Raw genomic sequence first — 57,671 nt, forward strand, 5'->3', positions numbered from 1 at the left:
TGGGGGTTATTATTTACAGTGAGGCCGGCAAATGTGCAGCAATGGCTCATGTGATGCTCCCGGATTCTTCTCTTGCACGGGCCGGTGTGCTTCAGCCAGGAAAATATGCCGACACGGCTGTCCCTGAATTAGTCAGATTGATGACGGACATTCATGGATTTTCCATACGTGCATTAAAAGCCAAAATGGCGGGCGGCGCTGAGATGTTCAGGTCTTCAAGAGTACTGCCAATGGGGAGTATTGGATTGCGCAACACAGAAGCCGTTCGGGTACAGCTTCAGCATTACCGGATTCCACTAATAGCTGAAGAGACTGGCGAAGATTACGGACGGACGGTGGAATTTAATCCTGAGACCGGACTGCTGATGATCCGCACCATTTTTAGCGGCGAGCGGAAAATATAGCCTGGAATTTTAAAAAAAGGGGGAGAGAAAATGGCAAAACCTGATGAGTTGGAACTGGAAAACTGGAACCGCTGGAATGAGGGCAGAGATAAAGATGCAGCGGATTTTCTTCTTCAGCTGTATATGCCTCTTGTACAGTATCATGTTCAGCGAATCAGCGCAGGCCTGCCCCGAAATGTTGACCGAAGTGAGCTTCAGAGCTACGGCCTTATTGGACTCTATGATGCGCTTGAAAAATTTGACAGGCGTCGCGATCTAAAGTTTGATACATATGCTTCTTTCCGCATTAGAGGAGCAATACTGGACGGATTACGCAAAGAGGACTGGATGCCAAGATCTGTGAGGGAAAAAAGCAAACGGATTGAGAAGGCGGTAAACCAGATTGAACAGGAAGAAAAACGTTCCGCATCAATCGAGGAAATAGCAAAAAAATGTGAGATGACAGTCGACGAAGTATCCCAGGTTGTTTCTGAAGGGTTGATTGCCAATCTCCTTTCGCTTGACGATGGGACAACCGGGGGCAAGAGTGATTATCCGGCGGCTTCCATTGAAGATCCTGATGCCATTCTTCCTGATCAGCATCTTATAGAGATGGAAAACCACCGGATACTTGCAGAGCAAATTGATAAACTCAGTGAGAAAGAGCGGCTGGTGGTTTCATTATTTTATTACGAAGGACTGACATTGACCGAAATTGGCCAGGTTCTTGAACTTTCAACTTCGCGTATTTCTCAGCTTCACTCTAAAGCACTTTTAAAGCTGAGACAATATCTTTCAAAAATTGCGTATGAATAAATCTGTATTTTGTCTCCCGGTTTATTTTTCAATACTCCAAATCCAAAAAGAACAAGGCGGTGGCCTGTTTGGCAGCTCTCTGGATCACATTCAATTTTTTGCTCATTATCCTAGCTTTTTACCTGATTCTCCAACTATACCAGCGAATTCGGCTGCTCCAGCAGACCAATTCGAAACAGTTGACTCAAGAAATTGAGGATATATTTGCCGCATATCTGGAAGACGCCCGTGCGGAAAATGACCGTCTTATTTCAACTTTGAATGAATCACTGAAAACCGAACCGTCTTCCCGGCAGAAAAGCACTACAAAAAGAGGGCGTCCGTCGCGTGCAAAAAAAACGGACATTAATCCACAAGTTGAAGAACAGGATCATGACCAGTCAACCCCGTTCAGCCAGGTACTAAAAAATGAAAGTGCGCTGCAGGAATCAGCTGTCGAGAAAAAGGTACCGACGGCAGGTAGAGAGAAAAATGAATGGATGCCGCCTGTCGATGAAGTGAGTGACAAGGTAGAAGAATCACTTTATCTTCAGGCTTTGAAACTGAAGAATAGAGGGAATACTATAACTGAAATTGCGAAAGAGCTCAACCGTGGAAGAGGAGAGGTCGAACTCCTCCTTAAATTTCAGGGCAAAGGTTAAGCTTAATCTTGTCAAGGTGACCCATTTGTGATATATTATCACTTGGTGTCAATCACACACGCCGGTTGATTTGGACATGGGTGCTGGATCTGATTCAGTTGTGTCCAGAGAAGAGGCTGGCGGAGGAATTAAAACCAATAGGAGGAATTTAAGCATGGCAGTTATTTCAATGAAACAGTTGCTGGAATCCGGTGTGCATTTCGGTCATCAGACACGCCGCTGGAATCCAAAGATGAAACCGTTTATCTTTACAGAAAGAAACGGTATTTATATTATTGATCTTCAGAAAACCGTTAAAAAGGTTGAAGAAGCTTATCAGTTTGTCAGGGATATTGCTGCCGACGGTGGAAAAATTTTATTCGTCGGCACAAAGAAGCAGGCTCAGGATTCCGTGAAGTCCGAAGCTGAACGCTCTGGCCAGTATTATGTGAACCAGCGCTGGCTGGGCGGTACTCTGACGAATTTTGAAACGATTCGCACTAGAATCAAGCGACTCAATGAGATTGAAAAGATGCAGGAAGACGGCACTTTTGATGTGCTCCCTAAAAAAGAGGTTGTTGGCCTTAAGAAAGAATGGGCACGCCTTGAAAAGTTCCTGGGCGGTATCAAAAATATGGAGAGTCTTCCACAGGCTCTGTTCGTTATTGATCCGCGCAAGGAAAGGATCGCAATTGCTGAAGCACATAAGTTGAATATTCCGATCATTGCGATCGTTGATACAAATTGTGACCCTGATGAAATTGATGTTGTTATTCCGGGTAATGACGATGCAATTCGCGCTGTGAAACTTCTCACTGGCAAAATGGCTGATGCAATTCTGGAAGCAAATCAGGGCGAAGAAAATGATGAAGCGGCTGCTGTTGCAGAACAGCCTGCTGAAGAAAAAACTGAAGAACCTGTAAAAGCTGAATAAGAGATTGACTGATTTGACAGGGTGATAAAGGGGTCTGCCCTTTATCACTCTTTTCACGAAAAAATAAGGATAAATGTAGGGAGGCTATTACGTGGCTGAAATTAGTGCAAAACTGGTAAAAGAACTTCGTGATTTAACTGGTGCGGGAATCATGGACTGCAAACGCGCACTTACCGAAACAGATGGAGATATTAAGAAAGCTATTGATGTGCTTCGTGAGAAGGGTGTTGCCAAAGCTGCAAAAAAATCAGGAAGAATTGCTGCTGAAGGTCTTGCCGAAGTCAAAGTTGTCGGCGACAAAGCAGTTGCCCTGGAGGTCAATTCGGAGACGGATTTTGTGGCCCAAAATGCCGAGTTTAAAGAATTGCTCAATACTCTTGCAGATCATCTTCTTAAAGAAGAGCCTTCTGATGTTGAAACTGCTTTGAGCCAATCTCTTGCCTCAGGCGAAACGATCTCAGAACATATCACTGCAGCGATCGCCAAGATCGGTGAAAAAATTTCTTTACGTCGTTTCACCGTTCTTCATAAGAGCGAGGGCGAGGTTTTCGGCGCCTACCTGCATATGGGCGGACGTATTGCAGCTCTTGTTAAACTTAAGGGCGGAGATGCTGACACGGCAAAAGATGTAGCCATGCATGTTGCCGCAATCAAACCGCGCTACCTGAAGGAAGAGGATATTCCTGCGGATGTAGTTGCGCATGAGAAAGAAGTATTATCGAAGGAAGCGCTCGGAGAGGGCAAACCGGCGAATATCGTCGAAAAAATGGTCGTCGGACGGTTAAAGAAATTCTTTAAAGAAATTTGTCTCGTTGACCAGCCGTTTGTTAAGGATGGGGACCTCACAGTTAGCGAATTTTTGAAGAGCAAGAATGCGGAAGTAGACGAATTTGTTCGCTATGAAGTCGGAGAAGGTATTGAAAAGAAAACAGAAAATTTTGCTGACGAAGTCAAAGCTCAAATGAAGCAATGATTTGCGCCTGTAATTGTGCTGAAAAGCAGCGCTTCAGCTGCTGCATAATCTCAGCACCTCTGCGAGATATTGGATAAACACAATGGGGCACGGATCGCGTGTCCCATTTTTTAAAAACGGACAAATTCGAGAGGGGCAGATGGAAGATGCCGGACAAAGCAAAATATAAGCGTGTGATTCTTAAGCTGAGCGGAGAGGCTCTTGCCGGGGCAAACGGATTTGGCATAAATCCGAAAGTTATCCGTTCGATCACACAGCAGGTAAAAGAAGTTGTCGATCTTAAGGTCGAAGTGGCCATCGTCGTAGGTGCCGGGAACATTTGGCGGGGAAGGATCGGCAGTGAGATGGGAATGGATCGTGCCCAGGCAGACTACATGGGTATGTTGGCAACTGTGCTTAATGCGCTTGCACTTCAGGACAGTCTCGAAGGTCTGGGAGTAGAAACAAGAGTTCAGACTTCAATTGAAATGCGGCAAGTTGCTGAACCTTACATCCGCAGGCGCGCAATTCGCCACCTTGAAAAGGGGCGTGTGGTTATTTTTGCTGCCGGGACAGGAAATCCCTATTTCTCTACGGATACAACTGCGGCGCTGCGAGCAGCTGAAATTGAAGCTGATGTTATATTAATGGCAAAAAATAATGTCGACGGCGTTTACTCGGCGGATCCAAAAGTTGACAAGAGTGCGAAAAAATATAAAGAAATATCATATTTGCGCGTTCTGAACGAAGGATTGCAGGTCATGGATTCGACAGCTTCCTCATTAAGCATGGATAACGACATTCCATTGATTGTTTTTTCACTATCTGTTGAAGGAAACATTAGACGCGCGGTACTTGGTGAAGATATTGGCACCGTCGTGAAGGGGAGATAAACATGGGACAGAGTGAAGTGCTAAAAGAAGCACAAGAACGGATGGAAAAAACGATAAAAGCCTTCCGGCGAGAACTGGTTACGATTCGTGCTGGACGCGCTAATCCATCAATTCTGAATAAAGTCACAGTCGAATATTACGGAACAGAAACCCCGCTGAAACAAATCGCTTCGATCACGGCACCTGAACCCAGGTTGCTTCTTATTCAGCCTTATGACCGTACGGCCATGGCAAATATCGAACGCGGGATTCTCAAATCGGATCTTGGTATTACACCGACGAATGATGGAACAGTCATCCGTATTGCCATTCCTCCGCTGACAGAGGAAAGACGGGCTGAACTCGTAAAAGTGGTGCGGAAATTTGCCGAGGAAGCAAAGGTCGCTGTTCGAAATGAACGGCGCGAAGCAAACGATCAGATTAAAAAGCTCGAAAAAAGCAATGAACTGACAAAAGATGATGTACGCGAAGCGGAAGACGACATTCAAAAATTGACAAATGAAACAATAAAACGAGTCGATCAAATAACATCTGAGAAGGAAAAGGAAATGATGGATATTTAATCGATGACAGAAATTGTGCCTTCTGAAGGCTTCCAGACAGGAAAGTTCAGGAGGAGCGATCTCAGCGGGAGCAATTGGGGGACGGAAGATGCTTGATAAATTTTCCTTTTTTAAAAATGGAAAATCCGAAAAAAAAGTGCAGGCCTTAAACAATGCCGACAGAATACCGGAGCATGTCGCTATTATTATGGACGGCAATGGGCGCTGGGCCCAGCGGAGAGGCCTGCCAAGAATAGCCGGGCATCGTGAAGCTCTGAAGACGATTAAGAAAATTACTTATGCGGCTCAGCATATGGGCGTCAAAGTATTAACACTTTACGCTTTTTCAACAGAAAATTGGAAACGTCCTAAAGCGGAAGTGGATTTTTTGATGAAGCTTCCCGAACAGTTTCTAAACTTTTATCTTGCTGAATTGATTGCCAATAATGTTCAGGTCCGGGTTATGGGAGATATGAGTCCCATCCCCGCCCACACGATAAGTGCTGTGAATACGGCTATTGAAAAAACAAGAGAAAACACCGGGCTGATACTCAATTTTGCGCTGAATTACGGAAGCCATGCCGAAATTGTTGGTGCTGTCCGATCAATCGTTCAGGATGTTTTGGATCAGAGCCTTGAGCCTGAAAACATAAACGAGAAGACATTTTCAGATCGAATGATCAGTCCTTCGCTTCCGAATCCTGATTTGTTAATTCGCACTGGCGGAGAAATTCGTCTGAGTAACTTCATGCTTTGGCAGATGGCTTATACTGAGCTCTATTTCACGAAAGTCTACTGGCCGGATTTCAGCGAAGAGGATCTTAGTGCAGCTATCTACGAATTTTCAACCCGGCAACGACGATACGGAGGAATAAAGGGAGAAGGGAACGGAGACAAGTGAGACAGCGAATCATAACGGGATTCATTGCCGGAGCCCTGTATCTCGCTTTTTTGTTTGTCGGCTCCATTCCATTTTCTATATTTATCGCATCAATCGCTGTTGTTTCATATTTGGAATTGACTGATATGAAAAGGATCAGATTATTTTCACCGGGAGTTCTTGCCGGTGCTTCCGCTGTGGCTGCCACAGTTCTCTCGGCAACTTTTATGGGAGGGCATATGTTCAGCGATTTATATATTAAATTATTGATCCTGCTGGTTCTGATCTTGCTGGGATCTCTGGTTTTTTCAAAAAATCGATTTCACGCGGAACAAGCTTCTTTTATTTTCTTCTCTGTAGTTTACATAGGGCTTCCGTTTTATTTGCTCGTCCAGCTGCGCCTTGAAGGCCTTTTTATGGCGCTTTTTGTTCAAATAACTATGTGGGCAACGGACAGCGGAGCATATTTTGCCGGGCGGCGGTTTGGCAGTCACAAGCTGGCCCCGCACATCAGTCCCAAAAAAACAATTGAAGGCTCCGTTGGCGGAGTAATTGCAGCATTGGCAATTGCTTTTATTTTTCAGGCGATTTTCCGTAAACCGATATTTACATCCTGGGAAATACAGTGGACTGTTGCGATCGTCGTCTCACTTCTAGGTCAGGTCGGTGATCTGGCTGAATCAGCGATCAAACGCTTTTTCAATGTTAAAGATTCTGGTACTGTCCTGCCGGGACATGGCGGTTTTCTTGACCGGTTTGACAGCCTAATATTTATTCTCCCTGTTCTATACTTGTTAGGAATTATCAGCTGATTATGGAGGGATTGCTTTGAAACGTATCAGCTTACTGGGGGCGACAGGCTCAGTCGGTACTCAGACGTTGTCAGTCATTCGGGAACATCCTGATGAATTTTCCGTTTCTGCCTTTTCTTTTGGTGAAAATATACAGATGGCACTACCACTTATAAAAGAATTCTCCCCCAAGCTAATTGCTGTAAAAAACCGGCAGACAGCCGAACGGATCAGGCCAATGCTTCCAGGCAACGTAAAAGTTGTGTATGGAATTGAAGGTATGATCGAAGCCGCTGCTTTTCCAGATAGCGATATGCTGGTCAATGCCGTTCTAGGCAGCATTGGCTTGGAGCCAACACTGGCTGCCATTGAATCACGGAAAATAATAGGGATCGCAAATAAAGAAACGCTGGTCACTGCGGGTCACCTTGTCATGAAACAGGCAAAAAAATACGATGTGTCTGTTCTTCCGATCGACAGCGAGCATTCAGCTATTTTTCAGTCATTGCAGGGACAGGACAGGAAAGCGCTGTCGCGCTTAATTCTCACAGCATCGGGTGGCGTTTTCAGAGATCTGACCCGTAATGAGCTTGAGAATGTCACTGTAGCCGATGCAGTAAAGCATCCAAATTGGTCCATGGGCGCGAAACTAACAGTTGATACATCGACGATGATGAATAAGGGGCTGGAAGTGATTGAGGCGCACTGGCTTTTTGATGTGCCTTACGAACGGATCGACATTGTAATACACAGAGAGAGTATTGTCCACTCCCTTGTTGAATATCATGATCATAGCATGATTGCACAATTGGGCATGCCCAGTATGCTTGTTCCGATTCAATACGCTCTTTCTTATCCCTCAAGACTTGAACTAAAGCAAACAAAAAGGTTAAACTTATGGGAAATAGGAACGCTCCATTTCCAAAAAGTGGACACGAGCAGATATCCGGCTGTTAGGCTGGCCTATGAAGCAGGAAATGCCGGAGGCTCTATGCCAACCGTCCTTAACGCAGCAAATGAATCGGCCGTTGACTTATTCCTGGATGGAAGAATTAAATTTCTCGATATTGAACCGCTGGTGAAAAATGCTCTGGACCATCATGTGCTGATCCCTTCTCCGGATCTTGAAGCTATAGAAGAGACAGATGCGCAGACACGCCGTTTTGTAAAGTCTCTTATTAATTAAAAAAAAGAGTGCAGAGGTGAACGATTGTGGAAACATTAATCGTCGTCGTTATCATTTTCGGGTTGCTTGTTTCGATTCACGAGCTTGGTCATCTGATTGTTGCCAAGAAAAGCGGTATTTTATGCCGTGAATACGCGATCGGTTTCGGTCCGAAAATATTTTCGATCAAAAAAGGCGAAACAGTTTATACTCTGCGCCTTCTGCCCATTGGCGGTTACGTGCGGATGGCAGGCGAAGATCCTGAAATAGTTGAAATCAAACCGGGACAGCAGATTGGACTATTTTTCAACCGGGATGGAAAGGTTGGCCGCCTGGTTGCCGATCATCTTGAAAAATATCCCCAGTCCAGATTTTTTACCGTTGAACATTGTGATATTGAAAAAGAGCTCTATATATCAGGCTATGAAGAAGAGAACGGCCCGCTCGTTCGCTATAATATTGACAGAAAGGCGACCTATGTATCCGATAATCAGGATTTTCAGATCGCGCCGCTAGACAGGCAGTTTTCCTCAAAGTCTCTTCTTAAAAGATTCCTCACCATTTTTGCGGGCCCGTTCATGAATCTGGTGCTCGCGGTAGTGGTGTTCATTATCTTTTACAGTATTCAGGGTGTACCAACGGACGCCCCGAGACTTGGGGAACTGATCAAAGGATATCCAGCACAGAAGGCGGGACTCCTGGTAAATGATAAAATACTGCGGATTAATGAGCAGAGAATCGGAAGCTGGAATGATATTGTCAGTTATGTTCAGAAACGTCCGAAAGAGAAAATGACTTTCACCATTGAACGGAACGGACAAGTCAGTCATGTCTCCCTTACTTCAGGTCAGCGAAATGGTGAAAAAAAAGGTACAAAAGAAGGGCTGATCGGCGCGTACAGTCCAACCGTACACTCTATTCCTGCCTCATTTAGTGCTGGCGTGAAACAAACGGCTTACTGGATTACTATGGAGCTGAACGGGCTTAAAACGATGGTCACTGGAGGATTTAATCTAAACGATCTTGCCGGTCCAGCACGCATGTATCAGATGACTGGAGAAGTCGTTCAGCAAGGGCTGGTACTTGTTCTGAACTGGACCGCATTTCTCAGTGTCAATCTCGCGGTCATTAATCTGCTCCCGCTGCCCGCTCTTGATGGCGGCCGCCTGCTGTTTCTGATTATTGAGGCCCTCCGGGGGAAACCTATTGAACCTCAGAAAGAGGCGCTTGTTCATTTTATCGGCTTCGCTTTCCTTATGCTGCTCATGCTGCTTGTGACTTGGAATGATCTGCAGAATATATTTATGCGTTAGAAGATTGTTAAACATTGAACTGATAATTTGAGGTGCTATAGATGAGACAAAGTCAAATGTTAATTCCGACTCTGAAGGAAGTACCAGCTGATGCAGAATCGGCCAGCCATCAGCTTCTTCTGCGGGGAGGGTTCATCAGGCAGAATGCTGCCGGAATTTACTCTTACCTGCCCCTCGGCTATAAAGTCATAAAAAAAATTGAGACGATTATCCGGGAAGAGATGGATCGCATTGGTTCACAGGAACTCCTGATGCCTGCGATGCAGCCGGCGGAACTCTGGCATGAATCCGGTCGTTGGGATGTCTACGGTCCGGAACTGATGCGTCTTAAAGACCGCCACGGACGATTTTTTGCGATGGGAGCGACAGGCGAAGAACTTGTGACCAGCCTGGTACGGGACACACTTAATACTTATAAAAAGCTTCCAATGAGTGTTTATCAGATTCAAACCAAATACAGGGATGAAAAAAGGCCGCGCTTCGGATTGCTTCGCGGGAGAGAGTTTATCATGAAAGATGCGTACACTTTCCACGCGACAGAAGAAAGTCTCGATGATGCGTACTGGAAGATGTTTAACGCGTATAAAAACGTTTTCGAAAGGTGCGGCCTGAAATTCCGGGCGGTGCTAGCAGACTCAGGAGCCATGGGTGGCAAGGACACCCATGAATTCCAGGCACTTGCTGAAATAGGAGAAGACACGATCGCCTATTCGGACCAATCTGACTTTGCCGCTAATCTTGAGATGGCACCGGTAATCTCAAGGGAGACGCTTGCTTCGAGTGAAACTCTTCCGCTTGAGAAGAAGTCCGGTAAGGTGGCCGAATCTGATGATCGATTGATCACAGCCTGCTGGTTTAAAACCCGGACCGATACCGTGCTTGTCTTCTTAAAAGCAGTGGATGAGGTAAATGATGTCAAGGTTAAAAATCTTTTGGGAACTGACCTTGTCGAACCGCTTGAAAGGGAAAGCCTGCTTGACGCACTGCATCCGGATGACAAGATCCTTATTTTTGCGGATCAGGGACTGAAGGGACAAAAGGATGGTGTATTCTATAACACTGCTGAGGATCTGACTTACATAAACATCGATCCTGAACGTGACCTTCATATCAGTCAATTTGCTGATCTGCGTTTTGTAAAAGAAGGAGATCCTTCACCTGATGGAAACGGAACAATAAAATTTGCGAAGGGTATTGAGGTCGGGCAGGTATTTAAACTCGGAACGAAATATTCAGAAACAATGGGCGCCCTGTTTCTGGATGAAGAAGGAAAGACCAAGCCATTGATTATGGGCTGCTATGGAATTGGAGTTTCAAGGACTCTTTCTGCGATCTGCGAGCAGTATCATGATGAAAAAGGGCTGATCTGGCCGAAATCTCTTGCACCGTTTGATATTCATCTCATAACTGTTAACCCGAAAAATGATGAGCAGCTCACGCTCTCTGAGAAGCTTTACTCTGATCTTTCCGATCTGGGCTTTGAAGTATTGTGGGATGACCGCAGGGAACGACCGGGGGTCAAATTTGCCGACAGTGAACTGATCGGCTGTCCTGTACAGGTTGTCGTTGGAAAGAAAGCCCCAGAGTCAATCGTCGAAGTGGGAGCGAGAAAAGAACAGGCGGAAGGCAGAAAAGAAGTTGCGGTAGAAACGCTTAGTCAAGTGGTTACAGATTTGATGGCCGAATTGAATTAATTAAGGATGGCAGATTTTGTTTTAACATGGGGAGCAATTTTGCATCCCTTTTCTTTTTATAAGGTTATGTATGTTTAATGTTGATTTTGCCCCTCCGTTGATTGGAGCGGAGGGCACGAGACTTCTGCGGGATCAGCGAACCTCCTGGCCTCACAGAGAGGGTGCCGTGCGAGGAGGTTCACCGATCGCCTGAAGCAAAAAACAACAGACAAGTTTAAAAGCCTATTAGAAAAAAATGAGGGGAGATGCCGCAAATGACAGAGTCGCAGACAAAATCGGCAAAATGGTCAATTTTGATGCAACAGGTGGAAGCTCCGGAGGAATGGCTGTCCAAATTTTTTCAGAATGGTGAAATCGAAAAACTGACTGTGTTCCGCTCAGAAAAGCGCTGGCATTTTGATTTTCTTATCGACCAAGTTCTTCCGTCACAAGTCTATGAATGGTTAGAGAACAGGCTGAGCAAACATTTTCAACCAGTCGTGTCCAGTCTGAGCTTTTCAATACATACCCGGTCAGAAGAAGGTTTTGTAGATAGAATAGCAGAATATTGGTCCGAAGTGAGAAGCAGGCTTGCCGAAGAATTTCCGGCGATGAAAACCTGTTTGTCCGATCAGAATCCATATGCTGAAGGTAAGCAGTTTTTCCTCTCAGCGACAAATGAAACAGAAGCAGGATTAATGAAGCGGAAACTACCGCATTCTTTAAATGAACAGTTTCGGAGATTTGGTTTTCCGCCTCTATCGCTCGAAGTTAAAATCAATCAGGACGATAAAACAAAAGCTTATGACTCATTTGTCAGACAGAAAGAGGAAGAAGATCATCAGAAAGTTCTGCAGGCAATGCTTGAACATGAAAAAAGCAAAGAAGAAGCAGAGGTGCCGAGCGGTCCTTTTAAAATAGGCTATGATATTCATGATGATCCCGTACCGATTGAAACGATCCAGGATGAAGAACGCCGAATAACTATTCAAGGATACATCTTTGATAGTGAAATTCGGGAACTGAGAAGCGGGAGAACGCTGCTTCTATTTAAAATTACAGATTACACTGACTCTCTCATGATCAAAGTCTTCTCGCGTGATAAAGAGGACGCTGCCAAGTTCCAGAACTTAAACAAGGGTATATGGGTTAAAGTGCGTGGGGGGGTGCAGAACGACAGTTTTGCCCGGGATCTGGTTATGATCGCAAACGATATAGAAGAGGTTCAGCCTGCCAAAAAGAAGGATAATGCACCTGAGGGCGAAAAACGTGTGGAACTTCATACACACACGGTGATGAGCCAGATGGACGCGGTAGTCACGGCGACGGCGCTTGTTAAAAGAGCGAAAGAATGGGGACATCGGGCGATCGCAATTACTGATCACGGAGTCGTCCAGTCATATCCGGAAGCCTTTTCCGCTGGACAGAAATTCGGCGTGAAAGTGCTGTACGGCATTGAAGCCAATATGATTGATGACGGCGTCCCGATTGCCTACAATCTGGATCATCGGCTACTCGCGGATGACACCTATGTCGTATTTGATGTGGAAACGACCGGGCTTTCAGCAGTATATGATACGATTATTGAACTTGCGGCGGTCAAAATAAAAGACGGGGAAGTCTTGGATAAATTCGATCTTTTTGCGAATCCACATCATCCCCTTCCAAAGAAAATTATTGAACTGACAAGCATTACCGATGAGATGTTGGCGGATGCTCCCGATGCCGGAGAGGTGATCTCGGCATTCAGAGATTTTGCCGGAGACGCAATTCTTGTCGCTCATAACGCGACCTTTGATATGGGCTTTCTGAATACCGGATATAAAAAACTGGGATTTGATAAGGCGTCAAATCCAGTCATTGACACACTGGAACTCGGACGTTTTCTATACCCTGAGTTCAAGAATCATAAACTCGATACGCTCTGTAAGGCATTTAATATCGAGTTGACTCACCATCACCGGGCGATTTACGATACAGAGGCGACAGGGTATCTTGCCTGGAAAATGCTGAAGGATGCGGCAGAGAAGGGTATGAGTTACCACGATCAACTGAACGATAATCTTGGCAAGGGAAACATGGATCGCATTCGTCCGTCACATATCATTCTCCTTGTGAAGAACCAGACCGGCCTGAAAAATCTCTATAAATTAGTTTCACTCGCTCACGTGAAATACTTTTTCCGGGTACCAAGAATTCCCCGTTCGATACTGAACAAGTACCGTGAAGGGCTGATTGTCGGATCAGGCTGCGACAAGGGGGAACTATTCGAGACGATGATGGAGAAGTCGTCGGAACAGGCTGAGAAAGTAGCGGAATTCTATGATTATATCGAAATTCAGCCTCCGTCGAACTATATGCATCTTGTAGAAAAAGGGATTCTTCGTGATGAATTGGCACTTAAAGATGTCATGATGAAACTGGTCCGTTTAGGTGAAAAAATGGGTAAGCCTGTTGTCGCAACCGGGGATGTCCATTATTTGGATGAACATGACCGGATCTACAGGAAAATCCTGATTTCTTCGCAGGCGGGAAACCCGCTCAACAGACAGACATTACCCTCTGTGCATTTCAGAACAACGGACGAAATGATCGAATGCATGAGTTTCTTGGGAGAGGACAAGGCTAAGGAAGTCGTTGTAACCAATCCGAACAGAATTGCCGACTCCATCGAAGACGTGCTGCCCGTTAAAGACAAACTTTACACACCGACAATTGACGGGGCAGAGGAAGAGGTCAAAGAAAAAACATATGCGCGCGCTCATTTTCTTTACGGTGATCAGCTACCTGAAATAATGGAAAAAAGACTGCAAAAGGAACTGAAGAGTATTATCGGGAACGGATTCTCGGTCATCTATTTGATTGCCCATAAACTTGTAAAAAAATCATTGTCTGATGGCTATCTGGTTGGTTCCCGAGGTTCTGTTGGATCTTCACTCGTCGCTACGATGCTGGAAATTACAGAAGTCAATCCGCTTCCTCCACATTATCTGTGCCCGAAATGTCATCACGTTGAGTTTTTTACCGATGGTTCAGTTGCCTGCGGTTTTGACCTGCCGGATAAAGAATGCCCGGAATGCGGCACAGCGATGAAAAAAGACGGTCACGATATTCCTTTTGAAACTTTTCTCGGATTCAAAGGAGATAAGGTCCCTGATATTGACCTTAATTTTTCGGGCGATTACCAGCCGGTCGCGCATAACTATACAAAAGTGCTGTTCGGAGAAGACAAAGTCTACCGCGCGGGCACGATAGGCACCATCGCAGATAAAACAGCTTACGGTTATGTGAAAGGCTACGAGGAAGATACAGGCAGCCATTTTCGGGGCGCAGAGCGTGACCGTCTCGCTGCCGGATGCACCGGTGCCAAGCGGACAACAGGGCAGCACCCAGGCGGCATCGTTGTTGTTCCCCGTGATATGGAGATTTATGATTTTACGCCAATTCAGTACCCCGCGGACGATAAAACGGCGGAATGGCGTACAACCCATTTTGACTTTCATTCCATTCACGACAATATCCTGAAACTCGATATTCTCGGACACGACGATCCGACCGTGATCCGTATGTTGCAGGACCTGAGCGGGATTGATCCTAAAACAATCCCGACTGATGATAAAGAGGTTATGAAGATTTTTAGTTCAACCGAATCGCTCGGTGTGAAACCGGAACAGATCAGCAGCAAAACCGGGGCGCTGGGTATTCCTGAATTCGGCACACGGTTCGTTCGCCAGATGCTCGAAGATACGAAACCGACGACGTTTGCCGAACTTGTGCAGATATCGGGCCTGTCTCACGGGACGGACGTCTGGTTGGGGAACGCGCAGATTCTGATCGATGACGGAACCTGTGTGCTCAAAGACGTGATTTCATGCCGCGACGATATAATGATTGATCTGATGCACCAGGGGCTTGAACCATCCCATGCCTTCAAAATTATGGAATCTGTTCGAAAGGGCAAAGGCCTTAACGATGAGTGGATAGCCGAAATGAAAGAGAATAATGTTCCGGACTGGTATATGCAGTCCTGTCTCAAAATCAAGTACATGTTCCCAAAGGCTCACGCCACTGCGTATGTTCTGATGGCATTCCGTATCGCCTATTTTAAGGTCCACTATCCGATCCTGTTTTATGCGACCTACTTTTCGGTCCGCGCAGACGATTTTGATGTCGATGTAATGAAACAGGGTTCGCAGAGAATTAAAGACAAGATGGATGAAATCGATCAGAAGGGAAATGATGCGCTTCCGAAAGAGAAAAGCCTCCTGACAGTGCTGGAGGTCGCACTTGAAATGTGCGAAAGAGGATTCAGTTTCCAGTCAGTGGATCTTTACAGATCAGATGCCACAAGATTCTTGGTTGACGGCAAGACACTGATTCCACCTTTCAATGCCATTCCCGGCATAGGAACCAATGCTGCCAAAGCCATTGCACAGGCGCGGGATGAGGGGGAATTCCTCTCAAAAGAGGATCTTCAGAAAAGGGCGAAGATCTCGAAAACTGTTCTGGAATACCTTGAAAACCAGGGGTGCCTTGAAGGAATGCCTGACGCGAACCAGCTCTCGCTTTTTTAAAAACCACCTGTTTTCGGTTCAACAAGAGCGAATCTTTTTCTCTTATTTGCATTAAATTCATTACTGAAACAGTGGGAAATGGCTGTTCTTGCCTTGGATAGCCGTGTATGATATAGTGTTTATGGAAATACTGGAAATAGTTCGTCTGCAAAGAGTGGGAATTTCCCACTCTTTCGTTTTCAAAAGGAGGCTGGACATGGCAAGCGCGATCGCGAAGATTACAGATGAATTGATTTCCCCGATTCTGAGCGAGCTAAATCTTGAACTCGTGGACATCGAATTCGTTAAAGAGGGAAAAAATCACTTTCTCCGTGTCTTCATTGATTCACCGCAGGGTGTCGACCTGGATACCTGCGCAATTGTCAGCGAAAAATTAAGTGAAGCACTGGATGAAAAGGATCCGATCAAGGAAGCTTATTTTCTTGAAGTTTCCTCTGCAGGAGCAGAACGTCCACTGAAGAAATATGATGATTTCGTTAAATCTGTGGGGAAAGATGTACATTTAACCACGTATGAACCCATCAATGGATCGAAAATTTTTGAAGGAAAACTTGAAAAGGTAAGTCGTGACAATATAGTTTTGGCAATTAAGAACAAGACCAGAGAAGAACATGTCACGCTAACCTTCGAAAAGATAGCAAGTGGCAGGCTCGCGATCATCTTTTAGGCTTTGCATCACCGTTATACAAAGGGGAGAAAAAAATGAGCAGTGATTTAGTGGAAGCCATGACGGCGTTGGAGAAAGATAAGGGAATCAGCAAGGAAGTTCTGCTTGATGCTCTGGAAGCAGCTTTGATCTCCGCTTATAAGCGCAATTTCGAGCAGGCTCAGAATGTCAGGGTAGATATTAATGAAGGCCTCGGGCAAATTAAGGTTTATGCAAGAAAAGAAGTTGTTGAATCCGTAGAAAATAATAATACGCAAATTTCTCTGGAAGGTGCGAAAGCCCTGAATCCTCATTATCAGATTGGCGACACCGTTGAGATTGAGGTCACTCCCCGGAATTTCGGCAGAATAGCTGCCCAGACAGCCAAGCAGGTTGTCACTCAGAGGGTTCGTGAGGCGGAACGCAATGTGATTTTTTCTGAATTCACCGATCGTGAGGATGATATCATGACTGGTATTGTTCAGAGGCTTGATCATCGTTTTATTTATGTCGATCTCGGACGTGTGGAGGCACTTCTCCCTCAGTCGGAGCAGATGCCTAATGAAACCTATCGGCCTCATGACAGAATAAAAGTTTATATCACAAAAGTTGAAGATGCGAAAAAGGGACCTATGATTACTGTATCAAGAACACATCCGGGTCTCCTAAAACGGCTCTTTGAACTAGAAGTTCCTGAAATTTATGATGGTACAGTTGAAATTAAGTCTATTTCCCGAGAAGCGGGCGATCGTTCCAAACTTGCGGTTTATGCTGAGGATCCTGCAGTGGACGCGGTCGGTGCCTGTGTCGGTCAGAAAGGTTCACGTGTCCAGACGATCGTGAATGAACTTAAAGGCGAGAAAATCGATATCGTGAATTGGTCCGAGGATCCTGTGACTTATGTTGCCAATGCGCTTAGTCCTTCAAAAGTCGTTAAAGTGATCGTTCATGAGGCCGAAAAGGCCACGACGGTGATTGTTCCAGACTATCAGTTATCCCTCGCTATCGGTAAAAAAGGTCAGAATGCGCGCCTTGCAGCAAAACTGACAGGGTGGAAAATTGATATAAAAAGCGAATCGGAAGCAGAAGAGGCCGGACTTTTTGATGAAGATGTCTCTATTGACGAATCAGAAGTCACTCAGGACGCGCTGGATGAAACAAGCAGTGCAGATGTTCCGGCTGCTTCAGATTCAGATGAAAGCTGAGGAGGACCGTGACATTGCCAAAAAAGCGGAAAATACCGATGCGAAAGTGCATTGTCTGCCAGGAATCGACTGAAAAGCGTGACCTGTTCCGCGTCGTCCGTTCTCCGGAGGGCGATGTGTTTCTTGATCTGACTGGAAAGAAAAACGGCCGCGGGTTCTATATTTCCAAAAAAAAGAGCTGTGTTTTGAAAGCAAAGGACAAAAATATGCTTTCACGGAATCTGGGCGTTACGGTTCCCGATCAGGTATTTGAAGATATGATTTCTTATTTGGGGGAACATCCTGCCGATGCCGCAGAAGAATAAGAATTGGGTGCCTCTTCTCGGGCTTGCGCGGCGGGCGGGGAAAGTAGTTTCTGGTGAAGACACAGTTCTTCGGATGATACGAGATCAAAAAGCCAAGGCCGTTATTATTTCGCTGGATGCATCTGCCCGTACAAAAAAAACTGTGGGAAACAAGTGCAGCTATTATCAGGTTCCTCTTTTGCAGGTTCCGGACAGGGTTCAGCTCGGCCAGGCTATTGGCCAGCCGGCACGCGTGCTGGCGGCAGTCACAGATGCCGGATTTGCGGGAGGACTGATCGAACGGCTTGGACCATCAATACGGGGGTGAATATATGAGCAAGATGCGTATTTATGAGTATGCCAAAGAGCATCATGTAACAAGTAAGGAAGTTATTGATATACTGGAAAACATTGGCTTTACGATTAAAAGCCATATGTCGGTTATTGAAGATAATGCCATTAACCAGTTGAACCGCAAACTGAATAAAAAAACGGTCAGTGCCGGCCAGCAGGCAAAGGCGGAACCGAAAAAAAAGAATACAGAGGGTACTGTGAACCAGACAAAAACTAAAGAAAAAAAAGTGACTCATCAGACGTTGGAAAAGAGAGACCGGAACGGAAATGCTTTTAAAGGAAAGACTGCGAATAATAGTGTCGGGGAAAATTCGAGAAACAATTCTGGCAATAACAATGTAAGAAGCAATTCTGGTAATAACAATGTAAGAAACAAAAATGGCAATTCAAAGTCTGGAAACTGGGGAAACAAACCTTCAGGATCAAATGACCGCAGCGAATTCGGTAACAACCCAAACGGAGGACGCCGCAAAGGACGCCGCGGAAACAATCAGGGCAGAAGAAGAGGAAACTTTTCCGCTTCCAGCAGAGAGAAGATGGAGATCAAACTTCCTGAGAAAATTACCATTTCAGGTTCTCTGACTGTCGGACAATTTGCGGAGAAACTGGGCCGTCCTTCTACGGATATCATTAAAAAACTGATGGTTCTCGGAGTCATGGCGACGAAGAATCAGGATCTGGATAAAGATACCATTGAGCTTCTTGCCGGTGATTATGGAGTAAGAGTTGAGGAAGAGGTCATTGTCGATGAGGCCAGCTTTGAAGATGAAGGGCTGGAAATTGATGAAAAAACTGCAGTTCTCCGCCCACCGGTTGTCACTATTATGGGTCATGTCGATCATGGGAAGACCACTTTGCTGGACTCAATCCGGCATACGAAGGTTACTGCAGGTGAAGCGGGAGGTATTACTCAGCATATCGGTGCCTACCAGGTGGTTCATGAGGGCAAGAAGATCACATTCCTGGACACTCCGGGTCACGCCGCTTTTACAACCATGCGAGCGCGTGGAGCGGAAATTACGGATATCACGGTATTGGTGGTCGCAGCAGATGACGGAGTGATGCCTCAGACGGTCGAAGCGATTCACCACGCCAGGGCTGCTAAGGTGCCGATCATTGTTGCGGTAAATAAAATTGACAAGCCGAATGCCAACCCTGACCATGTGATGCAGGAACTATCCGAGCAAGGACTTGTTCCGGAAGACTGGGGCGGCGATACTATTTTCGTCAAAATCTCGGCGAAAAAAGGGATTGGAATTGATGATCTTCTTGAAATGATTCTGCTTGTAGCAGAGGTTAATGAATATAAAGCAAATCCGGAGAAACCTGCCCGCGGGGCGGTGATTGAAGCGGAGCTGGATAAGGGGAAAGGGCCTGTTGCAACCCTGCTTGTTCAGAATGGTGCTTTGAGAATTGGGGACGCTATCGTTGTTGGAAACACGTTCGGACGTGTCCGCGCCATGGTGAACGACCTCGGTCGTCGTGTCAAAAAAGCGACGCCGTCAACGCCTGTTGAAATTACCGGATTAAATAATGTTCCGCAGGCCGGAGATCAGTTCATGGTCTTTGAGGATGAAAAAAAGGCGCGCCAGATTGGTGAAACACGGGCTGAAAGAGCTCTGATCACTGAACGGAAAGAAACAACGAGCAAAGTCAGCCTGGATGATCTTTTCGAAAAGATCAAAGAAGGTGAAATGAAAGAGATTAATGTCGTTATTAAAGCCGATGTTCAGGGATCAGTCGAAGCACTTTCCGGTTCGCTCAAAAAAATTGATGTCGATGGAGTAAAAATTAATATTATTCACGCGGGAGTCGGCGGGATTAGTGAATCGGATATTATTCTTGCTTCGGCTTCCAACGCGATCATCATCGGATTTAATGTGCGTCCTGATAATCATGCAAAAGATGTCGCTGACCAGGAAAAAGTCGATATAAGGCTTTACCGTGTCATTTATGATGCCATCGATGAAATGGAAGCTGCGATGAAAGGTATGCTTGATCCTGAGTATAAGGAAAAAGTGATCGGTCAGCTGGATGTCCGTACAACCTTCAAAGTGTCCAGAATCGGCACAATAGCTGGGTGCTATGTTACCGACGGCCTCATTTCCAGAGACGCAGGAATCCGCTTGGTACGCGATGGTGTGGTCATCTATGAAGGCCATGTCGACACGCTTAAACGTTTTAAAGATGATGCCAAAGAAGTGAAGGCAGGGTTCGAATGCGGTGTGACTCTGGAAAATTTCAATGATATCAAAGAAGGCGACACGATGGAGGCCTATGTGATGGAAGAGGTTCAGCCTAAGTGATCGCGGGACTGCTGCAATGTGAATGCATCCTGTATTCCGCAGCGTCGCTTAAAGACAAGCGTTCGGTTATTCTGAGCATTCTTAGGAAAGCAATTAACAATCATAATCTTGCCGCAAGTGAGACGGATTTTCAGGATACATGGCAACGGACAACGCTTGCATTTGTGTCTGTCGGAACATCCCGTGTGAGTGTGGAGCGTGAGCTGAATCGCGCGCTTGCACTTATAGACGGTTGCCCGGATATCGAACGAACAACAACAACATATGAATGGTTTTAAAAGGAGGGTGACCCCATGGCCAATTTAAGGGTGCATCGCGTCGCCGAGCAGATGAAAAAAGAAATGAGCGACATTATTGAACATCGGCTCAAGGATCCACGTGTCGGGTTTGTTACAGTAACCGGAGTCGACGTAACCGGTGATCTTCAGGAGGCCACGGTTTATGTCAGCGTCTTTGGTGATGATGAGAAGAAAGCCGCGACGCTTGAGGGTCTGGTTAAGGCGAAGGGCTTTATTCGGAGTGAGATAGGAAAACGAATCCGTCTCAGAAAGACACCGGAAATTCAGTTTAAATTTGATCAGTCCATAGAATACGGAAGCCACATTGACAGCCTGATCAATGATCTCCACCAAAGAGATAAGTGATGGTGCACAGTTATGTGCACCATCCCGTAAGTGCAAAAATGAATTAAGTCAAAAGGATGTCTTAAGATGGCTGAATATGATGGACTTTTGCCGCTTTATAAGCCTCGGGGCATGACTTCCCATGACTGCATCGCAAGGCTGCGGAAGTTATTGGGATTTCGCAAAATCGGACATACCGGTACCCTGGATCCCGAAGTAGACGGTGTTCTCGTTCTATGTTTCGGAAAGGCGACAAAGATCGCCCAGTATCTTCTGGACTATGGAAAAGAGTATAAGGGGACGGTATGTCTCGGCACCTCAACAACCACAGAAGATGCCGGAGGCGAGACGATAGAAAGCAAGGAAGTTTCGGCGGCTATTGGTCGAGAAGAAGTGGAAGCTGTCTTCGAAACATTTAAAGGGGAAATTGAGCAGACGGTTCCCATGTATTCAGCGGTTAAGGTAAATGGAAGGAAGCTTTACGAATATGCGAGGGAAGGGATACAGGTAAAACAGCCTGTCCGTAAGGTCAGAATTTACGAGTTAAAGTTAGATAGTGCTAGCCCAATGTTTGAAACGCTTTTGCCTTTCATTGTTTCCTGCAGCAAGGGGACGTACGTCCGGACGCTCGCTGTTGACATTGGCCGAAAACTCGGGTATCCCGCACATTTGGAGTCACTCACACGAATCAAGGCAGGTTCGTTTGCCATCGATAACTGCCTGACATTTGAAGAAATCGAAAATAAACAGGCGGTCGGTCAGTTTTCAGACTGTCTTGAACCGCTTGAATCCGGCTTGAATCTGATGGAAAGCTGGACAGTTGATGATCATATAGCCGTTAAGATTGTCCATGGGGCGGTTCTTCCCTCGCCAAAAAAACTTCAGGGCCGGACATTCGCTGTGTTTAACCAGAAAGGCTGCTGCCTGGCGATTTATGAACAGCATCCGGAAAAAAGCGGGTATGTAAAGCCAAAGAAGGTTTTGGCTAATGGCCCTGAATGACCGGACGAAATAATCTTGGCAGATTATCAGTTTACAGGATTAGAAGGTGCACGCGTTGGAAAAGATTTTTTTAGATAAGCAGCCTTTTATTGGGGAAAATGACAACGACGAAAAAGTTATCGCTCTTGGCTATTTTGATGGGATGCATCTGGGACATCGCCAGGTGATTCAGAAAGCAGTTGAAGTTGCGAGAGAGAAAGGGCTTGTATCAGCCGTAATGACGTTCTACCCGCATCCGTCTGTTGTGCTCAGTCCGTCAAAGGCACGTGAAGATTTTTTGACGCCGCTTGAACAGAAGGCGGAATTGATTGAAAAACTGGGCGTTGATCTGTTAATATTTGTCCATTTTGATCTCCAGCTCAGTCGCCTTTCACCTCAGGACTTTGTTGATCACTATCTGATTAAGTTTCATGCCAAACATGTAGTAGCCGGATATGATTTTACATTTGGCAGGATGGCGGAAGGAAATATGGATAATATAGATCAGTTTTCGCGCAGTATGTTCAGTTATACAACAGTCCCTAAAGTTGAACGGTTTGGTGAAAAGGTGAGCACGACTCATATTCGAAGGTTGATTACGGAAGGCGCTATGGATGATGCTGCTGTGCTTCTCGGACGGCCATACCGGATTACCGGTACGGTCGGGCATGGCGATCAGAGAGGGCGGACGTTGGGCTTCCCAACGGCGAATGTGGAAACGGAACATCCGTATGTCATGCCTTCGAATGGAATTTATGCTGTCCGTATAACTGTCGGAGGAAAGATGATGGACGGAGTCTGTAGTATCGGCACGAGGCCGACGTTTTATCAGCGGAAAGATGCAAAAACAACTGTTGAAGTTTTTGTGCTGAATTTTTCGGGTGATCTATATGGTCAAAGTGTCTCCGTTGACTGGTATAAAAGACTCCGCGGTGAAATCAAATTTTCCGGTGCGGATGAACTGATCGCGCAGATGGAAACAGATAAAAGAGATACTGCTGTTTATTTTGAGACATTAAAAGAATAGTTTGTCCTGAAAGTGCGGAATGCCTTGAATTGCATCATGATAACGTGTAAAATGATTGAGTACGATTAGCGGAATTCCGTTATGATGTGCAAGAACCCATGCCCGGCTGTCTGCTCCACCGGCGGCAGCTGCGCTTGCGGGGATTCGAGAAAGGGAGGTGAAAGCTGATGGCTTTGACAAAAGAGCATAAAACTCAGCTGATTCAGGAATATCAGACACATGAGAACGATACCGGTTCACCGGAAGTTCAGATTGCTGTGCTGACTGAACAGATCAATGCGTTAAACGAACACCTGAAAGTTCACAAGAAGGATCATCATTCACGCCGTGGACTTTTGAAAATGGTTGGTAAACGTCGTAATTTATTGACCTATCTTCGGGGTAAAGACGTTACCCGATATCGTGAGTTGATCAATAAATTGGGTCTACGTCGATAAGAGCGATGGAAAAGCGGGAGCATTCCCGCTTTTTTATTAGCCTGATTTTTTTACACTGGCACTGTAAGTATACAAATTTATGGATTCCAGTATGAGCGCAATTCAGGCTCAGCCCGCGCTTTAAGGCACCTTTTTAGAAAAATTCATGGATAAGGGCATGGAAGTTCTACAGTGGAAACCGGGAAGAGGTGTGACACGAATATGGTTCAGCAAAAGCAAGTATACAAACTCGTTTGGGCAGGGCGTCCTCTGCGAGTTGAAATAGGAGAAGTCGCGAAGCAGGCAAATGGAGCAGCATTAGTCTATTACGGCGACACGACGGTGCTTTCGACAGTCACGGCGTCCAAAGGACCCAAAGAAGGTTCGTTTTTTCCTCTGACCGTGAATTATGAGGAGCGCTCCTATGCTGTTGGAAGGATTCCCGGAGGATTTATCAAGAGAGAGGGCAGACCGAGCGACAAAGCGACACTTTCCGCCCGAATGATTGACCGGCCGATCCGCCCCCTGTTCCCGGAAGGATTCAGAAATGAGGTTCAAATTGCTAATATGGTATTAAGCCTCGACTTTGATAGCAGCGCGCAAATGGCTGCCATGCTTGGTTCATCCATTGCACTGTCCATTTCTGATGTACCCTTTGAGGGACCGATCGCCGGAGTGATCATTGGCAGGATCGATGGGGAATTTGTCGTGAATCCGACCGTTGAACAGACGCAACAGAGTGACCTGCATCTGACGGTTGCCGGTACAAAAGAAGCCATTAATATGGTAGAAGCAGGCGCGGATCAGATTCCCGAGGAAGAGATGCTTGATGCCATTATGTTCGCGCATGAGCAGATAAAGAAGCTGGTTGCTTTCGAGGAGCAGATTATTGAAGAAACAGGCAAAGAGAAAATGAATGCCGTTCTTTTTAAAGCGAGTGATGAACTGGAAGAACGTATTCGCGCGCTCTCAGCCGAAAAACTGAACGAGGCGATGCGCACCGAAGAGAAGCAGGCGCGCGATGCGGCAATCAATGAGGTTAATCAATCGGTGATCACTGCTTTTGAAGAAGAAAACAAAAACAAAGAGAATCCGGTTGATCTGGAGATCATCAATGAAGTATTACATAATGTTTTAAAAGAAGAAGTCAGACGGATGATCGTTGTCGAACATCTCCGTCCTGATGGCCGGGCAATAGATGAAATTCGCCCACTGTCAGCACGCACCGGCTTGCTTCCGAGGGCACATGGATCAGGCTTATTTACACGGGGGCAGACTCAGGCACTCAGTGTCTGCACACTGGCGCCATTGAGTGAAGTGCAGACGATGGACGAATTTACATCAGAGGAATCAAAACATTTTATACACCATTACAATTTTCCTGGTTTCAGCACCGGTGAAGCGAGACCGTCAAAATCACCCGGCAGGCGTGAAATTGGCCATGGGGCGCTTGGCGAGAGGGCACTTTTTCCTGTCATTCCATCTGTGAAAGAATTTCCATATATGATACGCTGTGTTTCTGAAGTACTGGAGTCAAATGGCTCATCCTCACAGGCCAGCATTTGCGGGAGCACCTTGGCGCTCATGGATGCAGGCGTACCGATAAAAGACCCGGTTGCCGGAATCGCCATGGGGCTTGTAAAACATGATGATGATGTGGTTGTTCTGACAGATATACAGGGAATGGAAGATTCACTTGGGGATATGGATTTTAAATGTGCCGGAACAAAAAAGGGTGTTACGGCACTCCAAATGGATATAAAAATTTCCGGAGTCACACGGGAAATTCTTTCCCGAGCGCTTAAACAGGCGAGAGCCGGAAGAATGAAGATCATGGAAACGCTGCTTGACGCGATTCCCGAACCACGTCATCATCTCTCAGCCTTCGCCCCGAAAATTATCAGAATGTCGATCAACCCGTCCAAAATACGCGACGTTATCGGATCAAATGGGAAAGTAATTAATAAGATTATTGATGAAACAGGAGTCAAAATTGATATCCAGCAAGACGGTTCAATCATGATTTTCTCAGTTGACGAGAATAAAGGAAAACAGGCTGGGCAAATGATTGAAGATCTGGCGCGGGAAGTAAAAATCGGTGAGATTTATACCGGTAAAGTGAAACGAATTGAGAAGTTCGGCGCTTTTGTAGGTTTGTTTGGTCACACGGATGGTCTAGTTCATATATCTGAACTCGATACAAAACGTGTAGAAAATGTGGAAGATGTGGTCAAGATCGGAGACGAAATACGCGTCAAAGTCATCGATATTGATCATCAGGGAAGAATCAAATTATCCAGAAAAGCGTTGTTTGCCGAACCTAATGAAAAAAGAGAGACAGGGGTTCAGTAAACGTTTTATAAATTAAGACAGGGAGCCGGCGATGAGCCGGTTTTTTTGTACTTTAAGAAAGTGAAATATCTCAAGGAATAAAGTCTGAATACTGAACAGAACGCCACGTCCTGTGGTTTGTTCGGCATCAAGCCATCCATGACCGTCACAACCAAGATTCATCCTGCGCCAAGTTATCTTTATAGCCTTCATTCTGTTTCCAACCACCGGGCCATGATCAGCGACCGGAATTAATTTTTTTTGTGCGGAAATCTATTTGTCTAGTATACTTTAACGTGCTATAGTATAGTGTAATTTAATAATAGCTTTATGGTTTGCCAGATAAACAGGAGGATTCATTTGTGGTTATAAAACATGTGTCATCAAATGGCGTCAGAATTTTACTTGAAAAAATACCGTATGTTCGCTCAGTAAGCCTCGGCATCTGGGTGGGTACGGGTTCCAGATATGAAACTGAATCGAATAACGGAATATCGCACTTTATTGAACACATGCTCTTCAAGGGAACGGAAAACAGGACAGCGCGGCAAATAGCTGAAGCATTTGACAAGATCGGCGGTCAAGTCAATGCTTTTACTTCCAAGGAATGCACCTGTTACTACGCCAAAGTTATGGATCGCGATGTCTCTTATGCTCTGAATGTTCTGGCGGATATGTTTTTCCATTCACGATTTGACATCTCTGATCTTGAAAAGGAAAAACAGGTGATTGGTGAAGAAATAAAGATGTATGAAGATACACCGGATGATCTTGTTCATGATTTGCTGAGCGCTACAAGCTTTGCACATCATCCGCTTGGCTATCCAATCCTTGGGACAAAAAAGACGCTGGCTGATTTCAGTCCTGAAGATCTGAGAACCCATATGCACACACACTATACACCTGACAATATTGTTATTTCGATTGCCGGGAATATTGATGAGCGTTTTATTGATGAGGTCGATTCGATTTTCTCCACGTACCATGTTCCGGAAACGGAAGAACGCCAGCCCGCCCCTTCATTCAATCCAGGGAAAATTGCCCGCAGGAAGGATACAGAACAGGCACATATCTGCTTTGGTTTTGAAGGTGTATCGAGCGGTAATGAGGATACCGTTCCCTTGATGGTGATGGATAATGCTTTGGGCGGAGGCATGAGCAGCCGGCTGTTTCAGGAAGTGCGCGAAGAACGGGGGCTCGCTTATTCTATTTTTTCATTTCATACATCTTTTAAAGACAGTGGCCTTCTGACGATTTATGGGGGAACTGCTGCCAATAAAATAGGGGAACTTGGCAAGACGATCCTCGAGACGATCCATAAGATGATCAGAGAAGGTCTCACGAAGGAAGAATTGGAGAGCAGCAAAGCTCAGATAAAGGGGAATATGATCTTCAGCCTTGAGAGTACCAACAGCCGGATGAGCCGAAATGCGAAAAATGAGCTAATCCTTGGCCGAGACCGGCCGATTGATGAAATAATCGAAAAGATTGATGGCGTCACGCTGAACGATGTGGTTGATGTAGCTGAGAAAATCTTTGAGAAGCCTTATTCATGTTCTGTTGTCAGTCCGACGGGAGATCTTCCGGCGGCCATTTGAATTTTAGATTAGTGATAAACTAGAGAAAAGCCTGGGGATAGAATCCTGGGCCTTTTTGCGTCCCCATTGGTTAGCTTCTGCACACTCCTCAAAGGTATTCGTTTGTCCTCTTGCAGCATCAGGTATACTTTTCACCCAATGATTTTCACACTGAAGGGCGTTTGTCATAACATAAAGTGTTAAAGAAAATAAGGCTATATTTTTGGAAGATTGTTAGCCACACGGAGGGAAAGCCACTATGCTGACAAACAGGCATATTGTGATCTTGGGAGGGGACGCGCGGCAGATAGAAGTGATTGATAAATTGATCAGCCTTGATGCCCGTCTTTCGCTTGTCGGTTTCGATCAGCTGAATAGAGATTTTAATGGAGCCGTCAAAGCAAGAATGGATGAATTGGATGCTGGGGACGTTGACAGCCTCATTCTTCCGGTGAGCGCGACAGACAATGATGGAAATGTTGAAACAACTTTTTCAAATGAATCGGTCAGACTGACGAAAGACTGGCTTGAAAAAACCCCGGAACACTGTACCATTTATTCGGGGATTTCAACGGCTTATCTGGATAAAGTCTCTCGTGACGCGGACCGCGAAGTTGTCAAATTATTCGAACGTGATGATGTATCGATCTATAATTCGATACCGACAGTTGAAGGAACAATTATGATGGTGATTCAGAACACGGATATCACGATTCATCATTCTCATGTTATTGTTCTAGGTCTGGGGAGAACAGGTATGAGCATGGCGCGGGCTTTCCATGCTCTAGGCGCACATGTCAAAGTCGGCGACAGAGGATCTGATCACTTGGCAAGAGCGACAGAAATGGGTGTGGACGCATTTTATATCAAAGACCTGGCGGATGAAGTTCATGACACAGATATTTGCATTAATACGATTCCGGCAATGGTTCTGACGAGCAAAGTCCTGTCACGTATGCCATCAGGCAGCTTCATTATTGATGTTGCATCCCTGCCCGGTGGTACGGATTTTCGCTATGCAAAAAAGCGTGGAATCAAAGCGGTTATTACACCAGGTCTTCCAGGGCTTGTCGCTCCGAAATCTGCTGGACGGATTATCGCGAACGTGATGGCGGAACTGCTGCTGGAAAAGTTCAAGGAGGAGAATTAAGGTGACGCTTAAAGGAAAGCATATCGGATTTGGCATTACAGGGTCGCATTGCACTTACAGCCAGGTTGTTCCGGAGGTTGAAAAACTTGTAAAGGCCGGCTGCCGAGTGACGGCATTTGTCACATATACAGTAAAAAGCACCGATACCCGCTTTGGAAATGGAAGGGACTGGGTGGGCAAAGTCGAAGAAATTACGGGAAATCCAGTGATTGATTCGATTGTTGATGCGGAACCATTCGGGCCGAAAACGCCGCTTGACTGCATGGTCATCGCACCGCTTACGGGAAATTCTATGAGCAAATTCGCAAACGCGCAGACTGACAGCCCTGTACTGATGGCTGCTAAAGCGACCCTGAGAAACGGTAGCCCTGTCGTTCTTGGCATCTCGACGAATGACGGGCTCAGCCTGAATCTGCAGAATATCGCAAAATTGATTGTCGCCAAAAACATTTATTTTATCCCATTCGGACAGGATGATCCGGTTCATAAACCTAATTCACTGGTCGGCAAGATGGATCTTCTTCTCGAAACCGTGGAATCTGCTATTCTAGGAAACCAAATTCAGCCGATTCTTGTTGACAAAACAAAGTAAACCACATGAATGATCTTTCCTCCCGGGCTGAATATGTTAAAATAAATAAAGTAATCAGGGTGAAGAAAGTGGCTCAACCGTATTCTCCCTTTCATTCGACTTTCATTGATTATATAATAATAGAAAAAATGACGGGAACATTGAGGAGAGATGGTTTTGCTTAAGACAGAAGGATTAAATGTAGCGGTCGTTGGTGTAACAGGTGCCGTTGGAACAAGAATGCTGAAAATGCTCGAGGGATCACCTCTTCCAGTCAAATCCTTTCTTCCGCTGGCGTCAAAACGTTCAGCTGGCAAAAAGGTACTGTTTGGCGGAAAAGAGTGGGTTATTGAAGAAGCAAATCCCGATTCTTTTACAGGCATTGATATTGCCCTTTTCAGTGCGGGAGGGTCTGTATCCAAGCAACTGGCTCCGGAAGCGGCTGCAAGAGGTGCCATTGTGGTTGATAATACGAGCGCGTTCAGAATGGATAAAGATGTACCGCTTGTCGTTCCTGAAGTGAACGAAAAGGCGCTGTTTCAGCACCACGGCATAATCGCGAATCCGAATTGCTCAACAATCCAGATGGTTGCGGCACTTGAACCGATCCGTAAAGCGTACGGACTGAAGAGGGTTATCGTTTCAACTTATCAGGCGGTTTCCGGTGCCGGAGCGAAAGCAATGCTGGAGCTTGAAAATGAATCTAAGGCCGTGCTGGAAGGAAGAGTGCCCGAACCGGAAATTCTGCCTGTAAAAGGTGATAAAAAGCATTATCAGATGGCTTTTAACTGCATTCCTCAGATCGATTTATTTCAGCCGAATGATTTCACCTTTGAAGAAATGAAAATGATTAATGAAACAAAAAAGATCATGGACGATCAGACGTTGAAAGTATCCGCAACCTGCGTCCGAGTTCCGGTCGAAATTAGCCATGGTGAGACCGTTTATATCGAGATTGAAAAAAGCGGTGTTGATGCTTCAGAAATCAAAAATATTCTGTCAGATGCGCCGGGTGTTGTTCTTCAGGATGATCCGGCTCAACAAATTTATCCGATGCCGGCTGACGCAGCGGGTAAGAAAGAAGTTTTTGTCGGCCGTATCCGGCGTGATCCGGATATCGAAAACGGCTTCCATCTTTGGGTTGTATCTGATAATTTATTAAAGGGAGCCGCATGGAATTCGGTTCAGATTGCGGAACGCCTTCTGAAACTGGGGCTTGTTAAGTTTGACAGGGCATGAATTTATCAGGGTTCGCACGTCTCCAGACTCCGGCCTTGAAAGGATGAAAATGATTTGAAGATCATTGTGCAAAAATTTGGCGGAACTTCTGTACAAACTGATGAAATGAGAAAACACGCAGTCGATCATGTGGTTCGCGCGGTGAACGATGGCTATAAAGTCATTGTCGTCGTCTCAGCAATGGGCCGCTCAGGTGATCCTTATGCAACAGATACTTTACTTGGACTCACTAAAGAATCCGACAGTTCTTCACGTGAACGGGATATTCTTATGTCCTGTGGAGAAACCATTTCGATGGTTGTCTTCTCCAGCCTGCTCAAAGCTTCAGGCATTCGGTCAGAAGCGATGACGGGAGCCCAGGCAGGTTTCCGGACGAACCATTCATTTAATGAAGCAAAAATTATTGAAATGAAAGTTAACCCATTATTGAAGAGACTTGAGGAACTTGACGCAGTAGTTGTCGCTGGTTTTCAGGGGCAGACCAAGGATGGAGAAATCACTACTCTTGGGCGTGGAGGGAGTGACACATCTGCCGCTGCTCTCGGGGCTGCAGTTGACGCGGATTGGATCGATATTTTTACTGATGTGAATGGTGTTATGACGGCTGACCCGAGAATTGTTAGCGACGCGCGGCAACTCTCAGTCCTGACTTACAGTGAAGTCTGCAATCTGGCTTATCAGGGTGCCAAGGTGATTCATCCGCGTGCCGTGGAAATCGCCATGACAGCAAAGATTCCGATCCACATACGCTCTACGCTTTCTGATGATCTGGGCACGCTAGTAACGACCATGAATCAGACCGGGCGGGGCAGAGATATTCAGGAACAGCCTGTCACCGGAATTACTTACCTTAAAGGTGTGACTCAGATCCGTGTCCGTGCCGGGAAAGATGAATTTGATCTGCAGGCAAAAGTGTTCAAAGCCATGGCGGAACAGGGTATCAGCGTGGATCTGATTAATATTAGCCCAAGCGGAGTCGTCTACACAGTTGCTTCCAAGGCGACGGAGCGCGCCGTACGTTCCCTGAAGTCTCTGGGCTACGATCCGGAAGTCCTGATGGGCTGTGCTAAAGTGTCAGCGGTAGGAGCCGGGATGGCCGGCTTACCGGGTGTCGCTTCCCGAATCGTTAACGCGCTGACGGATCAGGGTATTCGTATCCTACAATCAGCCGATTCCCATAATACAATCTGGGTTCTTGTGAAGCAGGAAAAAATGGAAAGTGCTGTCAACACGCTTCATCATGCTTTTCATCTGGAGAGTGAGAACAGCGAAGCGGATTTGGAACATCCAAAACAGGAGTGAGAGAAATGGATTTTGGGAGAATGCTGACTGCGATAGTCACACCCTTTGATGAAAATGGAGAATTGAGCCTAGACAGAGCCACGGGCCTGCTAGAACATCTGATAAAAACCGGTTCAGATGGCGTCGTTGTCGCTGGAACAACCGGCGAGTCCCCCACGCTTACCGAAGAGGAAAAGCTGACACTTTTCGAACATATCGTAAAAATTGCCGCGGGCAGGATAAAGGTCATTGTCGGTACCGGTGGAAACAATACGCGGCAGTCGGTTCGTTTTTCTCAGAAAGCTGCAAAACTTGGTGTCGATGCGATAATGGCTGTTGCACCTTTTTACAATAAACCTAATCAGGAAGGCATCTACCAGCACTATAAAGCAATCGCGGAAAATGTTGATGTCCCTGTTGTTATTTATAATATTCCAAGCCGCTCAAAGGTGAATATCGAGGCGGAAACGACAATTCGATTGTCAAAAATTGACAATATTGTTGCGGTGAAAGAGGCGAGCGGCAACCTTGATCAGATGGCTGCGATCATCAGCGGGACAGGGGACGATTTTCACTTGTACAGTGGGGACGACGGATTGACACTCCCTATTCTGTCAATTGGCGGTCAGGGTGTCATCTCAGTAGCATCACATATCATTGGCTTCGAGTTAAAAAATATGATTAATGATTTTCTGAGAGGTAATGTTCAATTGGCGGCGGTGGAACACCGCACGATACTCCCACTTATGCGTGAACTTTTTGCTGCTCCAAGCCCGTCACCGGTCAAAGCGATGCTTAATAAACTGGAAATTCCTGTTGGCTCTGTCCGCCTGCCTATGGTGGAACTTACGGATCAGGAATTTGCAAAACTATGGCAAGTATATAAGGCGTCCACTGATAAAAATGAAGTATCGGCAAAACGCCTAGCAAAGTAAAGTTAATTAAAATCAGGGGTGAGTAAGGAGGAAAATTCTTATTCACCCTTTTATTATTCTCCTTGTGAAAGGAAGTTGAACATGCGGGTATTACTCAGCGGTTTCACACCGTTCGGCAAATACCGCCTGAACCCTTAGTGGGAAGCGGTCAGACGTTTGGACGGACTACATACTGGCGATGGCGTGACATTGTTTTCGACTAGGCTTCCGGTCGTTTATGAGCAGGCCGCCGATCGGCTCATTTCGGCAATGCATGTGATTCGGCCGGATGTCGTAATCGGTGTCGGGCTTGCCGATAAACGCGAACAAATAACCATTGAGCGAGTGGCCATCAACCTCATCGACTCTTCCACACCTGACAATGAAAGGTCTGTACTATCGGATGCTTCGATCATTAACGGCGGACCTGCCGCATACTTCTCAACATTGCCTGTCCGTGAAATAATCAATGCCATTAAAGAAACTGGTACTCCTGCCGTTTTGTCAAACACAGCAGGTACTTTTGTGTGCAACAATGTTTTTTATCGTCTGATGCACGAACTGGAAGATTACGGCGGATCCATCTCAGGAGGATTTATCCATGTTCCTCTGATTCCGGAACTGATCACTGACGCTCTTCAAAAAGGCGTTGATTTAGAGAAGATCACGGATGCAATAAAAGAGGCGGCCCTAGTCTCAGTTCGTTACGTCAATAAAAAGAAAAACATCTAAAGATGAGTTTTTCAAAGTTAAAATTTGATTTACATGTTCAGGTTTTCGATGAAAGATTGTACTTTGTTCAGAGGTTTGGTTATAATAAAAGCAATGATTAGTTCGGGTCAAAAGCGATGACTGTTCAACTTAATAGGAGGAATGCCCATTGACACATTCGAAGCAAAATGGCATTAGAATTTACGCAATGGGCGGCGTTGGCGAAATTGGAAATAATCTGACGGTCATTGAAACGAGTCATGACATTTATATTATTGACGCAGGATTGATGCATCCGCATGAAGATATGCTTGGTGTTGATACAGTAATCCCGGATATCTCTTACTTAGTGGAAAAACGTGATAAAATCCGGGCAATTCTGCTGACGCACGGCCATCTTGCGAATATCGGCGGATTGCCCTATCTGCTGAAAGAATTAAATGTTCCTGTTTACGGGACTGGATTGACACTTTCTCTCGTTCAGGAAGGCCTAAAGGACGCTGGGGAAAGTTATCCTAAAGATCAGTTCGTGGTCATTGATCCAGATCGGGATGTGAAAATTGGACAAAACCGGTTTTCATTTTTCCGGACCTATCACAGTGTCCCGGATGCGATCGGGATCGCCATTCATACCCCGCAGGGAAATATCGTTCATACAGGTGATTATAAGTTTGATTTTACTCCCGTTGGCGGTATCAGGACTGAAGTAAGCAAGATTGCTGAATTAGGGGATGAAGGGGTGCTTTGTCTTCTCTCTGACAGCAAACACGCTGAAATTCCCGGGAAAGCGCCTTCTGATTCTGTGATTGGCGACCAGTTTAATCACATTCTGTATTCAGCGTCTGGACGAGTGATCGTTGCTATCCACGCGACCAATCTCTACCGTATCCAGCAATTTGTGGATGCCTGCGCATTTCACGGGCGCAAGGTCGTGATTGAAGGAAAATTCCTGAGTGATATGATATCGGTTGCTGTCGGAAATGGAATTCTCAAAGTGCCTGAAGGCATCTTTCTGCCATGGGAAAAAGAACTGAAGTATCCCGGTGAAAAGCTGGCTGTTTTAACAAGTGGTCCCGACGGTGATCCGCTCACCCCACTGACAGGTATGGCTAATCATTTGCATAAGGGGATCAAGCTCAGGGAAAATGATCTGATTATCTATGCAGCTTCACTGACCCCGAGCAATGAGAAAACTGTTACCAATGCAATTGATCAGCTGATGAGCGAAGGTGCCCAGGTTATATTCGGCAAATCGGTGCATGTTTCCGGCCACGGATCAGCTGAAGATATTAAATTAATGCTTCAGCTCACAAAGCCAAAATATCTGATCCCGATTAACGGAGAATTTAAGATGATGAAGGCGCACCAGGAAATTGCCGAATCAATGGGTATTCCTGCGAGCCGAGTCTTTCTTCTCGACAGGGGTGATGTTGTCGAAATTACGAACGGGGAAGCCAGGCAGTCTGATTCAGTCCCCGCAGGCCAGCTGCTTGTCGACGGGCTTGGTGTGGGTGATGTAGGCAACATTGTACTTCGGGACCGACGTCTTCTCTCGCAGGATGGAACTGTAATTGTTGTTGTGACACTGGGAAGAAAAACAAAGCGGATTCTTGCCGGACCGGAAATCATTACCCGGGGATTTGTCTATGTCAGGGAATCTGAGGACTTGCTCGATCAGGCGAACCAGATTGTCTCAGAGGTGCTGTCCAAAGCACTGACACAGCATGTTTCCGAGTGGTCATCGCTTAAAAGCGGAATTCGTGATGCGCTCAGCCGTTACTTTTTTGATCAAACCAAACGCCGTCCAATGATATTGCCAATTATCATGGAATTTTAAAAAAAATCGAGCCTGAAAAGGCTTGATTTTTTCATTAAGAGAGCAAGAATAATGTCTTATTCTCTTTTCTTTTTATCTTCCAGGTCTTTGCGAAAACGGGTTATTTAGAGTAAATTAAAAACAGAAACAATGTTCGTGTATGAAATTTTATCACTAATTTATTAATCATTAATGCATATCAAGTTGCTATGATTGATTTTATTATTTCAGGGGTGTGGGCATGGCAAACAGGAAGCAGAAACGAACGCGGTCCAAAAAGGGATGGAAAGAAACACTGATCTACGAAGTCGGTGGACTTAGCATGTTTTCACTGACCTGTATCGGGATGAGCAGTCTCGGTGTGGCGGGTGAGGTACTCAAGGAAACCTGCCGTTTTTTTGCGGGAGACTGGTGGATTATTCTTTTGCTTTTTTCTCTTTCTCTGTCCGTTTATTATATACTGTTCCGGAGACAGCCTGTTTTCTTTACCAGAAGACTCACCGGTTTTTACCTGATGTCTTTTGCGCTGATGCTGATTAGCCATGTCCGCCTGTTTGAGACACTTTCTAAATTGAATCAGTGGCAGAATCGTTCAGTCATATTCAATACTTTTTTGCTGTACCGCGGCGAACTAACAGGGACTGTGGCAAGCAACGGGCTGGGCGGCGGTATGATCGGCGCAATAGGATTCGCTTTTTTTCATTATTTGTTTTCTACAATAGGGACTCTTTTTATGACTGCATTTCTGATGATCGTGGCTTTAATCCTTATCACCGGGCATTCATTAAGGGATATTGGGAAAAAGCTTTTCGGCGGTATATTCAGAAACATCCGTGCTGGCATTCAAAACGGGAGAGATGCCATCCATAAATTTTTTTCAAAAAAATCAACGGTTAAAAACAAACATGAAAAGGGACGGGAAATCAAAGCCCCCGTTGTTGACGAAACCCATCAGGAGGAGTTTAATTTTCAGGAACCTGAAATTCATGATTTTAATGAGCGTCAGGCGGCACAACCTGATACCAGGCAATATGAACCGCAAATTCAGGAAGAAAACAAGAAAATCCCTGAAGGGGAGGAAAACGAGTCACCTAATTTTATGCACACGTCTGTGGAAAATGAAGATTATCAGCTTCCACCGCTTGATTTACTCAATCATCCAAGGAAAAATGCTCAAAATAATGAACGGAAACACATTGCTGAAAATGTTCGGACTCTTGAGAGAACCTTTGAGAGTTTCGGTGTGCGCGCCGCAGTTCGTGAAGTACATTTAGGACCCGCCGTGACCCGGTATGAAGTTTATCCGGAGGCAGGTGTAAAGGTGAGTCGGATTCTGAGCCTCAGTGACGATCTCGCTCTGGCTCTTGCAGCAAAAGATATCCGGATCGAAGCACCGATACCAGGAAAATCGGCAGTTGGTGTTGAAGTCCCTAACCGGGAAGTGGCGATGGTCGGCCTGCGTGAAGTCCTTGAGTCTAAGAATGCTCAAAAGGGAGGATCAAAGCTGACAGTCGGGCTGGGGCGTGACATTTCCGGTGAACCCATTCTGTCTGATCTGAACAAAATGCCCCACTTGCTTGTTGCGGGAGCAACAGGAAGTGGAAAGAGTGTCTGCATTAACAGTATTATTATCACTCTTCTGATGCGGACAAAACCAAGCGAAGTCAAGCTATTTATGATCGATCCGAAAATGGTCGAGCTTAACGTATATAATGGCATACCACATCTTCTGACGCCGGTAGTCACAGACCCTGCAAAGGCAGCACAGGGATTGAAAAATGTGGTCGGTGAAATGGAAAGAAGATATGAACTTTTTTCAGAGAGCGGAACACGCAATCTGGAGGGCTACAATGAAATGGTCCGAAAATTTAACGCAGATCATGAAGAGAAGCAGTTATTGATGCCTTACATTGTCGTTATTATCGATGAACTTGCGGATTTGATGATGGTTGCGTCAAAAGATGTGGAAGAGACAGTTACAAGACTTGCACAGATGGCAAGGGCGGCAGGGATTCATCTCATTATTGCGACGCAGCGTCCATCAGTGGATATTATCACGGGCGTGATTAAAGCAAATATTCCATCACGGATCGCCTTTAGCGTTTCTTCGATGATGGATTCACGCACGATACTTGATTCTGGAGGAGCTGAGAAACTCCTCGGAAAAGGGGACATGCTCTTCTTGCCGATCGGAGCTTCCAAGCCGGTCAGGATCCAGGGTGCCTTCTTGTCGGATGAAGAAGTGGAGAATGTTGTCAGATATGTCATTGGTCAGCAGAAAGCGAGCTACCGGAAGGATATGATTCCGGACACTCCGTCCGAAGAAAGTCAGGAAAAAGTGGATGACGAGCTGTTTGATGATGCTGTTCAGCTTGTGGTCAGCATGCAGACAGCAAGTGTTTCAATGCTGCAGCGCCGTTTCCGTGTCGGTTACACGCGTGCGGCCCGGCTGATTGATGCCATGGAAGAACGCCATATTGTCGGGCCCTATGAAGGCAGCAAACCACGTGCTGTGCTTGTGCCAAAGCAAAGTGACGAAGCGAGCACACGTTGAAATTATTAAAGTACAACTATTTCTTCCTTAAAATGAATTTACAGGTCAGGATGGTGTCGCTTGAAAAACGCACTGATTACGGGCGCCAGTGGAGCGATTGGACAGGCTACAGCCAGAAAATTGGCTGAAGTCGGATATTCCTTATACCTTCACTACAATACAGGAAAAAAGAAAGCGGGTGATTTGTCCGACGAGCTTTCCGATTTATATCCGAAGCAGACCTTTACCTGTGTTCAGGCGGATCTTGCACAGAAGGATGGGACTGAAAAATTGCTTGGAAGCTTAACAGGCTCTGTTGAGGAAGTCGTCTATAATTGCGGAAAAAGTCAGGTCGGGCTTTTTCAGGATGTTTCGGAAACAACAGTACAGGAATTTGTTCAACTTCAGCTGACGAGTCCTTTCCGGCTTATTCAAAAATTGATTCAGCCGATGATTCGTATGAAAAAAGGAAAGATCATTTTTGTTTCGTCTATTTGGGGACTGACTGGAGCGTCCACGGAAGTGCTTTATTCAATGGTTAAGGGCGGTCAGAATACATTTGTCAAAGCGCTTGCCAAAGAAGTCGCTCCGAGCGGTATTACAGTGAACGCCGTTGCCCCGGGGGCGGTAGATACACCCATGATGGATGAATTCAGCAGAGAAGATGCAGAACTGGTGAAGGAAGAGATTCCAATGGGACGATTTGCACGCCCTGAAGAGATCGCTTCTCTGATCCGCTTTCTTATGAGCCAGGAGGCCGATTACATCAGTGGTCAGATTATATCTGCAAATGGTGCATGGTTCTGCTGATCACCAGAAAATATGCTCTTTCTGATATGAATATCAGGCAGATAAAGGTTATAATAAAAGGGATTTCACTTGAAAGTTTTCTTTAAGAACATTATCGTTAAAAAGGTTAAATTATGATAATATAAGTTAAAGAAGGTGTCCGACTTTCGACTCAATTTGACAGTCGGTATCAAGGGATTTTGATAGGGCGAAGCCAGGTGATACGCTTGAAATTTGGATCCATGTGGATTTTCTGAGAGCGTTTCTGGAATATGTTTAGTGGCCATGTATCCAAAAGGAGAAAATTCGTGGCAGACGGCAAAGAATGGTATCTGGAATACGAAATACATAAGAACAGGCCGGGATTGCTCGGTGAAGTATCATCTTTGCTGGGAATGCTGGGCATTGACATTCTTACCATCAATGGCGTCGACCATGAGCGGAGAGGGTTACTCGTTCTGGTGCGGGATGAAGCGCAAATTAGACGTTTTCTGGCGGCAGTCCGCACTATGGAGACCATTCACCTGACGAAAGCACGTATTCCTACTTTGGGTGACAGGCTTGCCGTGCGTCACGGCCGTTACCTTGAAAGGGACTTAGGAGACAAGAAAACATTTCTGTTTGTTAGAAATGAAATAGGTTTGCTCGTTGACTTTATGGCAGAGTTATTTAAAATGCCTTCCCATCCCCTGATTGGGATCAGAGGGATGCCTCGTGTAGGCAAATCCGAGTCAATTATTGCCGCAAGTGTTTCCGCAAATAAGCGGTGGATTTTCATCTCTTCAACCCTGCTCAGTCAGACAATCCGTACCCGTCTTTCCAAAGATGAGCGATCACCGGAAAATGTTTTTGTGATTGATGGCTCAGTCTCCCGATTGAGAGGATCAGAAGCCCATTGGGATTTGATCCGGGAGCTGATGCGACATCAGCTGTCGATAGTTGTTGAACATCCGGACAATTTCGTTGGAATGGCTGGATGTTCACTGGATGATTTTAATTATATTCTTGAGCTTCGAAATCAACGGAATGAACACATCCCATTTGAAAATGAAATCCAGTCGCCGGATAAGCAATGGTCTGATCTTAATTAATAATGGCAGGTGTTTTTAGTGAGTGAACTTGGTCAAACTTTGAGGGAAGCCCGTGAGGAGAAGGGACTCTCACTGGACGATTTGCAGGAAGAAACTAAGATTCAAAAGCGCTATCTCAAGGCAATTGAGGAAGGCGATTTCAAACAGCTCCCCGGTGATTTTTATACCCGCGCTTTTATTAAAAGCTATGCTGAAGCGGTCGGGTTGGAATTTGGGACGTTAACGCAGCAGTTTTCCTCTGAAATGCCAGGGGTACATCGTGACGTCCCTGATAGGCGAGCAATACCGTCTGGCGGAACAGGTGATGAGGCACCGGTGAGAAGGACCGTCAGAAGAAACAGATCCGGGTCAAAAAGATGGTCGTCATTTATCAATAGGGCAATTACTATTGTTTTTATCCTGATTGTCCTGATGCTCATTTACATACTGATTACCGGTATTATGAGCCATCAGGGAAATCAGACCGGGACAAAGACGCAGGGGACGGGATCATCCGTTTCTTTTAAAGGAAGCAGCGCTTCGAGTTCCGACAGTTCGTCCAACTCAAGTTCGTCCAGTACAAGTTCAGCAAGTTCTTCTTCCGGACAGCAAGTGCTGAAGCTGAATCAAACCCAGGGAACGACTTCTACTTACACGTTGACCGGCACAACGAAGTTTACGATCACTGTTTCGACTAAAACTGGGCTTCCGGCTTGGTTTATGGCTAAAGATGCGAAAACGAATGCGCAGATTCAGCAGGGGACGGTTTCGAATGCCGGTAAGAAATCCTATCAATTTGATGCGTCGAATGTCCAGTCTCTTTCATTGAGATTCGGAAGTGTGCCCAATACCTCATTGATGATCAATGGACAGCCATTTAGTTTTCCAAGTACGAGCACCACACAAAACATCGTTATCAATTTCAGTAAGTAATAGATGTCTGAAGATGGGGCCAGCCAGTTGTGGCGGCTCCATTTTTTCTTGCGGAATTTCTTAATTGTGTATTATTTGTGTCCGGGAATAAAGAAATTTTGTGATTTCCAAATAATAGGGAGGATTCCGACGTGAATATCGCCAATAAGTTAACTGTAGCCCGAATAATTATGATCCCCGTGTTTTTGATTTTTCTTCTTGTACCGATGAATCTAGGTGTTCTCGGCTCCGGACCATTTTTTCTCCCTGTTTCCCAACTGCTTGCCGGCTTTATTTTCATTATTGCTTCGATAACCGATTGGCTGGACGGACAGCTTGCCCGAAGAAAAAACCTGATCACAAACTTCGGTAAATTTTCAGATCCTCTAGCCGACAAACTGCTTGTCATGAGTGCTTTTGTGTCGTTCGTCGGTATGGGGAGAATGGCTTCTTGGATGGTTGTTATTATTCTTGCGAGGGAATTTGCTGTGACGGGTCTCAGGCTGGTGGCGGCAGGAGAGGGTGACGTGATCGCAGCCAGCAAAGTTGCTAAATGGAAGACATTTTCTCAAATGTTGACTATCATTTCCTTTTTATTTAATAATATCCCCTTTGGACCTGGTGGATTCCCTCTTGATCAAATCCTTTTATGGATCGCAGTCATTCTGACAATCATTTCAGGTGCCGATTATTTTTACCAAAATCGTGATGTTTTGCTTCGCTCAAGATAATCTGTTCTGGTTGCACTCGGCATCAGAGTACCTGATAATGAAATGTGGGAGTAGCTAAGAATTAAAAAGATTGGAGTCTGGCTATATGAATGCGGAAATCATTGCGGTTGGGTCGGAGCTTCTACTGGGGCAGATTGCAAACACAAATGCTCAGTTTATATCGGAACAGTTGGCATTGCTCGGAATTGATGTTTTTTTTCACACTGTTTGCGGTGACAATGAACCCAGGCTTCGCGACGCGATCAAGAAGGCTGAATCACGTGCGGAACTGATTATTTTTACCGGAGGGCTTGGTCCGACTAAAGATGATCTGACCAAAGAAACGGTTGCCCGGGTGCTCGGAAAGAAGCTGGTCGCAGATCAGAAAGCCATGGACAGTATGCTGGATTATTTCAAAGTTACCGGTCGGGAAATGACGGAAAACAATCTGAAGCAGGCCCTGGTGATTGAAGGCAGCCATATTCTGCCTAATAGTCAGGGAATGGCGCCAGGAATGATCGTTGAAGAAGGCGGGCACGTCTACTTGCTGATGCCGGGAGTCCCTTCAGAAATGAGACCGATGTTTCTCGACTTTGCAAAAAGCTACTTTGCCCACAGACACTCGCAGCATATACAATCCAGGGTTCTTCGTTTTTTCGGTATCGGAGAATCACAATTGGAAACAAAAATCATTGATCTGATTGATGCCCAGTCTAACCCGACCATCGCCCCACTTGCTAAGGAGAGTGAAGTCACTCTCAGGCTCACAGCAAAGCATGAAAGCAAAGAGGAAGCTGAAAAAATGTTGGATCTGATCGAACAGAAAATTGATCAGCGGGTTGGAACTTATCTGTATGGGTATGATGAAGTATCGCTTCCAGAGGTTGTTTTCGGCCTTCTTCAGGCTGAGAAGAAAACAATTGCCTTTGCAGAGAGTCTGACTGGGGGAATGGCTTCGGAATGGATGACCGGATTTCCAGGTGCTTCATCTATTTTAAACGGAGGCATCGTCTGCTACACGAATGAGGTTAAGGAGCAGGTGCTTCATGTCCCGACGGAGGTGCTAAAAAGCGACGGAGCAGTCAGCGCCCGATGCGCGGAACTGATGGCTTCTTCGATAAGGACCCTTTGTGGTTCAGATATTGGCGTTAGTTTTACAGGCGTGGCCGGGCCTGATAAAAGTGAGGGCAAAGACGTGGGAACTGTCTATATTGGCTTCGCCGATGGAGACAATTCGCGTAGCTATCTTTATCAGTTTAAGGGGTCACGGAGGAAGATCAGAATCCAGTCAGTCAAAACGGGATATGATCTCATCAGGCGTTACCTTCGTCGTTTGCCGGCTATTGTAAAATAATACATGTCAATTAAACGAATAAATGCAATGGGGAACACTTGTGCTTATTTACAAAAAAAGTTATGATAAATATACGATGCATGAGGAGATGAACTGGGACGATGGCTGAAAAAAATGAAAGAAAAGCGGCACTTGAGAGTGCCTTGCGCCAGATTGAAAAACAGTTTGGAAAAGGATCAATTATGAGGCTTGGTGAACAACCGGATCAGCGGGTATCTACTGTGTCCAGCGGTTCACTGGCTCTGGATATTGCTTTGGGCGTCGGCGGTTATCCGCGCGGCCGAATCATTGAAATTTACGGGCCTGAATCTTCCGGTAAAACGACAGTCGCACTCCATGCGATTGCGGAAGTTCAGCAGAACGGTGGTCAGGCGGCATTCATTGATGCAGAACATGCGCTGGACCCGGTTTATGCGGAAAACCTGGGTGTCAATATCGATGAGTTGCTCCTTTCGCAGCCGGATACGGGCGAACAGGCTCTGGAGATTGCCGAGGCACTGGTCAGGAGCGGTGCAATTGATATCATTGTTATTGATTCAGTTGCTGCACTGGTTCCTAAAGCTGAAATTGAAGGAGAAATGGGCGATGCCCATGTAGGTCTCCAGGCCCGGCTGATGTCGCAGGCGCTGAGAAAGCTTTCAGGAGCGATCAGTAAATCCAAGACGACGGCTATTTTCATCAATCAGATTCGTGAGAAAGTTGGCGTCATGTTTGGCAATCCCGAAACGACTCCTGGTGGACGCGCATTAAAATTTTACGCGTCAGTGCGTCTTGAAGTACGCCGCGCCGAAACTTTGAAAATCGGAAATGATATTGTCGGAAACCGCGCCAGAATTAAAGTGGTAAAAAATAAAGTTGCCCCACCGTTCAAACAGGCTGAAGTTGATATTATGTATGGACAGGGTATTTCTCAGGAAGGGGAAATACTGGACATCGGGTCGGAACTGGATATCGTTGAAAAAAGTGGCTCCTGGTATTCGTTCAACAAGGAGCGCCTGGGTCAGGGGCGTGAGAACGCCAAACTTTTCCTGAAAGAGAATGAGCCAATCAAAGAAGCAATCAAAGCGAAGATACGCAGCCATTACAATTTGGATAAAGAGGTTTCGGCTGATGTTCAAGAACTGCCCGATGAAAATCAGCAGCCGGCCGATAAAGAACTGAGTTAATATTTTATCTGTATTAAAGTTAAAATTGGGAAAAGATCATGCGGTTTTATACGGCATGATCTTTTTTCTTATTGGCTATGTTTAAATTCAATGTTGATTTTGCCCCTCCATTGATTGGAGCGAAAGGTGCGAGACTCCTGGGATCAGCGAGCCTTCTGGCCTTTCAGCGAGGGCAACGAGCGCGGAGGCTCACGGATCGCTCGCGGAAAGTGAACGCCGGGAGCGAAAAACAACAGACAAGTTTGACAAAACCTTCTTAATTAAAAAACCGGTTATCTCGTAGACAAGCATTGTTTCGCACCTGTTGCACAAGGTTGACAACCCAAATGTGCAATTATAAAATGAACTTGTAACTATTTGGTTACTGACTTTACGAATATGTAAATATTTTTGCCGGTAAGTGCTTGAAAAGCTGACATAAAGCTGACAAAGGAATGTGTAATACGTTCCGGCTAGCCTTTATTGATCCTTTCGCGAGCGCCATTCAAAAGTTAAAGCAATTGATTGACCTTTTTACGAAACAGAAAAGCAAGGAGGTGAAATGATGAGTATTATTACTATCATCTCCATTGCGCTGATCTCTGTAGTTTGTCTATTTGTTGGATACTATTTCCGAAAAAAAATTGCTGAGGCGAAAATTGCTTCCGCTGAGACTGCGGCACATCAGATTGTGGAAGATGCACACCGCGATGCTGAAGCACTGAAGAAGGAAACTCTTCTTGAAGCTAAGGAAGAGATTCACACAATCAGGTCTCAGACAGAAAACGAAGCCCGGGAACGTAGAAATGAACTTCAAAGGCAGGAAAACCGCCTGGTTCAGAAAGAGGACCTGCTGGATCGCAAAAGCGAATCTCTTGACAATAAAGAAAGTTCATTGGAAAAAAGGGAGGAAGCACTTAGCAAGAAACATCGACAAATTGAAGAGATGCAAGGCAAAGTGGAGGAATTACTGCAGAAGCAGCAGGCTGAGTTGGAGCGGATTTCCGGACTGACAAATGAGGAAGCCAAGGAATTGATCCTCAGAGATGTCAGACAGGAAACGGCTCATGAAGCTGCACAGATTGCAAAAGAGATTGAAACAAGGGCGAAAGAAGATGCCGAGAAGAAAGCCAAGAGCATTCTCTCACTTGCCATCCAAAGATGTGCTGCTGATCACGTTACAGAAACAACTGTATCAGTTGTCAATCTGCCAAACGATGAGATGAAAGGGCGTATTATTGGCCGTGAAGGACGCAATATCCGGACGCTTGAAACATTGACAGGTATTGACCTGATCATTGATGATACACCGGAAGCGGTTATCTTGTCGGGATTTGATCCGATCCGGCGCGAGGTGGCAAGGCTCGCACTGGAGAAATTGGTTCAGGACGGCCGTATTCACCCGGCGCGGATCGAGGAAATGGTTGAAAAAGCCCGTCATGAAGTGGATGAAAAAATCCGTGATTATGGAGAACAGACGACCTTTGAAGTCGGAATCCACAGCTTGCATCCGGATCTAATCAAGATTCTTGGTCGCCTGCATTTCCGAACGAGTTACGGCCAGAATGTCTTGAAACATTCGGTAGAAGTTGCATTCCTGACCGGCATGATGGCTGCGGAGCTGGGTGAGGATGAGATGCTTGCCAGACGCGCCGGCCTGCTTCATGACATTGGAAAAGCGATCGATCATGAGGTAGAAGGAAGCCATGTTGAGATCGGTGTTGAACTGGCGACGAAATACAAAGAACATCCTGTCGTGATCAACGGTATTGCTTCACACCATGGTGATACAGAAGCTACGTCTGTTATTTCTGTTCTTGTAGCCGCTGCTGATGCACTTTCGGCTGCACGGCCGGGTGCGCGGCGTGAAACTCTGGAAACATATATTCATCGCCTGGAAAAACTTGAGGAAATATCCGAGTCGTTTGAAGGTGTTGAAAAATCTTATGCCATCCAGGCAGGGCGTGAAATTCGTATCATTGTTCAGCCGGACATCGTTGACGATGCGAAGTCTTTTCAGCTGGCACATGATATTACCAAGAAAATTGAGAATGAACTGGATTATCCTGGAAATATTAAGGTTACAGTCATTCGTGAAACGCGTGCTGTTGAATATGCGAAGTAAAAGAAAGCGGCGATCAGCCGCTTTCTTTTACTATCGGACATTATTTTTATAGAAGATCTGAAATTGGGAAAGAGTGAGTTGAATGAAATTATTGTTTGTCGGAGATGTGTATGGAAAAACGGGAAGGGAGATGGTTACGGAATATCTCCCGAAACTAAAAAAACGGTATCTTCCTAATGTGACTATTGTTAACGCGGAAAATTCAGCACATGGAAAGGGCATTACAAAGAAAATTTATAATCAATTACTGGAATTGGGTGCCGATATACTGACGATGGGTAATCACACCTGGGATAATCGTGAAATATTTGAGTTTATCGACGATGCACCAAAACTCGTCCGCCCGGCAAATTTCCCCGAAGGAACCCCGGGTACTGGTCTTCGGATTCTGCAGGTCAATCAGTTAAAAGTTGCTGTCATCAATTTGCAAGGACGCGTTTTTTTGCCGGCGCTTGATGATCCTTTTCGTACAGCGGATCAGCTCATTACTGAAGCCAAGAAGAAAACAAACATTATCTTTGTTGACTTCCATGCTGAAACGACAAGCGAGAAGCTGGCGCTCGGCTGGTATCTTGACGGCCGGGTTTCAGCTGTCGTAGGTACGCATACACACGTTCAGACTGGTGACGAGCGCATTTTTCCACAGGGCACGGCATTTCTTTCTGACGTTGGAATGACTGGACCGTACAATGGCATTATCGGGGTTGAGAGAGGGGCAGTAACGAAACGTTTTCTGACATCAATGCCTGTCAGGTTTGAAAGCGAACAGGGGTCCGGACAGCTTGGTGCGGTGCTGATAACAATGGATAATCAGTCGGGCCGTGCCGTAAAAATTGAGAGAATACTGATCAACGACGATCACCCTTTTTTTGATTAAAGATACTTTCAATCAACCAGCCTATAGATCAGTAAATGCCTGTCATAGTCATACCTTTGAGGAATATAGTTTATTATGGGCAATCCTCATAAGGAGATGACAATGGGAAATGGACGTGTTGAAAGTTTCAGCAAAATCTATACCTAACTCTGTTGCCGGTGCCCTTGCACACGCAATGAGGGAGCAAAGAACGGCGGAAATTCAGGCGATCGGAGCGGGCGCGCTGAATCAGGCAGTCAAAGCGGTGGCGATAGCCAGAGGCTTTGTCGCCCCAAGCGGACTGGATCTGATTTGCATTCCGGCTTTTACCGATATTTTAATCGATGGCGAGGAGCGAACGGCTATAAAATTGATTATCGAGCCGCGCTAATCACGTAAAACAGCAAACATCCGCATTCCGTTTAATACTGGAATGCGGATGTTTTATAGATCATAAAAAAATGGACATTCACTTGTCTTTTTTTTATTGTAAAAAAATGGTTTCGATGATATCATATTAATATAAAAATGAAATCTGATTGATCATTGGGGGGCGTTTATTTTGACTGAAAAAAGTGTTTGGAAGATGAATGGTTTTATCGGCATTTTGGCCATTCTGGTTCTCGCTGCTCTTGGGATAGGTGCTGCCGTTTTACAAATCGTCTGGGCAGCCGCGATACTTTGGCTCGGAGCAATCGTATTGATGACGGGAATAACGATTGTTCCACCTAATAAAACGAAAGTTGTTACTTTTTTCGGACGCTATAGTGGAAGTGTCCGTGATAATGGTATCTATCTGACAATCCCTCTGACAACTCGAAGGACCGTATCGTTTCGTGTCCGGAACTTCAACAGTCAGAAACTGAAGGTTAATGATGTGGAAGGTAATCCAATAGAAATTGCCGCTGTAGTTGTTTTCAAAGTTGTTGACTCAGCAAAAGCTTTGTTTGATGTTGATGACTATGGCCAATTCGTTGAAATTCAAAGTGAAACTGCTGTGCGTCACATTGCTTCACAATATCCCTATGACAATTTTGAAGAAAAAGGATTTTCACTCAGAAGCAACGCGGCGGAAATTTCGAATCTGCTTAAGGAAGAACTGCAGGAAAGACTGCTTCTTGCCGGTGTTGAAGTGATTGAAACGCGTCTGACCCATTTGGCTTATTCTACGGAGGTAGCTCAAGCGATGCTGCAACGCCAGCAGGCATCGGCAATCATTGCTGCCCGTCAGAAAATTGTGGATGGTGCTGTTGGAATGGCTCAGATGGCGATTCAACGCCTCGAGGATGAACACGTGCTCGAACTCGATGAAGAACGTAAGGTCAACATGGTTAACAATTTGATGGTTGCTATTGTCTCAGACAAGGCAACGCAGCCGGTAATTAATACAGGAAGTCTGTATTAACAAACGGGGTTTTTCTATGGCCAAGAAAAAAAGTTTTTTATTACGTATCGATCCGAATCTATACGATATCATGCAGCGGTGGGCAGATGACGAGTTTCGCAGTGTAAATGCCCAAATAGAATTTATTTTGCGTCAGGCCGCGATGAGGGCAGGGAGAAACGCGGATAAGGCGAATAAAAAGCATGAGGAGTGATCTTAACACGCTATTCTAAAATAAAATCTTTTTCATTATCGTGTATACTATTCTTGAGGGGATCTTTGTGAGTAGGAGGCGGATAAAATGCGCGTTCAGGAGCTGATGATCAAAGATGTAATTATGCTTCATGAAACGGATTCCATCGAAGTTCTGATAAGGACTATGGTCAAGCACAGGATTGGCGGAGCACCCGTCGTAAATGAAGAAGGTAAACTGACAGGATTCATCAGTGACGGTGATGTGCTTCGCGCGATTTCGCCAAAGCAGCAGAACATCTATGACTTTTACAGTATGATATCAGCAGTAAGAATTGAAATGACGTCCGAACTTTTCAAAGATCTTCTTGAGAAAAAAGTCAAAGACCTTATGAAAAAAAGAAATATTCGTTCAGTACTTTATAGCAGTGAACTAGATGCTGTTTTGCGGACTTTGTCGCATGAGCACATAAAAAAAATTCCCGTCATCGATGATGAACGGCGTGTTGTAGGAATCATCAGTCGCAGCGATGTTATTCGTTATATCGGCGAGCAGGCAATCGGTCAAGAATGACAGCCTGATTATCGTTATGTCAAATCTTAACTTCAAGGTAAAAGAGCAGGGGTGAAACATTCTCCTGCTTTTTCCATGACGATCACTGAACAAATAATAATGAACTGTTTCAACTGAAGACTTTCTCCTTAATTCCCCAAATTTTTTTTGTTTAAACGGATGACGCATTTAGGTTTCATTTGAATATGTTTCTTCTGAGACGCTAGTTACGGCTGAAAATCCATAGCTTTCTGGCTTTACTTTACCCACAGCAGGAATAGTGCGAAGAACGGGTGTCAGCGCTACATATACCGAGTAGAATAGGAATCCAAAACTTGAGAAAGTAAATATCATATTTGGTCCAAACAGTGCGCTGAGCGTCCCACCTGTAAGCGCACCGAGCGGCATCATGCAGGTCGCAATGCTTGCCACAACCGACATGACACGTGCCAGAAGTTCTTTGGGGACAAGATTCTGCATCACTGTAGAATTAATCACATTATTACAACCGAGCGGGATCAGGCTTGCAGAAAACAGTAATATCCTGGCCAGACTGTTTGGAATCAGAGCCGCGCTGATCCACAGGCAAAATCCGATCAGGTAGCCAATCATCAACATTTTTCCGACGGCCACTTTTTCAAAGAATCCTGCACACATCGCACCAACGAGACTCCCGACCGCCATTCCGGCCAGCATCAGTCCATAGATCCACGAACCTCCGAGAAGATCCGCATATGAAGGAAGTGAGGCCGTCAGAGCGCCGAGAGCGAAATTCGTGACCTGTCCGGAGATGATCATTCTTCCGATTACTGAATGGAATACAATGTGAAATCCCTCTTTGAGATCGGAAAAATAGGTCTGTATTTGCTGATGGATCGTTGTGTTACGCTCAGGTCGCCTGACACTTGAAAGTGAAAGCATTGAAAAGAGTACCACAGCGACAGAAAATGTGATGATATCAGCTGTATAGATGGCGATCGCTCCGATAAGTGCAACGAGTGCACCGCCGACTGCATTGAAGACGGACTCAGTACCCTGATATGCGATAGCCATTGCCGAATTTGCCTGTACTCTCTGTTCTTTCTTAAGAATATGCGGAATGAGCGCATTCTCAGCGGGGTAAGAAAACTGACTGAGAAAAGAAACGATCGGCATGACAATGAGAATCAGAGTGACTGAGAGCCTGCCGCTTAAATAAGCGAGTGGAATAAGGGAGAGAATCAGTGCTTGGAAAAGTTGAGTGGTGATTAAAAGCTTCTGTATTGAATATCGATCAAGAATGGGACCAACTGTAAATTGAAAGGTGCGGGGAATGAGTGTCAGAAAGCCTGCAAGGCCAGAATAAAAAGCCGATCCGCCTAACTTGTAGACAAGCCACATAGCGGCTACATAGTACATACTATCGCCGATATTGGTAATCAGGCGTGCGGTGAAAAGTAAACTGAAATTTTTATTATGCAGCAATCCGTTCAATTTACAAAACTTCCTTTTTGCCGATGAGAGAGTTTGAGCCGGAAAATAAACCCACCTTTGATCATCTTCATTTCGGAAAATTATAACATAATAATTTAATAATATGGATAGTCGGTTCACTGAAAATAAACAATTAATTTCGACATTTTTAAGGAGAAAGTAAAAATGTTAGTCAATCTTCAATGTATTTAATGAACTCGCGTGTTTTTGGATGTAGACCATTTCACCGCCATAGTGTCCGGTTAAAGCCAGTGTGATCGAACCGGTCAGACAAATGATCAGGACAAGCGGCATGATAAACTTTCTTTTAAAGAAATAATTAATCAATCTAAGTCCGATTGCTGCTCCGAACAATAATAAAGTGACTGTCGCATAGGCCTGATGTATGTGAACGATCGAACGATAGCCATTACCCCATTGTGACGCCGCAAATTGTTCAGCGCCGTCGCCTGATAAATAGGCAATGATACCCGAGAGAAAGCCCAAGGATAATAACAGCAGGGCAGCTTTGTCAAAAAAGTCCTTCTTCCACACGGCGATGATCTGGAATGCCGTTCCAACAATTAAAAGTGCGATTGGAAAATGGACAAGCAATGGATGAAGTGGTGTTCCAAACATATGAATCGTCTCCTTTTGTTTGCTGATTCAGCTTACAAAAGAAAACTGAAAAGGAACTGAATTATTCGGTGATCTTCAGAACGGGCAGTCGAATTGTGAATATTGTACCTACCTTCATTGCACCCTCCACGGTGATCGTTCCTTTGTATGCACTGACAATTTCATTGGCGATAGATAACCCCAGTCCGCTGCCGCCGTTTTGCCTTGTTCTGCCTTTCTCAACCCGATAAAAGCGTTCAAATATATGTTTGCGTTCCTCATCGGGAATACCGATCCCGGAATCACCGACTGAAAAACAAAACTGATGTTTCTCTTCATTTGGCCATATTTTCAGTTCAATCCGATCTTTTTTTTTCGTATATTTTAATGCATTATCAAGAAAAATTGTGAGCAGCTGCTTGATTTCAACAGGATTAGCAAGCAGGTATAGCTCTCTTTCTGGAAGTTTACTGATGAGCACTTTTCCTTCGTCCAGTGCTTTCTGATTATAAAAAGAAACCATGGGTAAAACCATCCGAATGAGTGGAAACTTCTTTTTTTCTGAAGCCATGCCATCGTTGTCGGCGCGAGCCAAAGAGAGCAGCTGGCTGATCAGCGAGTTCATATCTTTAACTTCAGCTTTCAGGTCAGTCAGTGTTTCCTTTGAAGACTCGGATAGGCGGCCTTTTTCCTCAGCTTCAAAAAATTCCAGCGATGCCGAGAACACACTGAGCGGAGTTCGCATCTCATGGCTGGCATCGGCGACGAAAGCGCGCTGTTTCTCAAAATTACTTTTGACAGGAAGGACGGCTCGCCTGGCCAGAAAATGGGCGATGATCACTGAGAGTGATGCAGTGCAAATACCCAGCAGGAATAAAATTCGGAACCACCATTCGATTTGCTCATGTGTTTTTATGATGTCTTTTGCTATGACTATATGGCCGTTCTGGACGCCGTCTTCCACAACCGGTTCCAGTGCATATATAATCACGGTTTTACGTCCGGATGATGCCGTGGTCTGCAATACGCCGGTGTGATCCCTGTCCTTCAATTTCGAAAGCAAAACAGATCTCAAGTCCGATGGCAGGGATCCTCTGTAAACAATATCCTTACCATCTTCCGAAAGAAATGCCGATAAAAAAAGAGAGTGCCTGAACGGGCCGCCTTCGAGGTGATGTGTTTCCGCAAATTCGAGAGCCTGATCATGAGCGAGATCATCAACCTGCCAGCTGACAGACTGATAGATCATACTTTTGAAAACAAAAAAGAGAATGAAGAAGATAGCCGCCAGTGTCAGAAAAAACCAAAAGCTGTACGTCAATGTCAGTTTTCGCTGCAGCTGTTTAAACATCTTCGTTCACCCACATATAGCCAAATCCGCGAATCGTCTTTATGTAGCTGTTCCGTTTTGTTTGGCCCAGCTTCTTTCGAAGAAGTTTGACGAAAGCCTCCATCGTATTATAGGTAACTTCACTTTCTTCTTCCCAGACCCTGGCGATGATCTGATCTTTTGACAGGATCCTTCCGGTATTCTTAACAAAATAGACAAGCAGTTGAAATTCTCTCGGAGTTAGGATGATTATTTCCTCTCCACGTTTCGTGATGTGGTTAGCCAAATCAATGGTTAGGTCGTGGGATGTAATGGTGTTATGATCGATAGGGAAAAAGTTTCTCCGGGAGAGCGAGCGTATTCGTGCAAAAAGTTCTTCAAAAGCGAAAGGCTTGACCATATAGTCGTCAGCTCCGGCATCCAGTCCGATTACGCGATCCTCAAGTCCTCCCCGGGCGGTCAGTATCAATATCGCGCCACTGTACCCCTCGTTTCGCAGTACCTTGCTGACCTGAACGCCGTCCCGTTCTGGCAGCATCCAGTCGAGAACAATCACGTCGTAGTCTCCGGTTAAAGCTTGATCAGACGCACTGATTCCGTCTACAACCCAGTCGACCGTAAATTGTTCCTTCTTGAGCATTTTGACGATTAGTTTTCCAAGCCTCTGATCATCTTCGGCAAGCAATATTTTCATAATTCACCCTCGTTTTCAGAAATCCTTCACTCCATTATAAGGTTCGTCCTTCAGAAAAGGCTATGACTTTTCCTATGTTTCATTACAAATCTGAATTCCTTTCATTGCCATGGGGACTTTGCTATAATTTAAGGATGAAACTAACAAAGGGGGCTCTTCTGTGGTTGAGTCTAAGTTCAGCAAGGTTGATTTTTCGAAGTACTTTCAGCCGCCTTCTCTGAAAGATGCGCGAAGACGTCGCAGAGAACCGGTTCATATCATAAATGATTTCAGTATTCCGGATGAAATGAAGACGATCGGAAGGGGAAAAAAATATTTAATCGAGACTTACGGCTGTCAGATGAACGAAGCGGACACCGAGGTAATGGCCGGAATTCTTGAAAAAATGGAATACCAGGAAACTGAAGATACCGATCAGGCGGATATCATCCTGATTAATACATGCGCCATTCGGGAAAATGCCGAGAACCGGGTGTTCGGCCACATTGGCAGGATGAAACAACTGAAACTTGAGAAACCTGAACTGATCATCGGACTCTGCGGCTGTATGGCACAGGAAGAGACAGTGGTCAATAAAGTGCTTCAAACCTATCAACAGGTGGATCTCATTTTCGGAACACATAATATTCACAGGCTGCCGCAGCTGTTGCAGGAGGCTCTGTTCAGCAAAGAGATGGTCGTTGAGGTCTGGTCCAAGGAGGGAGACATTGTTGAAAACCTTCCAATGGCGAGACATGGCCATTTTCAGGCATGGGTCAATATCATGTTTGGCTGTGATAAATTCTGCACGTATTGTATCGTGCCTTATACCCGTGGCAAAGAAAGAAGCCGCCGGCCGGAGGAGATTATCAGCGAGGTCAGGGAACTCGCACGTCTCGGTTATAAAGAAATCACTCTGCTCGGCCAGAATGTCAATGCTTATGGGAAAGATTTAAAGGATCTCGATCAATATGGTCTCGGCAATTTGATGGATGAGATTCGGAAAATAGGCATTCCACGCGTTCGATTTACCACTAGCCATCCTAAAGATTTTGATGACCATCTGATTGAGGTGCTTGGCAAAGGCGGAAATCTGTGTGAGCATATCCATCTTCCGGTACAATCCGGGAATTCGGATATTCTGAAGATTATGGGGCGCGGATACACACGTGAGCATTATCTGGATCTTTTTCACAGGATAAAAAAGGCTGTTCCCCATGCGTCGTTTACAACGGACATCATCGTCGGTTTTCCGAACGAAACGGAAGAACAGTTTGAAGATACGATGTCCCTTGTACGCGAATGCCGATTTGACGGAGCTTATACTTTCATCTATTCGCCGCGCTCAGGGACGCCCGCAGCAAGGATGACCGACAATGTGCCGATGGAAGTTAAGAAAGAGCGGTTGCAGCGGCTGAATGCTCTGGTAGACGAACTTGCTGCGAAAAGCAATGCGAAGTACCAGAATCAGGTCGTGGAAGTTCTCGTTGAAGGCGAAAGCCGTAAAAACGCGTCTGTCCTGTCCGGGCACACTCGAACAAATAAAGTGGTCAACTTTGTCGGCCCTGAAACACTGATCGGTCAGCTGGTCCATATTAAAATTACTGAAGCAAAAATGTGGTCGCTTGATGGAGAATGGCAGAGAGAACCTGAGGTTGCTGGACGATGAGTGATACGTTTTCAAGAGAAGAGATACTGGCAAAAGCGCAGGAAGTCGCTAACCACTTGTCTGAAACAGATCAGGTTCGATTCTATAAACAGGCTGAGGCAAAAATCAGCGCCAATATGAAAGTACAGAATTTGGTCGATGAAATCAAGAAATATCAGAAAGAGTCAGTGAATCTTCAGCATTTTCAAAAACATGAAGCCTACAGGCAGAATGAAGCGCGGATTGATGAACTTCAGAAAGAACTTGACAGTCTTCCGGTTGTTCAGCAATTCAAAGAGTCACAGAATGAGATTAATGACTTCCTGCAGCAGGTAGTGGATCTGGTTTCCGGACGGATTGCCGAGAGCAGTGCAGATAAAGAAAACAAGCATTAATTTTGAAGCTTTAAGTGAAACAGCCATCACAGCCATCATCCAAGTCTAAAAACTCCCGTATATCCAGGGAGTTTTTTTCACATGTGTCATTCGCCTTGCATAACATGAAAATGAAGAAGGCAAAGGAGGTTTGGACTTTTGGCAGATCACGCATATAGAGAAATTATTACAAAGGCCATCTGCGGAAAGGGTAAGAAAGCCAGCCAATCCGCACATTCCCTGACACCGACGCATAAACCCTCGAACATCCTGGGATGCTGGGTCATCAATCATAAATATAAGACACAATATCAAAAGGATGCGGTCATTGTCGAAGGAACCTATGACATCAATACATGGTATTCCTATAATAACAATACCCGTACAGAAGTTGCCTGCGAGACTGTGGGGTACCGTGACAAAATTCGGCTGACCCTTCGAGACAAAAACCTTGTATCCGACAAAGTGGAATGCACATGCCGGCCGTTGCAAGAACCTAATTGTCTGGAAGCGAAGATATCTTCGAACGGCAACAGGGTTGAGGCTCAGGTAGAGCGGGAGTTTCTGGTAGAGGTCATTGGTGAGACCAAGGTTAAAGTGCAGGTGGATGATGAAGGACTGGTCGAAGCGGATAGCGACGATGATGATGAACTGGACGAAGAATTGAAAGGGCTTGATTCCGAATTGCTCACAGACGAAGATGAGTAACGGAGAGGGGAGAGTGATCTTCCCTTTTTTTCTTTTTTTAAGGCTCTGTTTAAATTCACTGTTGATTTTTGTCACTCCTTTGATTGGAGCGGAAGGTGCGAGACTCCGAGGGTCAAAATGAATGGTCATGATTTTTTTCTCATAGCGACGCTTGCCTCGATCATGCGACGAACCTGATCTACCGAAGCGAAAAAGGATTTCTTTTCATCCGCTGACAATTCGTGATGACCATACCTTACTTTATGATAGCCATGAATCAAATCTTGATTTGGATGGCCTTGTTCGATACGCAGCAGCCAATCGGACAGCGTTTCTGTGGTGCGGCGCCCCATGCCCGCTTTTTCTGCCGCTTTCTGAAGTGAAAAAATTGCTTTTCTGACTGGATCCCGTGGAGGCAAGAGATGGCCTAATAGTCTCTTCGATTCTCTCTTGTTGCGAAAGGATGCGGATCTTTCTGTCAGTGTTACTGAAACACTCTCCTTTGCTGATGGAAGGTGAAAATTCCTTTTCCTGAACTTCAAATACAGAACGACAGCCACAATAGCGGTGAGAAAGAGCCCCATCCAATACGGATAATCATGCTGTGGATAGATATGAGGCATAATCTGATCGCTACTTTTCTGATTCGCATTCGAATTCTGGAGCGCTTTTTTGATACGCATGGATTTTTCAGGTGTCACAAAATGATTCAGAAGGACCCAGTAAGCATTGGCAATAACATAAAGCGCATTTTTTAAAAGAACATTGAAGAGAAAGCCATAGATCCACAGGAAAAAGGGCTTAAGAATAGAAACAATCAGCGAAAGAATGGCTGCGGTACAAATGAAAGCTACTGTGAGTACGGGGAGATAACGGTTTTCACTGCGATTTTCCGTGATCAGGAAAATATTCAACAAAACCAGTTCTGCAAGTAGTATCAGAAAAAGCAGCGGCCGGTGACTAATCCCGGAAAAGAGGTAATCAAAGATAGTTACAGTTGAGGAGACCAGAAAAAGCAGCCATAAGTGAGCCGCATTTCTCCTTTCTAATCCGATTGACGAGAAGTACGTAAAAAGGACGGCAATCAGGCAAGAGGGTAGAAAGGGGATATGAAAAAACAGAAAAGCTGTGAGACTGCAGGCGATGGACAGTACCCAAATATTTGACAGTTTCATCCTATTCCACTTAAATAGGCAAGTGAGAAGTGTCCCCTGAATGACTGCGAGAATCGCGAGCGGGAAGAAAACCGTCCAATTTGCCGCGCTAAATGGCAACAAAATTAAATAACTAAGCAGCAAAACATATCCGAAGTAAAGCGATAATGGGAGAACATGGCGTAATTTAGTCAATGTCCACACCTCCTGCTGAATTGACCGATGTCAATGCGGAAGAATTCTCCGAGAGCACCAGCTGATAAACTGAATGTCCCTCTTTCAGAAGAGGATAAAGCTGCTGATGCACTCTACCGGAAGGATCAAAGTCCATAATGAAAATGATCCGCTTGCCACTCAACCTGTTACGGATTGCCCGAACCGCTCGGTCTATCGGAGTTTTTATTTGCCATTTCTGCATAAATGCAAAGAGTTCCCAGGCTTTTTTCAGCTGAGGCATGCCTTGATTTTCTTCAATTATCGTCATTTGAGACAAGCCCATCGGCTTATTGTTGCAGTATATATCATAAGGATAGTGGTGCCGGCAAGCGTACTCGGTCATAAATGCGGCCGCGGACAGACGTCTCTCAAAGTCCTCGGTTGTCTTATTCGCAAGGTAATTCGTCTCGGACAAAAATAAGAACGTCCAGGATACTTGAGCGACTTGCTCAAAAGTCTTGGTCTGAAGTTTTCCGAGCCGGGCAGTTGCTTTCCAATGAATATGTCTGAAAGGATCGGAATGCTCGTAATCCCGTATTCCGGTCGGCAAGGTATAGTCTTTGATGAGAGAATGGGGCGCGCGATTGAAACCAAGATCTGCGGGGATCATTCGATTCAGGTTATGAACGGGCTCCGGTTTGGGATACACAATGATGCGGGTTCTGATCATTTCATTCGGCTTGAGCGTACAGCGGAAAACATGAAAGGGATCTTCGCAAGTGATTGCAAGCGTCTGTATTCTGGCTGTACCCCGACTAAGCCCATAAACCGGACAGCTGATCGTCGTTTTTCTATTTGCGGGCGCCATAATAGTAAAATGAAAACTACGGTCATCGGGCGCAACCGGATCCGCAGAAAAACGGACATTCTCATCTGCTGTCATTTCCCCACGCATTGAGAGAAATGGAAAACGTGACGTATTTATGAA

At 45.4% G+C, this 57,671-nt stretch carries 53 protein-coding genes and 1 pseudogene (2 of these 54 only partly in view); 48 read left to right on the plus strand and 6 right to left on the minus strand.

Annotated features, from left to right (window positions below):
- The 45 genes and pseudogenes from E4665_RS01115 to E4665_RS01335 all read left to right on the plus strand — a co-directional run.
- Positions 1 to 404, plus strand: the 3' portion of a protein-coding gene (locus tag E4665_RS01115) for a chemotaxis protein CheD (protein WP_135346950.1). Its footprint begins 79 nt before the window's first position; only the last 404 of its 483 coding nucleotides appear in the window; the start codon falls outside the window, past its left edge; its stop codon occupies positions 402 to 404.
- A gap of 30 nt (positions 405 to 434) precedes the next feature.
- A complete protein-coding gene (locus E4665_RS01120; RefSeq protein ID WP_135346951.1) occupies positions 435 to 1,199 on the plus strand; it encodes a FliA/WhiG family RNA polymerase sigma factor in 765 nt (254 codons plus the stop codon).
- A 68-nt stretch (positions 1,200 to 1,267) separates the two neighbouring features.
- Positions 1,268 to 1,840: a hypothetical protein gene (locus tag E4665_RS01125; protein WP_135346952.1), complete on the plus strand. Its 573-nt coding sequence runs from the start codon at positions 1,268 to 1,270 to the stop codon at positions 1,838 to 1,840.
- Between the two features lie 154 nt (positions 1,841 to 1,994).
- A complete protein-coding gene (rpsB, locus tag E4665_RS01130; protein ID WP_135346953.1) occupies positions 1,995 to 2,753 on the plus strand; it encodes a 30S ribosomal protein S2 in 759 nt (252 codons plus the stop codon).
- 91 nt (positions 2,754 to 2,844) lie between these two features.
- Positions 2,845 to 3,726, plus strand: a complete 882-nt coding sequence (tsf, locus tag E4665_RS01135; RefSeq protein ID WP_135346954.1) for a translation elongation factor Ts — start codon at positions 2,845 to 2,847, stop codon at positions 3,724 to 3,726.
- 146 nt (positions 3,727 to 3,872) lie between these two features.
- Positions 3,873 to 4,598: a UMP kinase gene (gene pyrH, locus E4665_RS01140; RefSeq protein WP_135346955.1), complete on the plus strand. Its 726-nt coding sequence runs from the start codon at positions 3,873 to 3,875 to the stop codon at positions 4,596 to 4,598.
- A 2-nt stretch (positions 4,599 to 4,600) separates the two neighbouring features.
- Entirely contained in the window at positions 4,601 to 5,161 is a 561-nt protein-coding gene (gene frr / locus E4665_RS01145; protein ID WP_135346956.1) for a ribosome recycling factor, read from the plus strand.
- Between the two features lie 88 nt (positions 5,162 to 5,249).
- Positions 5,250 to 6,041, plus strand: a complete 792-nt coding sequence (locus E4665_RS01150) for an isoprenyl transferase (RefSeq protein WP_135346957.1) — start codon at positions 5,250 to 5,252, stop codon at positions 6,039 to 6,041.
- Complete coding sequence (locus tag E4665_RS01155) at positions 6,038 to 6,832, plus strand: phosphatidate cytidylyltransferase (protein WP_135346958.1); 795 nt, start codon at positions 6,038 to 6,040, stop codon at positions 6,830 to 6,832. The genes E4665_RS01150 and E4665_RS01155 overlap by 4 nt, the downstream gene beginning before the upstream one ends.
- Positions 6,833 to 6,848: 16 nt before the next feature.
- Positions 6,849 to 7,997 (plus strand): 1-deoxy-D-xylulose-5-phosphate reductoisomerase, encoded by a 1,149-nt coding sequence (gene dxr / locus E4665_RS01160; RefSeq protein ID WP_135346959.1) that lies wholly within the window; start codon positions 6,849 to 6,851, stop codon positions 7,995 to 7,997.
- Between the two features lie 26 nt (positions 7,998 to 8,023).
- Complete coding sequence (gene rseP / locus E4665_RS01165) at positions 8,024 to 9,289, plus strand: RIP metalloprotease RseP (RefSeq protein ID WP_135346960.1); 1,266 nt, start codon at positions 8,024 to 8,026, stop codon at positions 9,287 to 9,289.
- 41 nt (positions 9,290 to 9,330) lie between these two features.
- A complete protein-coding gene (locus tag E4665_RS01170; RefSeq protein ID WP_135346961.1) occupies positions 9,331 to 10,983 on the plus strand; it encodes a proline--tRNA ligase in 1,653 nt (550 codons plus the stop codon).
- A 254-nt stretch (positions 10,984 to 11,237) separates the two neighbouring features.
- On the plus strand, positions 11,238 to 15,536 hold the full coding sequence (locus E4665_RS01175; RefSeq protein WP_135346962.1) for a PolC-type DNA polymerase III: 4,299 nt from the start codon (positions 11,238 to 11,240) through the stop codon (positions 15,534 to 15,536).
- 196 nt (positions 15,537 to 15,732) lie between these two features.
- Positions 15,733 to 16,203: a ribosome maturation factor RimP gene (rimP, locus tag E4665_RS01180; RefSeq protein ID WP_135346963.1), complete on the plus strand. Its 471-nt coding sequence runs from the start codon at positions 15,733 to 15,735 to the stop codon at positions 16,201 to 16,203.
- Positions 16,204 to 16,238: 35 nt separating this feature from the next.
- Positions 16,239 to 17,387 carry a transcription termination factor NusA gene (gene nusA / locus E4665_RS01185; RefSeq protein ID WP_135346964.1) on the plus strand — a complete coding sequence of 383 codons (1,149 nt, stop codon included), beginning with the start codon at positions 16,239 to 16,241 and terminating at the stop codon, positions 17,385 to 17,387.
- 14 nt (positions 17,388 to 17,401) lie between these two features.
- A complete protein-coding gene (gene rnpM, locus E4665_RS01190) occupies positions 17,402 to 17,692 on the plus strand; it encodes an RNase P modulator RnpM (protein ID WP_135346965.1) in 291 nt (96 codons plus the stop codon).
- Positions 17,676 to 17,999 carry a YlxQ family RNA-binding protein gene (locus E4665_RS01195; protein WP_135346966.1) on the plus strand — a complete coding sequence of 108 codons (324 nt, stop codon included), beginning with the start codon at positions 17,676 to 17,678 and terminating at the stop codon, positions 17,997 to 17,999. The genes rnpM and E4665_RS01195 overlap by 17 nt, the downstream gene beginning before the upstream one ends.
- 4 nt (positions 18,000 to 18,003) lie before the next feature.
- Complete coding sequence (gene infB, locus E4665_RS01200; protein WP_135346967.1) at positions 18,004 to 20,331, plus strand: translation initiation factor IF-2; 2,328 nt, start codon at positions 18,004 to 18,006, stop codon at positions 20,329 to 20,331.
- Complete coding sequence (locus tag E4665_RS01205; RefSeq protein ID WP_135346968.1) at positions 20,328 to 20,609, plus strand: DUF503 domain-containing protein; 282 nt, start codon at positions 20,328 to 20,330, stop codon at positions 20,607 to 20,609. Before infB ends, E4665_RS01205 begins: the two co-directional genes overlap by 4 nt.
- Before the next feature lie 15 nt (positions 20,610 to 20,624).
- Positions 20,625 to 20,975 (plus strand): 30S ribosome-binding factor RbfA, encoded by a 351-nt coding sequence (gene rbfA, locus E4665_RS01210; protein ID WP_135346969.1) that lies wholly within the window; start codon positions 20,625 to 20,627, stop codon positions 20,973 to 20,975.
- Positions 20,976 to 21,041: 66 nt separating this feature from the next.
- A complete protein-coding gene (gene truB, locus E4665_RS01215) occupies positions 21,042 to 21,956 on the plus strand; it encodes a tRNA pseudouridine(55) synthase TruB (RefSeq protein WP_135346970.1) in 915 nt (304 codons plus the stop codon).
- A 55-nt stretch (positions 21,957 to 22,011) separates the two neighbouring features.
- Positions 22,012 to 22,962, plus strand: a complete 951-nt coding sequence (locus E4665_RS01220; RefSeq protein WP_135346971.1) for a bifunctional riboflavin kinase/FAD synthetase — start codon at positions 22,012 to 22,014, stop codon at positions 22,960 to 22,962.
- Positions 22,963 to 23,129: 167 nt separating this feature from the next.
- Entirely contained in the window at positions 23,130 to 23,399 is a 270-nt protein-coding gene (rpsO, locus tag E4665_RS01225; RefSeq protein ID WP_135346972.1) for a 30S ribosomal protein S15, read from the plus strand.
- Positions 23,400 to 23,600: 201 nt separating this feature from the next.
- A complete protein-coding gene (pnp, locus tag E4665_RS01230; RefSeq protein WP_135346973.1) occupies positions 23,601 to 25,730 on the plus strand; it encodes a polyribonucleotide nucleotidyltransferase in 2,130 nt (709 codons plus the stop codon).
- Positions 25,731 to 26,071: 341 nt separating this feature from the next.
- Positions 26,072 to 27,307 carry a M16 family metallopeptidase gene (locus E4665_RS01235; protein WP_135346974.1) on the plus strand — a complete coding sequence of 412 codons (1,236 nt, stop codon included), beginning with the start codon at positions 26,072 to 26,074 and terminating at the stop codon, positions 27,305 to 27,307.
- Between the two features lie 238 nt (positions 27,308 to 27,545).
- Complete coding sequence (dpaA, locus tag E4665_RS01240; protein ID WP_135346975.1) at positions 27,546 to 28,436, plus strand: dipicolinic acid synthetase subunit A; 891 nt, start codon at positions 27,546 to 27,548, stop codon at positions 28,434 to 28,436.
- 1 nt (position 28,437) lies between these two features.
- Positions 28,438 to 29,028, plus strand: a complete 591-nt coding sequence (locus tag E4665_RS01245; protein ID WP_135346976.1) for a dipicolinate synthase subunit B — start codon at positions 28,438 to 28,440, stop codon at positions 29,026 to 29,028.
- A gap of 150 nt (positions 29,029 to 29,178) precedes the next feature.
- A complete protein-coding gene (gene asd, locus E4665_RS01250; RefSeq protein WP_135346977.1) occupies positions 29,179 to 30,246 on the plus strand; it encodes an aspartate-semialdehyde dehydrogenase in 1,068 nt (355 codons plus the stop codon).
- A 54-nt stretch (positions 30,247 to 30,300) separates the two neighbouring features.
- Positions 30,301 to 31,548, plus strand: coding sequence for an aspartate kinase (dapG, locus tag E4665_RS01255; RefSeq protein ID WP_135346978.1), 1,248 nt, complete (start codon positions 30,301 to 30,303; stop codon positions 31,546 to 31,548).
- Positions 31,549 to 31,553: 5 nt separating this feature from the next.
- Positions 31,554 to 32,462 (plus strand): 4-hydroxy-tetrahydrodipicolinate synthase, encoded by a 909-nt coding sequence (gene dapA, locus E4665_RS01260; RefSeq protein WP_135346979.1) that lies wholly within the window; start codon positions 31,554 to 31,556, stop codon positions 32,460 to 32,462.
- Positions 32,463 to 32,612: 150 nt separating this feature from the next.
- A pseudogene (locus E4665_RS01265) lies at positions 32,613 to 33,173 on the plus strand (pyroglutamyl-peptidase I); the annotation flags it as partial.
- Positions 33,174 to 33,321: 148 nt separating this feature from the next.
- A complete protein-coding gene (locus tag E4665_RS01270; protein WP_135346981.1) occupies positions 33,322 to 34,989 on the plus strand; it encodes a ribonuclease J in 1,668 nt (555 codons plus the stop codon).
- 220 nt (positions 34,990 to 35,209) lie between these two features.
- Positions 35,210 to 37,522, plus strand: coding sequence for a DNA translocase FtsK (locus tag E4665_RS01275; protein ID WP_135346982.1), 2,313 nt, complete (start codon positions 35,210 to 35,212; stop codon positions 37,520 to 37,522).
- 60 nt (positions 37,523 to 37,582) lie between these two features.
- On the plus strand, positions 37,583 to 38,311 hold the full coding sequence (gene ymfI, locus E4665_RS01280) for an elongation factor P 5-aminopentanone reductase (RefSeq protein ID WP_135346983.1): 729 nt from the start codon (positions 37,583 to 37,585) through the stop codon (positions 38,309 to 38,311).
- A gap of 287 nt (positions 38,312 to 38,598) precedes the next feature.
- Positions 38,599 to 39,381, plus strand: coding sequence for a DUF3388 domain-containing protein (locus E4665_RS01285; protein ID WP_241654582.1), 783 nt, complete (start codon positions 38,599 to 38,601; stop codon positions 39,379 to 39,381).
- A gap of 18 nt (positions 39,382 to 39,399) precedes the next feature.
- A complete protein-coding gene (locus E4665_RS01290) occupies positions 39,400 to 40,293 on the plus strand; it encodes a helix-turn-helix domain-containing protein (protein ID WP_135346985.1) in 894 nt (297 codons plus the stop codon).
- A 131-nt stretch (positions 40,294 to 40,424) separates the two neighbouring features.
- Positions 40,425 to 41,003 (plus strand): CDP-diacylglycerol--glycerol-3-phosphate 3-phosphatidyltransferase, encoded by a 579-nt coding sequence (gene pgsA / locus E4665_RS01295; protein WP_135346986.1) that lies wholly within the window; start codon positions 40,425 to 40,427, stop codon positions 41,001 to 41,003.
- 85 nt (positions 41,004 to 41,088) lie between these two features.
- A complete protein-coding gene (locus tag E4665_RS01300; protein WP_135346987.1) occupies positions 41,089 to 42,336 on the plus strand; it encodes a competence/damage-inducible protein A in 1,248 nt (415 codons plus the stop codon).
- Between the two features lie 101 nt (positions 42,337 to 42,437).
- Positions 42,438 to 43,502 carry a recombinase RecA gene (gene recA / locus E4665_RS01305; protein ID WP_135346988.1) on the plus strand — a complete coding sequence of 355 codons (1,065 nt, stop codon included), beginning with the start codon at positions 42,438 to 42,440 and terminating at the stop codon, positions 43,500 to 43,502.
- Positions 43,503 to 44,046: 544 nt separating this feature from the next.
- Positions 44,047 to 45,606 (plus strand): ribonuclease Y, encoded by a 1,560-nt coding sequence (gene rny / locus E4665_RS01310; RefSeq protein WP_135346989.1) that lies wholly within the window; start codon positions 44,047 to 44,049, stop codon positions 45,604 to 45,606.
- 82 nt (positions 45,607 to 45,688) lie between these two features.
- Positions 45,689 to 46,483: a TIGR00282 family metallophosphoesterase gene (locus E4665_RS01315; RefSeq protein ID WP_135346990.1), complete on the plus strand. Its 795-nt coding sequence runs from the start codon at positions 45,689 to 45,691 to the stop codon at positions 46,481 to 46,483.
- A gap of 109 nt (positions 46,484 to 46,592) precedes the next feature.
- The gene (locus E4665_RS01320; RefSeq protein WP_135346991.1) at positions 46,593 to 46,853 is read left to right on the plus strand and encodes a stage V sporulation protein S; all 261 of its coding nucleotides are present in this window, start codon (positions 46,593 to 46,595) and stop codon (positions 46,851 to 46,853) included.
- 171 nt (positions 46,854 to 47,024) lie between these two features.
- A complete protein-coding gene (locus E4665_RS01325; RefSeq protein ID WP_135346992.1) occupies positions 47,025 to 47,867 on the plus strand; it encodes an SPFH domain-containing protein in 843 nt (280 codons plus the stop codon).
- Positions 47,868 to 47,883: 16 nt separating this feature from the next.
- A complete protein-coding gene (locus E4665_RS01330) occupies positions 47,884 to 48,060 on the plus strand; it encodes a type II toxin-antitoxin system antitoxin (RefSeq protein ID WP_135346993.1) in 177 nt (58 codons plus the stop codon).
- An 87-nt stretch (positions 48,061 to 48,147) separates the two neighbouring features.
- A complete protein-coding gene (locus E4665_RS01335; protein WP_135346994.1) occupies positions 48,148 to 48,612 on the plus strand; it encodes a CBS domain-containing protein in 465 nt (154 codons plus the stop codon).
- A gap of 168 nt (positions 48,613 to 48,780) precedes the next feature.
- On the opposite strand, the gene E4665_RS01340 is transcribed toward E4665_RS01335, so the two are convergent.
- The 4 genes from E4665_RS01340 to E4665_RS01355 form a co-directional block, all read right to left on the minus strand.
- On the minus strand, positions 48,781 to 50,064 hold the full coding sequence (locus E4665_RS01340; protein ID WP_135346995.1) for an MFS transporter: 1,284 nt from the start codon (positions 50,062 to 50,064) through the stop codon (positions 48,781 to 48,783).
- A 168-nt stretch (positions 50,065 to 50,232) separates the two neighbouring features.
- The gene (locus tag E4665_RS01345; RefSeq protein WP_135346996.1) at positions 50,233 to 50,682 is read right to left on the minus strand and encodes a DUF2231 domain-containing protein; all 450 of its coding nucleotides are present in this window, start codon (positions 50,680 to 50,682) and stop codon (positions 50,233 to 50,235) included.
- 61 nt (positions 50,683 to 50,743) lie between these two features.
- Entirely contained in the window at positions 50,744 to 52,012 is a 1,269-nt protein-coding gene (locus tag E4665_RS01350) for a sensor histidine kinase (protein ID WP_135346997.1), read from the minus strand.
- Complete coding sequence (locus E4665_RS01355) at positions 52,005 to 52,685, minus strand: response regulator transcription factor (protein WP_135346998.1); 681 nt, start codon at positions 52,683 to 52,685, stop codon at positions 52,005 to 52,007. The genes E4665_RS01350 and E4665_RS01355 overlap by 8 nt, the downstream gene beginning before the upstream one ends.
- A 160-nt stretch (positions 52,686 to 52,845) precedes the next feature.
- Here E4665_RS01355 and miaB point away from each other — a divergent pair, with 160 nt between their 5' ends.
- The 3 genes from miaB (at position 52,846) to cotE (ending at position 55,394) form a co-directional block, all read left to right on the plus strand.
- Positions 52,846 to 54,333 (plus strand): tRNA (N6-isopentenyl adenosine(37)-C2)-methylthiotransferase MiaB, encoded by a 1,488-nt coding sequence (gene miaB, locus E4665_RS01360; protein ID WP_135346999.1) that lies wholly within the window; start codon positions 52,846 to 52,848, stop codon positions 54,331 to 54,333.
- On the plus strand, positions 54,330 to 54,707 hold the full coding sequence (locus tag E4665_RS01365) for a YlbF/YmcA family competence regulator (protein WP_135347000.1): 378 nt from the start codon (positions 54,330 to 54,332) through the stop codon (positions 54,705 to 54,707). Before miaB ends, E4665_RS01365 begins: the two co-directional genes overlap by 4 nt.
- A 138-nt stretch (positions 54,708 to 54,845) precedes the next feature.
- On the plus strand, positions 54,846 to 55,394 hold the full coding sequence (gene cotE, locus E4665_RS01370; protein WP_135347001.1) for an outer spore coat protein CotE: 549 nt from the start codon (positions 54,846 to 54,848) through the stop codon (positions 55,392 to 55,394).
- Positions 55,395 to 55,519: 125 nt separating this feature from the next.
- On the opposite strand, the gene E4665_RS01375 is transcribed toward cotE, so the two are convergent.
- Together E4665_RS01375 and E4665_RS01380 are read right to left on the minus strand one after the other, a co-directional pair.
- Complete coding sequence (locus E4665_RS01375; protein ID WP_135347002.1) at positions 55,520 to 56,722, minus strand: DUF4129 domain-containing protein; 1,203 nt, start codon at positions 56,720 to 56,722, stop codon at positions 55,520 to 55,522.
- Positions 56,715 to 57,671, minus strand: partial view of a DUF58 domain-containing protein gene (locus tag E4665_RS01380; RefSeq protein WP_135347003.1) — the 3' portion only. The gene runs 246 nt beyond the window's last position; only the last 957 of its 1,203 coding nucleotides appear in the window; its start codon lies off the right edge, out of view; the stop codon is at positions 56,715 to 56,717. The genes E4665_RS01375 and E4665_RS01380 overlap by 8 nt, the downstream gene beginning before the upstream one ends.

This window comes from Sporolactobacillus shoreae (assembly GCF_004684935.1).
Lineage (GTDB): Bacteria > Bacillota > Bacilli > Bacillales > Sporolactobacillaceae > Sporolactobacillus > Sporolactobacillus shoreae.

Coding starts and splice junctions, on each gene's coding strand:
- E4665_RS01120 (WP_135346951.1), top strand. CDS start 435: ATGGCAAAACCTGATGAGTTGGAACTGGAAAACTGGAACCGCTGGAAT.
- rpsB (WP_135346953.1), top strand. CDS start 1,995: ATGGCAGTTATTTCAATGAAACAGTTGCTGGAATCCGGTGTGCATTTC.
- pyrH (WP_135346955.1), top strand. CDS start 3,873: ATGCCGGACAAAGCAAAATATAAGCGTGTGATTCTTAAGCTGAGCGGA.
- frr (WP_135346956.1), top strand. CDS start 4,601: ATGGGACAGAGTGAAGTGCTAAAAGAAGCACAAGAACGGATGGAAAAA.
- E4665_RS01150 (WP_135346957.1), top strand. CDS start 5,250: ATGCTTGATAAATTTTCCTTTTTTAAAAATGGAAAATCCGAAAAAAAA.
- E4665_RS01170 (WP_135346961.1), top strand. CDS start 9,331: ATGAGACAAAGTCAAATGTTAATTCCGACTCTGAAGGAAGTACCAGCT.
- E4665_RS01175 (WP_135346962.1), top strand. CDS start 11,238: ATGACAGAGTCGCAGACAAAATCGGCAAAATGGTCAATTTTGATGCAA.
- rimP (WP_135346963.1), top strand. CDS start 15,733: ATGGCAAGCGCGATCGCGAAGATTACAGATGAATTGATTTCCCCGATT.
- nusA (WP_135346964.1), top strand. CDS start 16,239: ATGAGCAGTGATTTAGTGGAAGCCATGACGGCGTTGGAGAAAGATAAG.
- E4665_RS01195 (WP_135346966.1), top strand. CDS start 17,676: ATGCCGCAGAAGAATAAGAATTGGGTGCCTCTTCTCGGGCTTGCGCGG.
- infB (WP_135346967.1), top strand. CDS start 18,004: ATGAGCAAGATGCGTATTTATGAGTATGCCAAAGAGCATCATGTAACA.
- rbfA (WP_135346969.1), top strand. CDS start 20,625: ATGGCCAATTTAAGGGTGCATCGCGTCGCCGAGCAGATGAAAAAAGAA.
- truB (WP_135346970.1), top strand. CDS start 21,042: ATGGCTGAATATGATGGACTTTTGCCGCTTTATAAGCCTCGGGGCATG.
- rpsO (WP_135346972.1), top strand. CDS start 23,130: ATGGCTTTGACAAAAGAGCATAAAACTCAGCTGATTCAGGAATATCAG.
- pnp (WP_135346973.1), top strand. CDS start 23,601: ATGGTTCAGCAAAAGCAAGTATACAAACTCGTTTGGGCAGGGCGTCCT.
- dpaA (WP_135346975.1), top strand. CDS start 27,546: ATGCTGACAAACAGGCATATTGTGATCTTGGGAGGGGACGCGCGGCAG.
- asd (WP_135346977.1), top strand. CDS start 29,179: ATGGTTTTGCTTAAGACAGAAGGATTAAATGTAGCGGTCGTTGGTGTA.
- dapA (WP_135346979.1), top strand. CDS start 31,554: ATGGATTTTGGGAGAATGCTGACTGCGATAGTCACACCCTTTGATGAA.
- E4665_RS01275 (WP_135346982.1), top strand. CDS start 35,210: ATGGCAAACAGGAAGCAGAAACGAACGCGGTCCAAAAAGGGATGGAAA.
- E4665_RS01300 (WP_135346987.1), top strand. CDS start 41,089: ATGAATGCGGAAATCATTGCGGTTGGGTCGGAGCTTCTACTGGGGCAG.
- recA (WP_135346988.1), top strand. CDS start 42,438: ATGGCTGAAAAAAATGAAAGAAAAGCGGCACTTGAGAGTGCCTTGCGC.
- rny (WP_135346989.1), top strand. CDS start 44,047: ATGAGTATTATTACTATCATCTCCATTGCGCTGATCTCTGTAGTTTGT.
- E4665_RS01315 (WP_135346990.1), top strand. CDS start 45,689: ATGAAATTATTGTTTGTCGGAGATGTGTATGGAAAAACGGGAAGGGAG.
- E4665_RS01320 (WP_135346991.1), top strand. CDS start 46,593: ATGGACGTGTTGAAAGTTTCAGCAAAATCTATACCTAACTCTGTTGCC.
- E4665_RS01330 (WP_135346993.1), top strand. CDS start 47,884: ATGGCCAAGAAAAAAAGTTTTTTATTACGTATCGATCCGAATCTATAC.
- E4665_RS01335 (WP_135346994.1), top strand. CDS start 48,148: ATGCGCGTTCAGGAGCTGATGATCAAAGATGTAATTATGCTTCATGAA.
- E4665_RS01345 (WP_135346996.1), bottom strand. CDS start 50,682: ATGTTTGGAACACCACTTCATCCATTGCTTGTCCATTTTCCAATCGCA.
- E4665_RS01350 (WP_135346997.1), bottom strand. CDS start 52,012: ATGTTTAAACAGCTGCAGCGAAAACTGACATTGACGTACAGCTTTTGG.
- E4665_RS01355 (WP_135346998.1), bottom strand. CDS start 52,685: ATGAAAATATTGCTTGCCGAAGATGATCAGAGGCTTGGAAAACTAATC.
- E4665_RS01365 (WP_135347000.1), top strand. CDS start 54,330: ATGAGTGATACGTTTTCAAGAGAAGAGATACTGGCAAAAGCGCAGGAA.